Raw genomic sequence first — 45,469 nt, 5'->3', positions numbered from 1 at the left:
TGTCGCGGCCATCACCCCCAGGACGATTAGCGGTGCATTCACCGCCGACAACAAGGTCTACGACGGCACGACTAGCGCCACAGTGCATGGCGGTCTCGACAGCAATACTGTCGTGGCGGGTGATGACTTGAGCGTCACCACCAACGGCCTTTTTGCCGACAAGAACGTCGGTCAAGGCAAAGCGGTCAGCGTCCTCGGCAGTCTGACCGGAGCCGATGCGGGCAACTATCAATTTATCGCTCCGAGTAATGGCAGCCTTGTCGCGGCCATCACCCCCAGGACGATTAGCGGTGCATTCACCGCCGACAACAAGGTCTACGACGGCACGACTAGCGTCACAGTGCATGGCGGCCTCGACAGCAACACTGTGGTGGCGGGTGATGACCTGAGCGTCACCGCCAACGGCCTTTTTGCCGACAAGAACGTCGGTCAAGGCAAAGCGGTCATCCTCCTCAGCAGTCTGACCGGAGCCGATGCGGGAAACTATCAGTTTATCGCTCCGAGTAATGGCAGCGTTGTCGCCGCCATCACCCCAAGGACGATTGGCGGTGCGTTCACGGCCGACAACAAGGTCTACGACGGCACCACCACCGCCACAGTGCAGGGCGGCCTGGACAGTAGCACTGTCGTCAGGGGGGATGACCTGAGCGTGACTGCGAACGGCTTCTTCGCCGACAAGAACGTAGGTCAAGGCAAGACAGTCGCCATCAGTGGCAGCCTTAGCGGCGCTGACGCGGGCAACTACCAATTTACTGCCCCGAGTAATGGCAGCGTCAACGCTTCGATTTCCTTGGCTCCGTTGAGGATCACGGCGAACGATCAAGATCTGTTTTGGAGCGGTCGTCCTTACTCGGGAGGTAATGGCATCCGTTATGACGGATTCGTCGTGGGGGAGAACAAAAGCCAACTAGCCGGCCTGCCACTCAGCTATGGTGGCTCGGCCCAAGGCGCGATTGATCTTGGAAATTACTCTATAGCGCCCCTCGGACCACTCACTTTCGGCAACTATATTATCGGATACGAGGATGGCCGCTTGCGTATCATGTCCCCTCCACTTACCTCCGATCTAGTGCCTCCTCCTGCGGGAGAAATTGAACGTGGCCTGAGAGGCGCCGAGGTGCCTGAATATTTGGAAAGCAAGTCGATACAACAGCTGGAGGGGGGGCAGTTACTAAATGGCCGATACAGGTTGCCCCTTAATTTTGCTGCAGGCGGCTTCATTCATGTAGATGAGCAGCTTGAATAAACCCTTGGGACGTTCTCAAATGCCTCACTGCTTGCAACGAAAACGGGAGGGGGCTTAGGCACAAAAATATCGCCCGCCTTTTGAGTGCTGGCAGAAAAACTAAAATTGTCATCTCTATATCCGCTTTACATCCCTTTAGCTCAAAAGTATTAGTGCCTACAGGCTGATAGTCTCCCAAGCGCCCACGTCCGGATCAAGTTCTCGATCTGGATGTTGGCGATGGGCACAGCACCATCTTCCAGGTAGCGCGTCAGCGCAACCAAGCGTTTAAGGCTGAGCTCTCAGTAACAAGTTCGCGTTGGGCCAGCATCCACTCATGCTGTTTTTCAGAGAGGGTCACCGCCGTTTCCTGGCTTAATCGCCAACGGTCTTCGTCGCTCATTTCTTTGGCGTGTCGCTCGACTTCTTACATCCTGCCAATGGGGTGAAGCGCCCTCTCCGCCAACCGGCTTTTTTCTTCTCCACATGCAGGTCGAAGAACTTGAGGCGCATGGGCCATGCCGCCGATTTCGGGGATGCCCAGCTCGAAGCTGGCCTTCTAGCCGGCAAAGTCATCGCAGACCTTATTGCCATTTGAGAATGGCGTGCTGCTTTAGGCACAGAGTAAGGGGGGGCTCTCCAGAGTCAACATATATACCGGCGTTTTATCGGCGTGGACTACGCGCTGAGCCGGTACTGCTTTACGCAGTGGGGCTGAAGCTGAACAGCGGTTTGACGCAACCGCTACGCCAGGGGTGAGCACGAGATGGCCACGCCCGCACGGCTCAAGATCTTTTCCTATCGATAGAACGCGCGAGGTCGGCAAACTTAGCCACCATCACGTGCGCCAGCAGGCCCGCATTGGGGCTGCCCTTGTCAGCCATCGGGGCCGGGATCAATGTTTCGCACTGCCGGCGTGCCCATTTCCCACGCACATGCTGTTCGATGGTGAACACGCTCGGCGTTTAGTCCAGCCTCTCGCTGACGTCTTCACCTATGCGCTAAAGCAGGCTGCCGCAAGCGCGTTAATGTTGTCCTGCTCGTGATGGCTTACAGTGCGCAGGAGCGACGACTGCGCGCTTGGGCCACTTTCTTGGCTCTGATTGAGCGGATGCTAGTTGAAGTGCTTTTAACTCGTTCTAGATGGCTTCGAGGTCGGTATTGAGCAGGCTGTCTTGCGCCGGGCTGATTGGCTCGCTGCGCCTGGCAAACTTGTGCCGCTTGAGAATGGCAATCTCGATAGTGAGTTGCTCGATGATAATTTTATTACGATGAATTTTTCTGTTCTGGGTAATGATCTTCGACATCAACTAGCCCAGCTAGCGTGCGCAGTTTTTCGTAAGTCATTTGGTCGAGATCCGGTAGGGAGGTCATTCCACGATCTTACCAAAGCACGCAGAGTGCTACAGCTAAAAGGCAGCTTTTTTAAGCAATGCAATTGCGCCACCAACACCGACTCGTTGCCAGGGCAATCCAGGTACTGGCGCTCGGAGTTGTTGGCGGTTGAGTCGGCCACCATCCTACAATGGATGCCCGGCCAATAAAACCTCCCTTATATCAATCGCTCTGCCGCTGCCGCGTCAGTGATGGCACGCATGTCAATGGGCTGGGTAGCATGCCAGATGGAATCGATGCGAATCATTGGGCCAAGCCACGAATAAAAACGTGGAGCCTTCCGGAGCCGAGGTAAGCTATTTTACTGTGAAGGGTTTATCGCCATGATGCAGCGAGATGAAAAACATCTCATCTATTGCTCGCCTTGATACCGTTTTTACGGGAAATAAAGCCCGAAAAGTTGCAGTGGGGGATCCCGGTAAATCGGTAGCCACTTGCGGATAACATTGGCGTTAATGCCGTCATGGATGGCAACACTGGAGATCATCGCTCCGTGCGGCGGACATTCCGGGACGACCTGAGCTTTGAATGGTTCGGGGTAAGACGCTCATTGGCGAATGAAAGTCCTTATTAATGCTGTCTGGTAGTGTTTTGACTGGACCTTACACTTATTCGACCCAGCAAAAATTTGGTTGAAGCCAACTGACATTGGGGGAAAATCCATTGCTGTCTGACCCTCATGGTTTTATTCCATCGTCCAACGCAATGTTTAGTTACGAGTTTTAATTTCCAGCCCAGACTGATTTCTATAGTAAAGAGCGATCGTTGGTTCTAACTTGGATCGAGTAAGTAGAAAGCCCTTGGCCTGCCATGACAGATACGCAAGTTATACGGCAGTGCATCTCAGTGAAAAGCACCCATACGTGTACTTGAAGCCCAAACCCGGAATTTTCCGGGTCTTTTTTTTTTGAGTTCGACATAAGCTTGACGTCAATCAGGTAGTGCAAGACTAAACAGTTACTAGATTTATTATTTATAGGTGTCAATTCAATGAAAGGTTTTACGCAACTTATTGGTTTTTTTGTTTGCTTATTATGCTCGACGTTAGCCAGCGCGAATGTAATGGTTTATCCCATGGTCGTGAAAATAAACCCTGTAAATCCAAATAAAAATCAGTTTAAGATTTTTTCAAAGTCAGACAAAACACAGTATCTAAAAGTATATGTGGCAGAAGTTGTTGATCCAGCAACTCAACAGGAGCATGAGATTCCAGTATCTATCATGAGTGGTACAGGCATCGTCGCTTCGCCGCAAAAAATTATTCTCCCCTCGGGAGGAGAGCACATCGTACGGGTACGTACGCTATCTACTCCGAACAAAGAAGTTCTATACCGCGTTTATGTCGAGCCCGTTACGGCAGAGGATAGTAAGTACGAAAATAACGATGCGGCAAGTGTAGGGGTAAACTTAACATGGGGCGTGCTGGTGTATAGCCCACCTATCAACCCTTTGAGTAGTCTGAATGTAAATATGAAGGATGGTAAGCTTGAAAATACTGGCAATATTCACACTTGGGTAAAGGATATTTTACTATGCTCAGACAGTACCCCTCAAAAATGTGAAAAAGTTAAAATTGAAAAGAGCTTGTATCCTGATCTTTCAATGCTGTTACCAAGTGTGAATTTTACTATAAAGTCTGTCGTCGTTCAGTACAAAACTCAAGAGTCTGACATGAAAACCCAGCGTTGGGATTTCTAGTAAGTCAGGTGTGCGATTGCCTGCTAAAAAGTCGCAACTACTAACCATTATATTGAAGGTGTATTTATGAGAAAGAAAAAGTTAGGTCTTACTTTCGCGTTGGTTGCATCAAGCTTGATTGCGGCGAATTCACAAGCTGCGGAAACCAATATTACTGTGACCGCTAATGTAGACCCGACGCTGTCCTTGACACAGGCAGACGGAACCGCCATTCCGAAAAGTTTGGAGATGACATACATTCCAGGCAAAGGACTTAGCGATTACATTCTGCCCGTAAAGATTTTTACTAACGACACATCAAAAAATATTTTGATGCGCTTGAATACTACGCCACTGTTAGTTAATTCTGTAGATTCTAGTAAGACAGTACCGTTGACTGTCAGCTTTGGAGGGAACGCACTGAGCACCTCCTCCGATGCAACCATCACTGGTTCTAGTATTGTGTGGGATAGCAATGGTGGGTCTCCCTCACAAGAGCTAAAAATCAAACAAACACAACTGGCAGCTTTAACAGGTGCCGGGCAATACTCTGGCACCGTGGGAATTGTAATTACCCAATCAGCTGCAACAACCAAGCCCTAACTAATACGAGAGTTTAAAAAGTGGCCGAGCTGGCTGATTTTTTTCAGGCCTGTGAGGCCACTTTTCCTAAGTATTCGAAAGCAAAATGAAAAATAATTTTTTATTAACTATAAAACACATTGCTTCCGGTGTGTTATTTTTTTTAGTTTTCTCTCAATGCTTAATCGCGGGTGAAAAAATACCTGAGGGTTTTACGTCTTTGGATCAAACTCAACAACTGTTATTGGATGTCTCAATTCCAGGGAAAAAAATTGGCTTGTTTCTTGTCGACGTCGACGCCGAAACGGTTACTTTTGAGAGACCACAGGCTTTGTTAGATCTAATGCCGTTATCTGCCAATCTATCGTTGGCAGAGCGCAAACAAGTACTCGCTGAATTGTCGGCACCTCACAAGCGTAACTCTCAGCTGGCATGCGAGGGTGGTGTTCAGGTCAATGGCTGCGGTTATATTCAAACTGATTCAGTCGCATATATATATGACGAGACCAATCAAGCTGTGTCAATTTTTTTGAATCAAAAATGGTATGATTTAAAAAATTCTCACAAACAACCTATTTATTTTCAACCCTCAGCAGATTTGAAAAACGCGTTTATCCATAGACAAACCGTCAACTATGCCGCAAATAGCGATTACAAAAATCTTTCAATAAGCGGTGTTGGAGCATTGGGAGTAGGTGAGCGCGGATTCCTGGGCATGGCTTGGCGATACTTGGGAGCCGAGTCATCTCGGCAGAACGTTAGTGAAACGTACCTTGATCAGTTTTATTATCGCTATGACATAGGTAATCGATATTACGTTCAGGCCGGCCGTATGGACCAACGTAATCTCTCAAGCAACCTAGGGGGCGCGTTCGGCTTTTCCCTTTTACCCATCGGAACCATGGATGGCTTAAGATTGGGGACCACCGAGGCGTACTTGAATCAGGCTGCAAAAAGCGAGGGAACCCCTGTCAATCTAATTTTAACAGTTCCCTCGCGAGTTGATGTTTACCGTGGCAACCAATTGCTGGGCACCAACTATGTCCAAGGTGGATTTCAAAATATTAGCACAGCCGAGTATCCAGACGGTAGCTACCTGCTTACGTTAAAAATCTTTGAAAATGGTCATCTTGTACGCACTGAAACCCAGCCATTTTCAAAGTCTGTAGCCGGTATGGGTAGCGCGGGCGATTTTCAGTGGTTTTTACAAACAGGAACGGCTGAAGACCAGACACACCAAAATAATGGCTCAGGGCAAACTAAAAAAAGTCCTACTACGCTCGTGGGTGCGCGCCTAAATACAGGTTTCAATACAGCCACAACTCTTGGCGCCGAACAAGTACATAATGTTAGATATGCAGAATCAAAATTTGAGTGGGCCCTGCCTACACGGTTTGGTAACCTGAATACGACAGCCAATTTCTTTTATGGCTCTGATGGCAGTCGTGGTGATACGCAGCAGATCTATTGGAATGATGGGCTTAGTGCAAGCGTTTACCGCTACAACGTGAGCACTCCAAGTTGCGATACTGACAGTTATCTCAGTTGCTACCAATCTGTCAATGCGACGGTTGGCACTAACCTATTAGGGTGGAATACGACGCTGGGTTACACCGTATCAAAGACACAAAATCGACCAAGCCGCGTGATGAGTGGGAGGAACAGTGAAGTTCAAGTCGAACGATACAATGGTACGTACATAAATGAATATGGCTCCCCCCTTAACTCGTTCTCAAATCGCTCCATACAACTGAATTTCAGCAGGTCGTTTGTTAGAAACAACTGGATCTATAATCCTCGCATCTCTCTTTATCAGTCTCAAAACGGGCAGCTTCGGGATAACGGTATGACACTTTCATTGACGCTGTCTCGTCGTACTCCTGCCACCGACACCGGTCGTACCGACTTCCAGTCTGCCCAAGCCTCGTTGACGCAGAGCAAACAGCAGCCGCGGCAGGAGAGTTATCAGTTCAGTCATGTGAGCAGTTGGGAGGATAGCGGCTATCGGGAGGTCGGTGCCAATGTAACTACTGATAATGAGAGCCAGCGCGGTATCACGCTTAATGGCCGAGCTAACACGGGCATGGGCCGTTTCAGCGGCACAATCAGTCAAAATCAAGGTGTCTCCCAAACCCAAACGGATATGAGTGGCCAGTACTCTTCGTCATTTGCAGTCGCACCTCACGTATTCGTATGGGGTTCTGACGATGGCGGGTCTGATCCGCTTGGCGGAGTTGTCTTTGAAGCACAGGTGCAAGGCGGTAGTGATGCCGAGCATCAGGCAGTGGCCGATATTCAAATGCCGGGAAGCTCCAAAACCACAGTGCATACCGGAGAAAAAGCTTTTGTTCCAATTGAGGGGTTTCAGAACATAAAAAGTCATGTTGAAGATTCAAGTACTCGCACAGGGGATGGTATTTCTAGTGTAGAGCAAGGTTCTAGCGAACAAAACTGGTTTATGCAACCTGGTAAATTGGGGGTTAGAAAGCTAACAGTCAATATTCAATACACTTACTTGGGTCAACTATTAGTCAATGGGAAAAATCTATTGTCGGGAGGAATGATTTTGAATGCTACAGTTCCCGATATTAATGAAGATGGTAGTTTTATAGCTGAGTTTAATGGTCAGCCTCAGCATCTCTATGTAGTGAAAGAACGGGTACTTTACCAATGTCCCGTAAAAATCTTTAAAACCGTGAATGGATTACGACAGCTAGGAGCTACTGAATGTAAAATTATTGCTGAAAAAGATTTGCCAATAGATATTAAGTCTTTATCTCGCGTAGCAAAGATATTAAAAAGCACCATGTCCATTACTAAGGCGTAATAGCGCTTATTAAATTATAGCCTAGCATGATCAAGAGACTAAGATCTGCCTTAAATTATGAGTTGCAGCAAGTCAGAATCTTCAATGAGCCTTGACCCCTTGAAAATACCAAGGCAATCACATGTAATCCTGACGCATCGCTCAAAACCTTGCACGGCACTCCAAGTCCCAAGCATGATATTTTTGAGGCTTAAGTTATCTTAGCTCATATGCCATATGTGACGATGCTCAGCTTTAATTAAGTATTATCGCAAAAAAAGCCTTAAATCTCATGAATACCGAGCAAAATCATTATGTTTAACTCAAGAGAAATTCAGCCCCGCTTAAAGAGTCAGGGATTCAGTATTAGCGAAATTGTCAAAGCTTTGAGTTGTTCTGAATTCAAGGCATATTATCAACCTAAAGTCGAACTTTTTGGCCTAGACCTTTCCGGACTTGAAGTACTTGTCCGCTGGAAACATCCTGAGTTAGGAGTTCTCACGCCTGACAAATTTCTTCACACTGTTATCGCCGGTGGCCTATTGAATGAAATGACGCGGTCTTTATTAGATCAGGCGTTAATTTTCCAGAAAAGACTAGCATGTAGATCTATTAGAACGGCAATGGCGATTAATCTTGAGCCTAGCCAGGTAACTGACAGCGGTTTTATTAGAGCCTTTATTGCGCAGGCCAACTCTCACGACATTACAAATAATGCTCTAACAATTGAAATCACTGAGCGTGCAAATGAATCATTGTCTTTCCCAAAATTCGCAAGAAATTCCGCTAAGCTCAAAGCGGCAGGCTTTAGTGTTTCTATCGATGACTTCGGTATCGGCTATTCATCTCTTGAACGTGTTTGTAAAACACCTTGTTCGGAAATAAAAATCGACAGAGTCTTTGTTGAAAATATGTGTTCCGATGTTCAATATCGTAAAATGATTGAACTCATGGTTAATATTGGCAGCACCCTGCAGTTGAATGTGGTCGCGGAAGGGATAGAGACACTTCAGCAGCTTAACCTATTGCAAAGTCTCGGATGCCACCATGGTCAAGGCCACTTGTTTTCAGCGGCGCTTCCATCTGAGCAAATTGAGCAATGGTGTATAAAATGGAGTGGTTGTATTTTTCCTTAATTAAATCCGAATTGGTTACTGTCGGACTTAAGCCAGTCCTCTCATTTTATCAAGCATTATACGTACTTCTTTAATGAATTCTATCAAACTATCAGAAATCAAGACTGTACTGTTTTTTTCGATCTCTCGTTCGATTTCTTCTGAGCGGCGTGAGAGCTCGGTTAAACTAAATATACGTAGAGCACCACGTAAACGGTGCAATTGCTCGTGTAGTTTTTGTTTGTCTTGTTGAATTAATAGCTTTTCAATGTAGTTCAGGTCTGACTCGCTACTTTCAATAAAGCTAGGGATTAGATCGGTAAGCTCTGGACATTCGTCCAGTAATTCGAGCAAGGAAAGCCACTCACTAGGCTCGCCAGTTAAACACTGCGTTGAAACGGAAGTGATTTTCGAGCCGGGTAACCATTTATTCATGGCCTGACGCAATGTCTCTAGCCCAAGTGGTTTCAGCAAACACTCATCGATACCCGCGTCTATACAGCGTTGTTTCTCTTCGATCAAGACACTTGCAGTCATAGCCAATATCGGAAAATGCTGGGAGCCTTTTAGTTTACTCCGCACTTTTTGAGCTAGAGTGTAGCCATCCATGATGGGCATATAGCAATCGGTAATCAACATGCAGTGGGTTGACTCTTTAAACTGATGAAGCGCCTCGCTACCATTCGCAGCAATCTCACAGTCAAAACCCAATCGATCTAGCTGGCTTTTGATTAAGGCCTGATTAGTTGGATGATCCTCTGCAACCAAGATTAGTGGTCTTCCAGCAACCTCCGCAAGTGGACCATTTATCACATTGTTTACGGAACAGCCTAATAACTCGTTGCACACGTATACTACGCTACTCCACATGAACGGGTTGCTGGTCAACGCTGGATATCCGAGTCCCGTATCTTGCCATCCCGAGAGTATAGGAGTGGCGGTCACATTGACGCAGTGATCATGATGCTTCCGTTCAAGTTTTTTAATGTCATCAAAAAAATAAATATCGCAAGAGTCTGCTATTTGTTCTTCCGCCCCGAGGACAGAGGTGGCCCCAAGCGTCGATAGTAGATGAGTGAGTTCTTCTCGATCCTCATCGTCTGACAAGTCGACGCAAACCCGCCGGCCCAGTAATAATTTTTCTCGGCCATCTCTGCTAAAGGTACCTACCGGAAGCATAATTGCCACCCTCGTACCTACACCCACTTCACTGTCCAGCGACAGTTCGCCACCCATTAACTCAACCAGATGCTGACTGATTACAAGGCCTAATCCAGTTCCTCCGTATCGCCGAGTGATGGAAGTGTCTCCTTGAGTAAAAGGCTTAAAAATTCTTTCTTTTTGTGAGTTATCCATGCCCGGACCAGTATCCGAGACCGAGATGATAATCCTCTGGCTATCAGGATTCGAAAGCGTTACTGCGACTTTTAACGTAATTGTCCCAATGGCCGTAAATTTAATCGCATTACTTAAAAGATTCAGCAATACTTGACGCAGACGCATGTCGTCGACATTGATGGTATGAGCCAACATAGGGCTTATGGATACTCGTACTCGAAGGCCTTTTGCGTGTGCTTGGTGCGCCATCACTCCCATAACGCTGCTAAGCAACGTTCGCAGGTCAGTTTTTTGATTGTGCAGTTGAAGTTGATTGAACTCAATTTTAGAAAGATCGAGCACGTCGTTGAGTACAGTCATCAATGACTTCGCTGATTCATCAATCATCTGCATAATTTGCTGTTGATCACGACTCATAGACTTGGAGTGCAGTAACTCTAATAGTCCCAGTATTCCGTTCATGGGCGTGCGTATTTCATGGCTCATTGTCGCTAAAAATTGAGATTTCGCATTCGCAGCTTCTTCAGCAGCCTCCTTGGCTTTCGAGAGCTTGATCGATTTTTGTCTGGACTCTGTAACATCCACCCACACGCCATTCCAAGTTATTGTTCCAGAAGGCGTACTTTCAGGCACTGCATCAACGCGAACATGCATTTCTCGTCCAATTGCGCGGCAACGAAAGAACGCACGTAATGGTTGCAAATTAACGGCTTTGCGCTCCAGCTCAGCTAACAATGAGGTTAGATCCTCGGGATGAATGGCATCAAATAATAATAGAGAGTTATCTAATACGTCAGTGATATCGAGCCCTAGCAGTTCTTTTATAGATCCGGCAAGATAGGTAAATACCGGTAGTTGCCCGCGTTCATGAAGGGCCTCAAATACACCGACGGAAAGGTGGGTGGTGATCCTTTTAAGGCGTGCCTCCAACGATTTGCTTCGCTCATCGACCTGCCGAATATGGGTTATATCAACTAATGAAACCATCACTCCTGCTAATGTTAGATCTGCGCGATAAAAGGGTTTCATCCAGTATAACCAAGTCCGCACTCCCCCTTGTTCATCGCTCATGGTGAATTCCGAATGGAAGCTTTCGCGTTTTCTCATCACTTGTGTTGCTAGCTCATCAATGGTCACTGACCAATCACCAGGATAATGATAGGTTTCCAAAGTCGTTCTGCCGAGTAGTTCAGATTTTTTGATTGAAAATGCATGCTCATAAGCATGATTAATTAATAAATAACGTTTTTCTATATCCTTGACTACTACAGGATAAGGAAATGTTTCTATCAAAGCCTCACGCAATTGAAGTTGGTCAACAATAGTTTGCTCAGCATTACGTCGGTGGTGAATCTCTTTTTGTAAGCGGCGGTAAAATATAAATAACAGTGCCATAATAGTCAAAATCAAGAAAGCGGAAAACCAAAGCAGTTTCGTAAGAGCTATCCATGAGAGGCCCGGTTGCGGCGTAATATGCAACCATTTATTATTGATTTCTTTACGTCTTTCTTCGGGGATTGTACGCAATGCTCGGTTAATCAGCGGGAGCAACTTTTTGTAATTCTCTGTCACGCCGATAGACAAGTCATCAGAGATATCAACAGGTGCAACAATTTGTAGATCTCCTGAAAATTTCTCATTCATCAGTGAATTGATAATTGAAAGATTGCCAATGAAAGCAAACGCTTCTCCGTCTACTACTTTTTTCATACCCAAAAACGTAGAGTCAACAATCTCAACACTACTGTATGGCACAAGTGCTTTTAGTTGATCTCGAAGAAACAAAGGATCGGTGATAGCGACGGACTTACCATTGAGTTCAGATAGACGAGATACCCTCGCTCCAGAGGTGACGATAACATTGCTGAGCTTTATGAATGGCCGCGTGTACAGCACCTTAACCTGATTGCTTTCAGCATGAACCACAGGAAGAATGATATCCACCTGGCCTGATGCCATTTTGAATAACGCATCCTTCCAGCTATGTGTTGGAGCATTTTCAGTTTTCAGACTCAACGCTGACGTCACCTCGCGCCAATAGTCAGCAGATAAACCATCTGCCCCCCCTTGACTATCGGCAAAGGCAATAGGTTTCCAATTTGGGTCATAAGCGACTTTCAATGTCGGCAAATTGCTAAGATAGCGTTTTTCTTCGTCGCTAAGTAACATCGTTGAAGAGGGGTCATCATGCGCCATCCAGTACGACTTAAGTGTATCTATCTCATTTGCAGGTAGGCCTCGCAACGCTTTGTTAAGCACCGACATCAATAGAGAGTCTTCCTTTCGAACGGCGAAGTGTAAATTAGTCTCTACGTTTGGAATGGCGCGAGCCGTGAGGGGAAGTGCCAGTAAGGTAGGCAATATGGGATAACTGCCCATACCATCTTCAACGATAACGCTTGCGGCTTCTGAATTAATCAAGCTTATGGCAGAACTTAGGTCTTTTGTGGTCAAAAAAGAAGTATTGGGATGTAAGATCTTTAACCATTCCTCCGTAGTATCCCCCTCCACTATCGCTACTTTCAGGTCTCGCAATTTGTCAATAGATAGATGTTCGACAATATTTTTTGAACCCAATAAAATCGCAGGGATCTTAAAGTATGAATCTGATAGTGTCATACAGTCTAAATCACTATCGATTTTCGGCGCATCCACCACCACGTCAACACTTTTGTCACACAGAGCAGAATAAAGACTTGATGCCGATGAATACTTTTTGAAATTTAGCGTAACGTTTAAATTGTTTGCGATTTTAGATAGAAGTTCATTTCCATAATTATAGCTATCGGACATTTTATCTTTGTTCAATCCAATATCAACATATCCTACTACCCACGATGGGTTTTGCTTAACGTAGGCTTGCTCCGTCGTGCTAAAATCTGAATATGCCCCATAGCAATCGCCACAAACCGCCAAAGCTGTCAATATTGCGAATATTGCCCTTGACAAAATTGACGTGTATAGGGGCTCTACAGGTATCGGCAGTCGCACAGACGACCGATTAAAAATAGGAGTTGACATGCTGCCTAAAATCGTCATTGCCGATGATCATCCGATTGTATTGCTGGGTGCAAAAATTATAGTTGAAAAGCAAGGTCTTGGAGAGGTAGTTGGTACAGCTACAAGCCCGGAAGAGCTTGAAATCGTATTGAGCAATACGCCTTGTGACTTGCTTATAACTGACTTTTCTATGCCTCACAGTCAGCGCGATGGGCTGACCATGCTAGCTCGCATCCGACGTCTCCATCCTGAGTTAAGAGTGGTCGTACTTACATCTATTCAGAATCCAGGTTTAGTATTAAGTATATTAAAGCTGGGCGTAAGCGGTATTGTTGAAAAAAATGCTAATCAGCGCGAATTATTGGGGGCTATAAAGTGTGCGATGAAAGACAAACGTTATGTCAGTTCGTATTTTCGTTTAACGCTGGCCAATGCGTCAATATTGAATCTAGAAAACATACAAGTAAAACTATCGCCTAAAGAAATTGAGGTAATACGTCTTTTAGCTTCCGGTTCGACACCGACTCAGGTGGCAGAAAAATTATCAAGGAGCATTAAAACAGTTAGCTGGACTAAAATCTCAGCTAAAAAGAAATTGGGTGTTAACACAGATGCGGAGCTTTATCAATATGCCCGAAATACGTTGTTGAGCGACTAAAAATTCGTTCTTTTACTTTGCGAGCTTTGGTTAAATTCGGAAAATATTAACGAGTATAAATTTAATATGAGCCGTATAGGCAGTCGCTAACGATGTCCCTTTCTATTAGTTGCTTTAGCCTACAGCAGCTTAAATGTTATCAGATAAACCGGTGATGAGCGCCTGGCCGGCATTACCTTATGCATCTGGATAACTGGATTCGACTGCTGCAGTTTATCGTTGGCTTGGCCCAGCGGCTGAGAAAAACTTAACGCCGCTTCCTGGGTTAGTTGACCGCTAAAGCCGATTTACAAATGCCTTCACTGTCGTATATCGCCGAAATTGATTCCTGTTAAATGGGTAGTATTAATAGGTGCGGTGATATGTGATTTTCATCGATGTAATTAAGTTTGGTGTCCCCTGGAGTGCAATATGCCTGAACAGTTCTTCGGTGCTAATATATAGACATCCTGATCAGTCGACAACTCCGTAAAATATTTAATTTATATTCGCGTCAATAAGTTTAGGGGGCAAATGCAATTCTCTAGCATTCACCAATTTAAAAATTACTCGTCGATGGTGTAAATTTTATGCGTAATGTCCCGTTGTACTTTCCAATTGCTTGCTCTTTCTGAACTAATCTATTAGCCCTCAAGCTGAATTGCCAAGGAGTACAGTAGACGGGATTAGGTATTTTGGGAAGAGTTGTCAGCCTTGGTGTAAGCTGGCGGATGTTAGAAAAAATATGATCCTTGTTATTTTGCATTTTTATCGATGTATCCGATGATGTCGTAAGATTCGAAATCCATACTTCATAAGGAATTGAGTTTTTGAGGTCGGAGTTTGCACTCCGGCTTAAGTTTTTAATATAAAAATTATTATCTTTAGAGTTGGGGTCTGACATGGTGATCGAATATTTTTCGCTTTGTGCGTTAAAACCATCGTAAAGGCACGCCTGCACGTCGACACGACCATGTAATTCTGTACCGTTAGATTTCAAGCCTAGATCTATCGTAGGGTTGGCGGTGTTGTATTCAGGTAAATAAATCTGGATATTTCCTGAATCCAAGAGGTTTAGTGTTATGTTGGCTGTCCAAGTGGCGACAGGCGCGGTAGGTAGCCATGATGACTGTGTTAGCACTAATTTTGCCGTCCAAACTCCCCCAATCGGTAATCTTTTTATTTCTGAGCTTGGAATCCAGACATTGAGGGTCTTAAATATAAGTTCACTTGAGCCTACTGCGCCCGTCCCCCCCCAAGATGAATTCATCGTTAGAGAACTGTATCTGCCCCGAACTGAAAATACAACACTTTCTCCTGTTAACCGAATATTGCGTTTTATTTGCGTTCTTTGCTCTACGAACTGCAGTGTTATAAAATTGGTAACTTGAGCGCTTGAATATAGAGGAGCGCTTGCGCAAGCTCCTACAGCTTCATTTGACTCGGACTGACACAACCAAGACATACGTGAGTAATAATTTGAATCGTCGCTGGATGGTGGGTTTGAAGAGCCCTGTCCCCCAGACACATCCTTCCATATTGAGAAGTCGCCCGAAACGGCGTTTTTGTCGATATTATAGGTTACTGATTTCGTTCTACTTGCTACAGGTACAATAGGTGACGAAATAGCGGCTTCGCAACTTAAGCCATAAGCAGCTATAATTATCGAAAAAAATAATTTAAAGAATAATCCATGCATTTGCACTGACGCTCCGTCAATGATTCAGATAGACCAATAAGTCATAATCGTTATTGAATGTTAATACATTATAAGTTAGGGGCTTGCGGTAGCAAACCAGAAAAATCCGGATCTTCAGTATTATATCGTCAACCATAGATACTCGGAACAACCTCCAGCTATATGAAAAACTCCTCGCCATCTGACCTGAGACATCCATGAGCAGGATGAGCTAACGGGGTCTAGCCCATTAAACGGGGATGCGGCGGAAATCTTGGACTACCTGGAGGTAGTTCATGTATTCATACGAAGACCGCACCCGAGCGGTCGAGCTCTACCTAAAAGTGGGGAAACGCATTGGGGTAACGATTCGTCAGCAGGGCTACCCGACGAAGAACTCTTTGAAGAGCTGGCATGCAGAGTATGAGCGATGCCTCGACCTGCCGCGTGGCTACGAGACCTCGAAGTCGAAGTACTCACGTACCCAAAGGGAAAGGGCTGTCGAGTACTATCTCGATCACGGTCGCAGCATCGCCGCTACCGTCACGGCGTTGGGCTACCCTGCACGGGATTCGTTGCGTACCTGGATTTACGAATTGCACCCCGAGTTGCATGCGCGTGTCGTTGGCCGATCTGACGGGTTGGCCCGCCCAGCAGCGATGAAGCATGCAGCGATCATCGCGCTGTGCACGCGAAAAGAAAGTGCGAAAGCCCTGGCTGAAAACCTAGGCTTATGTAAGCCGACCTTGTACCACTGGAAAAACCAGCTACTCGGCCCAGAGGTATCTGCATCCATGAAACGCCGACTAGAATCCCCATCGTCATTGGAGCAAGAAGAGTTGGAACGACAACTCGAATCTCTCAGGCTCGCCCTGCGCCGTCTGCAGCTTGAGCACGACCTGTTGATGAAGGCGAATGAACTCATAAAAAAAATACGGGCATCGACCGGCAGATCCTGACCAATCGGGAGAAGACATTGCTGGCTGATGCCCTGAGACAGACGTACTCATTGTCAGAGCTGCTTGAGGCGTTGGACTTGGCCCGAAGTTCCTATTTCTACCAACGAGCCCGAATGCAGGTGGCGGAAAAATACACCGACGTGCGTCGTGCGATGGCAGACATCTTCGAGCGCAATCATCGCTGCTATGGCTACCGACGGATGAAGGCTTCGCTAAGCCGGCAGCGCGTGCATTTGTCAGAGAAGGTGGTGCAGCGCTTGATGAAGCAGGAGTGCCTGGTCGTCGCTAAGCCAAAACGGCGTCGATACGGTTCCTACCTCGGGGAGATCAGTCCCGCGCCGGAAAATCTTGTCAACCGGGACTTCACAGCGGTTGCTCCGAATGAGAAATGGCTGACTTACATCTCGGAGTTCCAGATCCCGGCCGGCAAGGTGTACCTGTCTCCAATCATCGACTGCTTCGATGGAAAGGTTATCAGTTCGTCGATCGGCACGCGTCCCGACGCCGAGCTCGTGAACACGATGCTGGATGCCGCTGTCGAAACGGTGGCCGGCAACGATAAACGGCCTGTGGTTCACTCCGATCGTGGCGCGCACTACCGCTGGCCCGGCTGGCTATCGCGCATCGCTGATGCGAATCTGACTCGTTCGATGTCGAGCAAGGGCTGCTCACCAGATAACGCGGCTTGTGAAGGCTTCTTCGGCCGGCTGAAAGCTGAGCTGTTTTATCCTCGCAACTGGCAGTCAACGAGCATCGAGCAGTTCATTCAGGCCCTAGACTTATACATTCGCTGGTACAACGAGAAAGGCATCAAGATTTCCCTCGACGCTCTCAGTCCCGTTGAGTATCGTGAGAGCCTGGGCTTCGCGGCATAACCAGTCCAAGTTTTTATCCGCATCCCCCGTTTTTCATATGTGGTTCTTTTTAGCCGGATTTTCAAGGCGTCACAGTTGAAAGCTGTTCAGTCCCAACTGCCCCAAAGCGTCTCTCCGATGATCAGCGCGACGAACGAAAGCCCGCATAGTAGGGGCCTCGTCGTTTTTGGAGTATCGAAAAATGGCGGTGGATATTTTGACTGCTGCCATCTAGAAAAAATCTGCCCCTCAGCCACGAATGTCGTATCGCTGTTTCGATTCTTATTTCAGTGCTCCTGAACGTGCTGTAACCTGGCGGAAAACCTTTGATCGATATTCTGCAGGCGCCTCTGAAGCTCCAGGTTCAGAAAACCTAGTAATGCGGGGGTCTAATTATAAATTAGCCTGCACCGCTTCTATCTTCAACAATAAGTCGCACTACTAATCCCGCAATTAGTTAACGGCTCAGCCCAGAATGATGGCAAGCAGAACGGGATTGTATTTCTGATAGGTCAGCCTCTTTGAATCGTTACCCTATGGGCAAATAAAAGTCGACGGCTACGCCCTGCCATCGTCAGGCATTTAGAAAGCCATGTACTGCAAATAGGATTTTTAATCCTAGTCCGATTTTTCGCTTAGTCCTCTGCCTTTATAATCCACCTCAAGAATATTTTTGACGCCCCCCCCCCTAGTGATTATCAACAGGCGGTTTTTCGAAGAGGTGTAGACATGACCATTCAATTCAAAAAAAAACTATATGCCCTAGTGGTAGGTTCGGCTACAGCACTGGTGGTGTCTTTCGCTTCCGCTACCGGTATGCAGCCTGAAACCTCGGTGGTGATATTGTACGAGGCCGAAGGTGAAACCAGCATTAATGTCAGGAACACAGACGGCACTCCGGCGCTGTTATATTCGACCATCGAGAATATTCCCGAAGACTCCGAGTCGCTGGTGTTACTTACGCCTCCCGTCACCCGTGTCGAGCCCGGAGACACCCAACTTGTGCGTTTTCTTCTTAAAGGCGGCGAGCCGTTAAAGACCCAGCGACTCAAACGCGTGATCTTTGAAGGCATCGCGCAAAAGCCTAATACTGAAGGTAGCGCGACAGTGGGTGTGAGCATGCGTCAGAACCTGCCGCTGATCATCCATCCCAAAGGCCTGGAGCGTAAACGCGAGCCATGGAAGCTGCTGAAATGGGACATTCAGGACAGCAAGCTGGTGGTGATCAACGACAGCGCCTACGTAGTGCGATTGTCTCAAGAGCTGGAGCTCAGGCCCTCGGGCAAGATGGTCGTGCTACCGCGCAGCTATGTCTTGCCAGGTGAGACGTTGAAAATGGCGCTGGAACCGCAGGCTACCCATTCAAGCTCCGTGACCATCGGTCCTGGTACTGTCTACGGCTTCTCTGTCGATAAGTACCAAGCACCTATTGGCACCACTGCTACCCGCTGAGCCTGCGTAACGGCCAACGCTTAGTGTTGGCTATGTCGGTCGTCTACTTAGCAGTCCAATGCTATGAAAAAGCCTATTCAGGCAGCCGCCAAGGCTGGCCGGTCCAAACTCGTGCCTGAACAAAGCCATCGCGTCTTCCAGCCAGTATTAGCACCGCTTACGTTTGCGATCTGGAGTGCCTTGATGCTCGCGCCGATTACCGCCATGGCAGATGCACTGGTGGAGTCGAAGCACGCTTCTGACGACTTCTTAGGGTTCGATATGGAAATATTGAAAGGTCGTGGTATTGACCCCAAGCTGGCAAAGTATTTTCGCGAGGCCGTCCGGTTTACCGAAGGGCGTCGCGCCGTATCGCTGGTGGTCAATGGGACCAAGCTAGGTAAGGTCGAAGCCAGCTTCGACAATCAGGGCGAGTTGTGCTTCGACGACGTATTGCTGGCCAAGGCTCGTTTGGTTGCGCCGGGGTCTCAGTATGTGTTGAGCCCGAAGGACGCGGTCGACAAACGCTATGATTTCGTTGCTGCCTACCCGCAAACCGAGGTAAGCCTGCGCCCGAACAAGGATGAAATTTTTTTGGTTGTGCCGCATAGCGCTTTGCTGGGCGGCGGTCCCGAGGCCTTGGATTTCAGCAGTGGCGGCACCGCGGCGCTCTTCAACTATGACGTCATGGCCATGCGTTCGGAGTTTGGTGCGCAGTCTAGTGATTACTTGTCAGCTTCGACCGATCTGGGGTTCAACATGGGTGACTGGATCGTGCGCAGCCGCCAGATACATACCAAGAGCGACGACAAGGCGACATTTGAGCACTTGTACGCGTATGCACAACGTACGTTCACCGAGCAAAAGGCCAAAGTTCAAGCTGGCCAGATCAATATCAACAACCCGCTTTTTTCAGGAGGCGCCATTACCGGCGTGCAAATCCTTCCCGAAACTGCACTGGTGGGGCCCTCAGGTTCTGGCGCACGGATAGAGGGTATTGCTCAGGCACAATCTACGGTAGAAGTGCGTCAGGCCGGTGGGCTGATCTACACCACAATCGTACCGGAGGGTCCATTCAGCCTGAGCGATATCCCATTGCTCAATAGCAACTCTGACCTAGATGTCACGGTGCGGAATATCAACGGCGTAGAACGGCATTTTGTCGTGTCGGCTGCTTCGTTTCGTAATGCCGTCACTGCCCGTCCGGGCTATACATTCTCTGCGGGCAAGATGCGTAACCAAGGCGCTGACGATGAAGATCAGCCCTGGGTCGTTACGGGTACTGGCACTTGGAGGTTGAGCGAAAGCCTGACCGCCATCAGCGGTCTGATAGTTGCCACCGATTATGAATCTATCGGATGGAGAGCGGATACAAGCCTGGCAAAAGACACCAGCCTAAGTGTAAGTAACGTGTATTCGAATGCCGCGAAGGAGGGTGTAAAAGGCACCAAGGCCAGCGTCACCGTGAGCAAGCGTTTAACCGGGAGCATATCGGGCAGTGTATCTGCCACCCAGCAGACCATTGGCTATCGTGATCTTTCCGACACCACCTTGCGCACCAATGGCGATTGGTACAACAGTCGCTACCAGAGCCAATACAGCTCTTCCCTGAGCTGGTCTAACGACACTTTGGGCAGCTTCAACGTAGCCGTTTCGCCAAGCCGCACCTTCAATGGTGATGTGACCAACCGCTTGGTAGGGTCTTGGGGGCAAACGTTCAAACATATCACCGTTTCCGCGGCAGTGGAGACCGCGTTAAGCGGCTCATCCAGTAATAGTGGCAGCAGCGACAACACCGTTTACGTCAGTGTCAGCATTCCCCTGGGCCAATCGCGCAGCGTACGGACCTACGCCAGCCGGCGTGGAGATAACCAACGACTCGGCGCGACGTACTCCGAAAGGGTCAATGACCAGCTCAACTACCGCTTGAGCACCGAGAGCACAGGTAACAGCGGCGACAACTACTCCACCGCTAACATGTCGACATTTTCTCGCTACACCAGCGTTGACCTAGGTTACGCCGAAGGCCCGGACAGCAAGAACTACAGCGGCCGTCTCTCCGGCGGCGCAGTCGCGCACAAAGACGGCCTAACCCTATCGCCATACGCAGTCCAAGACACCTTCGGCATCGTAGATGTGGGCGACCTGTCCGGGGTCAAGGTAACGACGCCGACTGGCCCGGTATGGACCGACAGCAAAGGCCAGGCTGTGGTACCACAACTCAGCGCCTACCGAGAGAGCCGCATCGAGGTGCAGACCAAATCGTTGCCCAAACGAGCCGACTTGCAAAACGGTTTCCAGACCGTCGACGCCGGACGCGGCTCGGTGAGCCGCGTAAACTTCAAGGTCATCAAGGCGCAACGCATCCTGATCAACGCCACTGATGCCGCAGGGCAACCGTTGCCCAAAGGCTCTTCAGTACTCGACGGCAAAAATCATTTCCTTACGACGGTCTTGGACAACGGCACCATTTTTCTTTCCAGCTCGGACCCGGCTCAAGTGCTGAGGGTTGCACTCCCGGATGAAAATTCCTGCGTGTTGACGATCGACTTCCCCAAGGACACTGACTATGAAGCTTTCTACGATGTTGCACCAGCGGTTTGCTATACGCCATAAGGCCCGTACCTATCGCGCGTGGCGGCTAGGTGCTGTACTCGCCTTGATTACCGGCGGTGCCTTTGCAGCCAATTGCGACATGCGACTAAGTAATCCTGAAGTGGATTACGGTGCACTTAACCGAGGTGAAATGGAGCTTCGCGGGAACGCCCCGATTGCACTCGGTACGCGGCAATTGACGCTGACAGCGGTGTGTCGCCAAGAGACTACTTTTGGGCTGCGATTTGAGGGACAAAGGTCGGACTCGACTAGCTACCGCTTTGCCGGTAAAGGGAATTTTACGATCAAGCTGAGTAGCGCAACGCTGGATGGTACTTCCGTGCAACTGGCTCAATTGAGCGGTGACGCAGTTGGTAAAGCGACAGGGGCATCGGCGGCGATCGAACTGCGCCCGAATGAAGCCGTTACGGCTATTGCACAAAATCAGCGAGCGGTCGGTAAAGTGTTTTTGGCGCAAATCGAAATTCGAACGTATATCTCTGAAGCAGAGACACGTGCGCGCGATATCACCACGCTTGAAGGTCGCGGAGCTTTGACGCTAGAGACACAATAAATAATTATCAAACTTTCTTTTGGGCCTATTCCTATAGAAGCTAAAGTATTGCTCATTAGAGAATATGAGTTAGCTGGAACGGAAACAAGCTATTTTGCAATGGGCAGATCTTTAGACATTTACGACACGGAGCGATAAAAATGCGTTTTCATCAAAAAGTGGCCGCCTTGGCCTTGGCAGCTAATGCAGCACTTTCTTCTTTCGGAGCTCAAGCTGCGTCTATCGAGGTTAGAGTCGCCGGCACCATTACACCGGGCTCTTGCACGCCAACAATGGCTGGCGGTGGCACTGTCGACTACGGCACTATTGCTGCTAATCAGTTAAGCCAAACTGGCTATACACTTCTTTCGGAAAAAGAAGTAGGTCTTTCTATTAGCTGCGACGCACCGACTAAGCTGGCAGTGCGCGCAGTAGACAACCGTCACAGTAGTGTAGTTCCAGGAATACTCTCGGGGTTAGGAGTTAGCTTTACCTCCGATTCATTAAACTACGGTCTTGGCACAGCGTCCAATGCTAAGATAGGGGGATTTGCCCTGCTTATGAAGCCGGGTACCTTCACCGCTGATAGTGTGGCAGTTTACACAACATCAAGTATGAATAACGGTACGAGTTGGCTGATGTCACTCACCGGTGGTGTGCTGAATGTAACCAATAGTCTGATGTCATGGTCGACTAAAGCCGGTGGTCCCCCCATTGCAGTTACCAACCTCTCAGGGATTATTTCTGTTCAAGCTGCATTGAACAAAGCTTCTGAGTTGAACCTGACTAGCGACGTTTCTCTGGACGGTTCGGCCACGCTTGAGTTGGTCTACCTGTAGTATCCAAAAGCCTGCGGTGTTCACTTACTGCAGGCTTTTCATCTCTTGTTCCGATTTAGTATGCCCAATTAAAGTGGTTGTGCCCACAAAGCTGAAATCAGCCGTCATTGAAAATTTTTTTCGATTAGATCGAGAGGAAAGTATCAATCCATCAAGTCGAAACTCGCGTCCAATGTCGCCATGTTTAAAATTATTCCGCACTAACTATAAGCGCGCAACAGAAAGTCAAGCTCTCTTTTAGGTCAGGGCTAAAGTTACTGGCGCCATTAACGGCTGACTTTTGCACTCAAGCACTTGCGTAAGGTAACGTTACCGATCAGGGTGTAATGTGTGCTGGCGCAGTTTAACCTCGCTAACTTTCTATAGTTATTACAGCAATGAGCTTCTTTCTCAATTAGTTGAGACGCATAAATAAGCCTTCTATCTGCACAATAGATGATCGAGCGAGTTATTTTTTACTGGCTCCCCTGGTAGCACCATAGCCTCACAATCCTTTGCATTGGGTCGCAGTTTGAAAAGCGTCTAGGCAGCTACTATTATATCTATGAACCCTGCTGTGTTTAAAGCGAATACTGTCGAAGTCACCTCTATCTATTTCTTCGGCGGTAGCAAAACTTGTGCTACATCAAGTGTGCTAATGAGCAACATCAGTGCTACGTTTTTTCTCGGTCACCGGGTAACCGTGGGTCTCCTAATACATTTATCAATCTAGCGGGTACTTATGTTCTCACTGCTGGCCTGAATAAAAGCTCGAAATTGACATTGACCAACGATTTCTCTCTGAATGGTCCGGCCGCGCTTGAGTGATTTACCTGTAATGTCCAAAGAGCCCGTGACGGCTATTCGCTACGCGCTATTTTCTGCATTTCCCGTTGAGAGCTGCTTGTTAGCTGTTTTAGTAAAATGTCCGATCTCGTTTCTGTTTATGGATTGACGGCTTTTTTATAATGCTTAATTCCTCTCACAGTAAGTATACTCATTACTTGTGCTTTGCTTTTCCTGATTCTACGGCTTTTTCCCATGCTCAGAATCCTGCCGTTATGGATGATCTATATAAGGATATCCCCATGTTTGACTTACGTCCGCAGATTCGCATTGCGCATCTCGATGACCACGCGATCATAAGATACGGTATTAGACTCCGGCTATTGAAGGAGCCGGACTTCGTCGTAGTCGGCAGCTTCGAAAACAGCCATACCATGATCACCAGTCTGCACAATACCCCGGCCGACGTCCTGCTCGTCGATTACTCCCTCGGTCCTACCGAAATAGACGGCGTCTCGCTTATTCGTGCGCTGAACGCCAAGTTTTCTGAGAGCAAAATACTCATCCTATCCTCCCACTACGACCCCGCGATTGTCGCTCTAACATTACGTGTCGGTGCCCGTGGCTTCGTCGGTAAAAGTGAGGATGTATCACAGATCGTCAAAGCTATCCGCACCGTTGCAACAGGTTCTGTCTACCTTGACGCTGACATGTCCTTACGATTGGCCGAAATTTCGGTCGCAGCCACGCCGGCGTCTACCGTTGAACACTCCAAAGGCGAGGCCGAGCTTTTAGCGGGCGCCAAGCTGTCGGTCAAGGAACGGGAGGTTATCCGCTGTTTTCTAGATGGGATGACCGTCAGTGACATTGCCGGCAAATTTGACCGCAGCGCCAAGACCATCAGCACGCAAAAGTCCATGGCATTTCGTAAGCTGGGGGTCTCCTCCGACAATGAGCTGTTCAAACTCAAACTTATGCTGGAATACCTATGAGGTAGGTACCGACCACAGGTTACCGAACGGCTCAAGAAGCCCAGCGCGATATCAGCCACTTCTTGATGCATCGGTACAACTGGGTTCGTCCCCATCAATTCAACGGTAGGCTGGCGCCAGCTCGGGCCGAAGAAAAACTTAACGTAGTGTCCAGGATTAGTTGACCACTACAGGACTGAATTTCGCCCTCGCTCTTGACGCGCACAACGCTTTTCCTATTCCGGATTCATCTAACGCTCATTTCGCTTACTCATTACTTCTAGACACGCTTCCGCCATAGCGAATCTGATCGACCGAACGGGAGAGGATTCATCGCGTAAGGAATTATCTAGACATAAGAGGTTTGAGATATGGACACGAATCGCATGGATGTCCACATGAATTGGTTGTCCATATAGATTTCTGTGAAAACCGCTAAAGCCTTACTCGACAAGGCTTCGAGATAATGTCCATCATGCCTGACATGCGACTGCGATGGCCACGACATCACCGACGACTGGAACCTCAGCGCCCAGTGGGAACAAACCGCCTACGGGCATCCCTTCTCCAAACGCATCATCGGCAATGCCCTGCTCGCCTATCTGCTGTGCCAGGGCTGGGGCAACCAGCCGGATGTGTTTGGAGAGCTGATAGGCCAAACCCAGGCGCTGACCTCCCACACGCAAAGCAATCATCTCAACGCCACCGCGCAGGATGAGCTGCTCCAAACACTGCTCAAATTCCAGCATTGGCATTACGTGCTGCCCACCACGCCCGCGCTGGTGGTGCTCGACACCCGCACCCGGCGTTGGCGCAGTGAGTTCACCCTCAAGCAACCGTCCGGCCTGCTGGACTGGGAAGCCTTGAGCGAACTGCAGCAGGAGCTGCTGGACCACCCCTCGGCGATCATCGTGTCACCGGCGCCGATCTTTGGCGTCAAGCTGATCGAAACCGTGCAAAAGGTCTTTAGCTGGTGCGGCTTCCCCCTGCTGGTGGACGCCGAAAACTGGATGGCCCACCGCGGCGCGGCCCAGGTGATCCTCAACATTTTCCGTCACTCGCGCACGCCGGGTAACTACGTCATCCTCTCGGGCGACGTGCATTACTCGTTCGTCTACGAAGTGCTGATCCGCCACCGCAACGCCGGCCCGAGGATCTGGCAGATCACCAGCAGCGGCATCAAGAACGAATTCCCCCCGCGATTGCTGGAGTGGTTCGACCGCCTCAACCGCTGGCTCTACTCACCGCGCTCCCCGCTCAACTGGTTCACCCGGCGCCGCCCCATGCAGGTGGTGCCGCATATTCCCGAGCATGCCGAAGCCGGTGAACGGTTATGGAACTCGGCGGGAATGGGCCAGGTGTTTTTTAATGAACAGGGCCAGCCGGAGAAGATTTACCAGCACAACGCAGATGGGAGGCCGATCACGAGAATGGTCGCGCCCAAGTAATAGCTCATTGCCATCCCACTAAAGCAGCATGAACCTTCTGTTCTTTCCTTACCGCCCCCGCTGTACAGTAGCGCGAGCCACGGAGTATCGGCGTCAACGAAGACTGGTTTAAGAGCCAGCGCACGCAGGGAAGCGAGAAGATGGACGATACATCCGACAATAAGCCGTTGAGGAACGATTTCTCCGACCTCAACGCTGACATGCTGCATGCCGTCATGGAATTGGTCAGCGACGGAATCTGGGACTGGAACGCCAACACCGGTTTTGTGTACCGCAACCCGGGCTGGTACGAAATGCTCGGCTACCCCCGTCATTCCCTGGAGAACAGCGTGTTCACCTGGGAGAGCTTGATTCACCCCGATGACTATCTACGAGTCATGACGGTGTTTGACGACTACATCTGCCAGCGCGCGAGCCATTATCAAGTCGAATACCGTTGCCGCATGGAAGACGGGTCTTACCTGTGGGTAGAAGACCGTGGTTACGTGATTGCGCGTAACCCCGACGGCGCGGTGGCGCGCATGGTCGGTGCCCATCGCGATATTCATCTGCGCAAATCCTCCTTCGAACAGCTTGAGCAGCGCAACCAGTCGCTCGAGGCGCTGGTGGCGGAGCGCACGCGCGAATTGTCGCGGGTCAATCAGCGATTGCAGGCGCAGCTGGATGAAAACCGCTCCTTGGCCGAGCGCGATACGCTGACCCACATTGCCAACCGCTATCGCCTGGACAACGTGCTGCTCGAAGCGTGTGACCGCGCCGAACGCTTCCAGAAAATACTGGCGCTGGTTGCCATGGATATCGATGACTTCAAGCCGATCAATGACCGGTACGGTCATGCGGTCGGTGACCAAACACTGATACGCGTGGTGCGGGCTATTGAGGCGTGTGTGCGCCCGGGCGACCTGCTGGCGCGCTGGGGCGGCGATGAGTTTGTGGTGGTATTGCCCGACAGCAGCCTGGCCGACGCAAGGGCGCTGGCCGAAAGGATTCGTCAACGGGTCACCCAAGTGCCCGCCATAGGCGGCTTCAAAGTCACCCTGAGCCTGGGCGTCGTGCAGCGACGTAGCGGTGAAACCCCTGCTGCCCTAATGGCGCGTGCCGATCAAGCGCTGTATCGGTCCAAGGCAGCGGGGAAGGACGTTGTGTCGGAGTAACTAGCGCACCGGCGGCGCGTACTGGATACCGCCGTTGCTCCACAGTGCATTAAGCCCGCGCTTGATTTTCAGCACACTGCCCTGGCCGATGTTGCGCTCGAACACTTCGTCGTAATTGCCCACTTGCTTGACGATCTGCACCACCCAATCCTTGCGTAGCTTCAGGTCCTTGCCGTATTCGCCATCGGTGCCCAGCAGCCGTGCGATGTCCGGGTTTTTGGTGGTTTTGGCCAGTTCTTCAACATTCTTCGAGGTGATGCCCATTTCTTCGGCATTGAGCATGGCAAACAGCGTCCATTTGACGATGCTGAACCACTCGTCATCGCCCTTGCGCACCAGCGGCCCGAGGGGTTCCTTGGAGATCACTTCCGGCAACACCACAAACTCGTCCGGGTGGGCCATCTTGATGCGTTGCGCGTAGAGCCCCGACTGGTCGGTGGTCAGCACGTCGCAGCGCCCGGACTCCAGGCCTTTGGCGCTTTCGTCAGCGGTGTCAAAGGTTATGGGGGTGTACTTCATGCCGTGGGTGCGAAAATAGTCCGAGACGTTGAGCTCGGTGGTGGTGCCGGCTTGCAGGCACACGGTCGCGCCGTCGAGTTGTTTGGCGGCGGTGACGCCCAGCTTGTTGTTCACCAGAAAACCGATGCCGTCGTAGTAGGTGACGCCGGTGAACACCAGGCCCATGCCCGCGTCGCGAGAACTGGTCCACGTGGTGTTGCGCGAGATCACATCGACTTCACCCGATTGCAGCGCGGTGAAACGCTCCTTGGCGGTCAACTGGCTGAACTTCACTTTTGATGCGTCGCCAAACACGGCCGCCGCAACTGCGTGGCACACGTCCACATCGATGCCGGTCATTTTGCCGGTGCTGTCCGGCACGCCGAAACCCGGCAGGCCGTCGCTGACGCCGCACTGGATAAACCCCTTCTTCTGAATTGCATCCAGAGTCACGCCCGCGTGGGCACTGGCGGCCAGGCCCACGGCCGCAGCGGCAGTGAGGGCGGCCAAGGTGGTCTTGAGTTTTTTCATGCGAGGCACTCCCTGTCATTCCTTATTATTCGGCGCCGCACCGCCCGCGCCGGTTTATAGTGTCGCCGGGCAGTATCGACGGCTTTACACGCCTGCCACAAACGACCTTTAGGCAAAGGCTCCTTCCTGTTTGGAATGAACTGCATGATCTCAAAACGCTTGACCCCTTCGATGACCGCCTTGCAATGCTTCGAAGCCGCCGCCCGCCACCTGAGTTTTACCCGCGCCGCCGAAGAGCTGCACCTGACCCAGAGTGCCGTGAGCAAGCAGGTCGCGCAGCTTGAAGAGATGCTGTGCCATAACTTGTTCGAACGCGTGCGCCAGCGTTTATACCTGTCGCCGGCGGGCTCGCTGTACCTGGCCGAAGTGCGCAAAATTCTGAATCAGGTGGACATCTCCAGCCGCTACATCCTCACCTACGGTGGCGAAACCGAAGTGCTGCGCATCGCCACCCAGCCGACGTTCGGCGACCGTTGGCTGGTGCCCAAGCTCAAGGATTTTGCGGCCAAACACCCGACTGTCCACCTGGATGTGCGCAACGAACTGGAACCGTTCGATGTGCTGCAAGCCAAGGCCGATATCGCGTTCTTCTTCGGCCAGGGCTCGTGGCCGGGGGCGACGTGCATCGAGTTGTTTCGCGAAGCCGTGGTGCCGGTGTGCGCGCCGGGCTTTGTCGCCAAGGGCAGCGATGCTTCCTCGCGTCACACTTTGCTGCAATGCACCTCGCGCCCGGAAGCCTGGCATGAGTGGTTTCTGGAACAGGGCCTGCACTCGCAAAACAGCTACCACGGGCCGCGTTTCGACACGTTTTACATGTGCATTCGCGCCGCGCAATCGGGCTACGGCGTGGCGTTGGTGCCGCAGTACCTGGTGGCCGAGGAATTGGCTAACGGCAGCCTGACCATCCCGTGGAATTACACGATGCCCAGCGCCGGTGCGCATTTTATCGCGCATGCAGAACACGCCGGTCACATTCCCAAAGTGAAAGCCTTCCTGAACTGGATGGTGAGCTATGTAAAGGCACATCCCGACTTTTAATAATGACCCGGCGACTTTATTTCGTTTGCGACAGGGCCCGTGGCGCAGCTTAGATAAAAAGATGCCCGCCATTGCCGAGTCCGAGATTCATGAGCCGCGAAACCATCAGCCAGTCGATTTCCATCGTTCACCCCATCAGCCTCAGCCACGGCAAGAACGCCGAGGTCTGGGACACCGCGAGCAAGCGCTATATCGATTTTGTCGGCAGCATCGGTGTACTCAACCTGGGGCATTGCCACCCCGGTGTGGTGGAAGCGATTCGTGAGCAGGCGACCAAGCTTACGCACTACGCGTTTAATGCCGCGCCGCATGCGCCCTACATTGAACTGATGGATCGCCTGACAGCGTTTATTCCGGTGGACTACGCCGTCAGCGGCATGCTTACCAACAGCGGCGCAGAAGCCGCCGAAAACGCCTTGAAGATCGTGCGCGGCGCCACCGGCCGCACAGCCGTTATTGCGTTTGACGGCGCCTTCCACGGGCGCACGTTGGCCACGCTCAACCTCAACGGCAAGGTCGCGCCCTACAAGCAAAAAGTCGGCGTATTGCCCGGCCCGGTGTACCACCTGCCCTACCCCAGCGCAGACAACGGCGTGACCTGCGCCGAAGCCCTGAAGGCCATGGACCGCCTGTTCAGCGTGGAAATCGACGTTGAAGACGTCGCCTGTTTCATCATCGAACCGGTGCAGGGCGAAGGCGGCTTCCTCGCCCTGGACATAGAATTTGCCCAGGCCCTGCGACGCTTCTGCGATGAAAAAAACATCGTGTTGATTGCCGATGAAATCCAGTCGGGTTTTGGCCGCACCGGCCAGCGCTTTGCCTTCTCGCGTCTGGGGGTTGAGCCAGACCTGATCCTGCTCGGCAAAAGCATCGCCGGCGGCGTGCCGTTGGGCGCAGTGGTCGGGCGCAAAACCTTGCTCGACACCCTGCCCAAAGGCGGCCTGGGCGGCACCTATTCCGGCAATCCAATCGCCTGCGCGGCCGCCCTGGCCACACTGGACGCGATGACCGACGAACACCTGCGCAACTGGGGCGCGCAGCACGAAGAAGCCATCGTCAGCCGCTATGAAGCCTGGCGCGCGCAGGGCCTGTCGCCCTACCTGGGCCGCCTGACCGGCGTCGGTGCCATGCGCGGCATCGAACTGGCAGACGCACACGGCACGCCTGCCCCCAAACAATTGACCCAACTGCTGAGCCTGGCACGCGACGCCGGCCTGCTGCTGATGCCGAGCGGCAAGTCGCGGCACATCATCCGCTTGCTGGCACCGCTGACCATTGAGCCGGCGGTGATGGAAGAAGGCCTAGACATCCTTGAGGCCTGCTTCAAGCAATTGGCTTGATAACGCGCGTCGGTCGCTGTGAGGCGCTGATGTGCGTCGGCGCCAAACCGATGGACAAACCGCTGACGCCTCAACGACTATCAGCGCCCATCCACGACCGCACGGAAGCCTCCCATGCTCGACATCCTCCACGGCACGCCCCTGTGGGTGTACGCCGTTTACCTGCTGATTTGTTTCTACGGCATCAAGGCCTGCCTGGGCGGTCGTGAGAATCGCCGGTCGCTGATGATCCTGCCGGTGGTGCTGGTGGTGTGGTCGCTGATGTCGCTGGCGCCTTCACTGTTATCGAGCAGTGCCTGGGTGGGCGGCGCGGTGGTGGGCAGCGTGCTGGGGATGCTGGTGTTCAACGCCGACGGCGCTCGGCTGGATACCGATGGCGAAACCCTGCTGCTGCCGGGCACGTGGAAAACCCTGCTGATCTCGCAGCTGTTTTTTGCGGTGAAGTACTACTTCGGCTACCAGCAGGCGGTGCCCCCCCTGCTGCTGAGCACACCAGAGATGCTGATGGCCGTGGGCGGTGCGTCGGGGTTTACCGTTGGTCTGTTCTGCGGGCGGGCTGTGCGGCTGCAGCGGGCGCTGAGCGCTCTGCGACGTGATAAGGCGAGTGTGTTGCCTTGACCTGATCCACCTCGCCGCTGAAAATGCGCGACGCTTTTTGTCTCCCGTTTACTGAAGTAGTGAAATTTTAATGTCCGATTCCTACACTGAAAAATCCGCCGAAGAAGCTGTAGTCGCCTCTCACGCCAAAGCCGAATACGAAAACGCCATCAATCTTTCACAGCATGTGCCAGCCGCCAAGATCATCAGCGAGATGGTGCTGGACGCATTTCACACCTCCAAGGAAAGCGACCAGATCCGCGAGTTGCGCGTCGCCATCCGCCAGGCTCACGACGCCTTCGACGACGACAAAGCCTACGACCTGATGGGCGAGCTCAAGCAACTGAAGGACGCCGAAGCCGCCGACAGCGCTGCCCTTGAAGACCTCAGCAGCAAATTCTCGATCAGCCGCATCTTGTCAGCGTTCAAGGACGACCCCGAGTTCCAGGAACTGGTTTATGCCTTGGCCCTCAAGGTGCTGAACCAGAGCCACCAGGCCATCAGCAACCCAAGCGCCGGCAAGGGCAAAGCTGCACGCCCGAAGAAAGAAGCCGAAGTGTTTGTGATCAGCAAGGATGGCATCAGCGTCACCCTGCCGCTGCGCACGCCACGCTCAAAGTTGAACGTTGACCGCGAGGCGTTTGAGTTCCTCGGTTTCAGCTTTGTAGGTGAAGGCGATGAAGCCGAGCTGGAGGTTGAAAGCTTTGTGGACAACGCGGGCACCGAGCAGCCGCTGAACCGCAAGAATGTGATTACTGCGTTGCAACAGCAAACTGCGTTTGAGGGTTACAGCATCGCGCAGCCGTAAGCCACTGCGTGCAATAGCCATAGGTGTCTACACAATCCTAAGAGGCCGTCGAAATTCCCCGTGGCGAGCGGGCTTGTCCCGCGTTGGGCTGCGAAGCAGCCCCAAAACCAGCCTCCACGGTGTGTCCGAGACATTGTGTGCTTCTTCACTGGGGCTGCTTCGCAGCCCAACGCGGGGCAAGCCCGCTCGCCACAACGGCATCCCGGTGTCGCCGGCAAGCCAGCTCCCACATTTTTGGCGTTGTATCAACCAAGGCCTGCCGCAAACGCCTCGCGAAAACGGGCCATCTCCTGCGGGTTTCCCACTGTCACGCGCACCCATTGCGGCCAGCTTTTCCACACCCGCCCAATCATCACGTTCTGCGCCGCCAGCCGCGCCACGACCTGCTCGGCGGGTTGCTTCACGTCGATCATGAAGCAGTTGCTGTGCGACTCCGTGCAGGTAAACCCTCGGGACTTGAGCCACGTCACCGTCTCTTCGCGCAACTGCGTATTGAGCGCCTTGCGCTGGGGCAACAGCTTGACGTCTTCCAGGCTCGCCCGGGCGCCGAGCAACGTGGCGGCGGCCGGTACGTTGTCGCCACCAAACACTGCCAAGCGCTCCAGCAATGCGGGGTGGCCGATCGCCAGGCCCAGCCGCGCGCCGGCCATGCCGTAGATTTTCGAAAAGGTGCGCAGCACCAGCAGGTCGTCGTGGTCCTTGACCCAACTCACACAGCTGGGCGCGTCGGCGAAGTCGATGTAGGCCTCGTCCACCACCAGCACGCTGCCGTGGGGTTTGTTCGCCAACGCGTGGCGGATCGCCTCGGTTGGCGTCAGGGTGCCCGTCGGGTTGTTGGGGTTGCACAGGTACAGCATGCCCGCCTGGGAGTCGGCGGCAAGCATTGCCGGGATGTCGTGAGCGTGCGCAGCATCCAGTCTCACCTCGTGCACCGGCGCCTTTCGCGACTCGGCCGCCTGGCGCGGTACTTCGTAGGACGGTGTGGCCATCACCAGGCCTCGCGTTTCACTGGTGAACGCCAGTACGGCGTAGCGCAGCGCCGCCATGGAGCCGGCAAATACCGCAACCTGTTCCTCTGCGATACCTTGCTGCTCGGCAAACAAGGCGGCCAAAGCGTACATGTCCGGGTAGGGATAGCGCCCGGACGTCGTAATCCCCCGGCTCATTGCCTCACGGGCGGCGCCTGAGGGGCCGTAGGGGCTTTCGTTGTAGTTGAGCAACACCTTGTCAGACTTCGCCGCCGGCTCGCTGGCAGCTGCCCAGTCCAGGCGCCCCAGTACCGGCAGCGCTGCACCAAAGGCAAGAAGAGAACGACGCGTTACGCTGACCATGGTGACAACTCCCTGTTGGCGAGTCGTGAACTCGCATGGCTCTTACAGGGGAGTATGACGAAGAAAATCTCGGCTAATTTAGCCAAGCGCTGGAGAACAACGCCTAGCTCAACTGCAACTTGCCCTTCAGGCTCTGCATGACAGCTGTCTTGTTCTGCAGGTAATCATTCAAACCGCGTGCACGCAGGTTGCATGCGTCACAGTTGCCGCAGCCCGTGCCAATGAGGCCGTTGTAGCACGTCAGGGTTTGCTGGCGTACCAGGTCCAGGCTGTTGTGGTAGTCGGCCAGTGCCCAGGTCTCGGCCTTATTCAGCCACATCAACGGGGTGTCCAGACGCACGGGGTATTCCATGCCCAGTTGCAGCGCCTTGTTCAGGGCTTTGACGAATTCGTCGCGGCAATCGGGGTAGCCCGAGAAGTCGGTTTCGCACACGCCGGTGATGACGGTTTCAGCCTTTACCTGGTAGGCGTAGATCGACGCCAGGGTCAGGAAAAGGATGTTGCGCCCCGGCACGAAGGTGCTTGGCAGGCTGTCGCCCGAGCTGTCCACGGTCGGGACCGGGATGTTGTCGCGGGTCAAACTGCTGATGGCCAGCTCGTTGAGCAAGGACACATCCATCACTTTGTGCACGGTGGCGCCCAGCTGTTTGGCAAGCGTCTGGGCCACTTCTACTTCGGCCACGTGGCGCTGGCCATAGTCGAAGGTGATGCAGTGCACTTCGTCATACTGCGCCAGTGCCTGGATCAGACAGGTCGTCGAGTCCTGCCCGCCACTGAACACCATCACGGCTTTCTTGGTCATTACGTTGCTTCCTGCAGTTGCAAAATATGCGAACAGTTTAAAGGCCCGGCCATAAAAAACCCCGCGCTTCTTTCGAAGGCGGGGTTTTTCAGTCGGTACTGTTTCAGTGTGCGTAGGTCAGCAACAGCTCTTTCGGTGCCTGGAAATCCAGAGACATCATCACGCTGAGCGCGGTGATGGTGAAGATCGAGAACACGAACAGCTTGCGCGCCCAAACGGTGTCATCCACCGCCTTGTAGCCGGTCCAGGCCATGTACAACCAGTACATGCCCATGGCCGCCGCGACGGCGAGGTAGCTCATGCCGGCGTAGCCACTGAAGGTCAACATCAAGGTCGCCACGAGGAAGGCCAGGATGTAGAGCAGGATGTGTTTCTTGGCAACCTGGATACCGCGTTTAACCGGCAATACCGGAATCGACGCAGCCAGGTAGTCATTGAAGCGGAAAATCGCGATGGCATACGAATGCGGCATCTGCCACAGGCTGAACATCACCAGCAGCACCAGCGCGGCCATGTCGAAGCTATTGGTCACAGCCACATAACCAATCACCGGCGGCATCGCCCCCGACAGACTGCCCACCAGCGTGCCGTGAACCGACTTGCGCTTGAGGTACATGCTGTAGAGGCCCACGTAGATGACAAAACCGATCACGGCAAACAGCGCCGCCAGCGGATTAGCCACCTTGTACAACAGCACCACACCGGCAATACCCAGGACGGTCGCGAACAGCAGTGCCAGCTTCAGGGAGATAAGGCCCTGCACCAGCACGCGGTTCTTGGTGCGCTCCATCTTGATGTCGATGTCACGGTCGATGCAGTTGTTGAAGACACAACCGGAAGCTACCACCAGGGACGTACCGATCATTGCAGCCAGGAAAATGGCCAGATCGACATGTCCCTTGGAGGCCAGGAAGAAACCGCCTGCCACAGAAAGCACGTTACCGAAAATGATCCCCGGTTTGGTGATTTGGATAAAGTGCTTAAGCGACATCGGGTCTTACCTCACTTCGCCATCATGAACGTATGGATGCTGAACATGATCCATACCGACAGGCCAACCAGCAGCAGGATTACGAGGCCTGCGAACACGAACGCAATCACGTTATCGCGTTGAGCCTTCGAACGGTCCAGGTGCAGGAAGTACACCAGGTGGACCAGCACCTGAATCACCGCGAATGCCAGAACGATCATCATGGTGATCGACTTCGGCAGGGTTGGGTACATCACCAGACCGAACGGGATCAGCGTCAGGATTACCGACAGGATGAAGCCGATGGCGTACGACTTAACGCTGCCGTGGCTCGCATCATGGCTGTCATGGTCATGGGAGTGTGCATTAGCCATTACAGAGTCCCCATCAGGTAAACAACGGTGAAGACGCAGATCCAGACCACGTCCAGGAAGTGCCAGAACAGGCTCAGGCAGCTCAGGCGAGTCTTGTTGGTGTTGGTCAGGCCGTGTTTATTGACCTGATACATCATCACCGCCATCCACAGCAGGCCGGCAGATACGTGCAGACCGTGGGTGCCTACCAGCGTGAAGAACGCAGACAGGAAGCCGGAACGGTGCGGGCCGTAGCCTTCGGAGATCAGCAGGTGGAACTCGTTGATCTCCATGCCGATGAAGCCCAGGCCGAACAGGAAGGTCAGTGCCAACCAGCTCAGCACGCCCTTCTTGTTGCCCTTGTAGAAGGCCAACATGGCGAAGCCGTAGGTGATCGAACTGAACAACAGCAAGGCGGTTTCGCCGAGCACGTAAGGCAGTTCGAAGATGTCGTGGCCCGACGGGCCACCCGCTACGTTGTTTACCAGTACCGCGTACACCGCGAAGATCGACGCAAACAAAATGCAGTCGGTCATCAGGTAGAGCCAGAAACCGAAAACGGTCATCGGCCCCGAGTCGTGGTGATGGTCATCGTGCCCATGATCATCGACATGGGCGTGTCCAGCATTGGTCACTAAGTTCGACATGGTTTAAGCCTGTTCCAACGAGGTTTCTACACGGTTGGCCGGGATCTTCTTCTCGGCTACCAGGCGAGCGTGTTGCTCGGCTTCGATGCGTTCGATCGTCTCGACCGGCACCATGTAGCCTTGATCATCACGCGCAGCGTGGATGATGAAGTAACCGATGGTGCCAACCAGGCCCACGATTGCCAGCCACCAGATGTGCCAGATCATCGCGAAACCGAACACGGTCAACAGCGCGCCCATCACCACGCCAGTGGCGGTGTTGTTCGGCATGTGGATCGGCTCGTAGTGCGTAGGTTTCTGGTACGCAGTACCGTCTTCCTTGGCTTCGGTGAAGGCATCGATCGTGTTCGCGGTAGGAATAACAGCGAAGTTGTAGAACGGCGGAGGCGACGAAGTCGACCATTCCAGGGTGTGGCCATTCCATGGGTCGCCGGAGTCGCAAGCGTTCTGCTTACGGTCACGGATACTCACGTACAGCTGGATCAACTGGCAGGCGATACCGGCCGCGATCATCAACGCACCGAACATGGCGACGTACAGGTACGGCACCCACTCAGGGTTGGTGGTGGCGTTCAGACGACGAGTCATACCCATGAAGCCCAGTGCATAGAGCGGCATGAATGCGACGAAGAAGCCCGAGATCCAGAACCAGAATGCAGCCTTGCCCCAGCCTTCGTGCAGCTTGAAGCCGAACGCTTTCGGGAAGTAGAAGCTGAAACCAGCGATGTAACCGAATACCGCGCCGCCGATGATCACGTTGTGGAAGTGAGCGATCACGAACAGGCTGTTGTGCAGCACAAAGTCAGCACCCGGGATGGCCAGCAGTACGCCGGTCATGCCGCCGATGGCGAAGGTCACCATGAAGCCCAAGGTCCAGAGAACCTGGCTGGTGATGCGCAAACGGCCGTGGTAGATGGTGAATAGCCAGTTGAATAGCTTCACCCCCGTCGGGATGGAAATCAGCATCGTCGCCAGCCCGAAGAAGGCGTTGACGCTGGCCCCCGAGCCCATGGTGAAGAAGTGGTGCAGCCAAACCATGAAGCCCAGTACGGAGATCGCGCCGGAGGCGTAGACCATCGAGTGGTGACCGAACAGGCGCTTGCCGGTAAAGGTCGAGATCACTTCAGAGAAGATACCGAACGCTGGCAGGATCAGGATGTACACCTCAGGGTGACCCCATGCCCAGAACAGGTTCACGTACATCATTGGATTGCCACCAAGTTCATTGGTGAAAATGTGGAAATCCAGGTAACGGTCAAGCGACAGCAGCGCCATGGTAGCGGCCAGGATCGGGAACGAAGCCACGATCAGGACGTTGGCCCAGGTGCAGGTCCAGGTGAAGATCGGCATGTCCATCAGTTTCATGCCAGGGGCGCGCATTTTCAGGACGGTGGCCAGGAAGTTGACCCCCGTCAGTGTCGTCCCGAGCCCTGATAACTGTAGCGCCCAGATGTAGTAGTCCACACCTACGCCAGGGCTGTACTGGATACCCGACAACGGCGGATACGCAACCCAACCGGTCTTGGCGAATTCACCGACGCCCAGGGACAGGTTGATCAGTACAACGCCGGACACCAGCAGCCAGAAGCTCAGGGAGTTCAGGAACGGGTAGGCAACGTCACGCGCACCGATCTGCAGCGGCAAGGCAAGGTTCATCAGGCCGGTGAAGAATGGCATCGCCATGAAGATGATCATGATCACACCGTGAGCGGTGAAGATCTGGTCATAGTGTTCAGGCGGCAGGTAGCCAGGCGAACCCTCGGTGGCCATGGCCAACTGGGTACGCATCATGATGGCGTCGGCAAAACCACGCAGCAGCATGACCATGGCAACGATGACGTACATGACACCGATTTTCTTGTGGTCGACAGAGGTCAACCACTCGGTCCACAAGTAGGTCCATTTCTTGAAATACGTAATTGCAGCAAACAGTGCCAGACCACCCAGCGCGATCATGGCGATGGTCACCATTACGATCGGCTCGTGGAACGGGACCGCATCCCAACTTAATTTACCAAACATCGTTTACTCCTCTGCCCCAGCAGTTGAATGCGAGCCCGTGTCAGAACCTTCAACCGCGGCCACTTCTTTCTTCTCGTGCTTGACCGGCTTGCCTGGTTTCATACCTTCGTACTTGTCGACGATTTTCTGAAACAGGTCCGGCTCATACGCGGAGTACAGAGCGACTGGGTTGTTCTGGCTTGGTTTGGTCAGGGCATCGTATTCAGCTTGATCAAGCTGTTTAGGTGCGGCCTTGACTCCGGCGACCCAGGCGTTGAAGTCTTCCTGGCTCGTCGAGATCGCTTTGAATTTCATGCCGGTGAAGCCAGCGCCGCTGTAGTTAGCGGAGATGCCTTCCATTTCAGCTTTTTCGTTGGCGATCAGGTGCAGGCGAGTTTGCATGCCTGCCATCGCGTAGATCTGACCGCCCAGAGCTGGGATGAAGAACGAGTTCATCACGGCGTCGGAGGTGATCCGGAAGTTAAGCGGAGTGTTTTCCGGGAAACGGATTTCGTTGACCGTGGCAATACCCAGGTCCGGGTAGATGAACAGCCACTTCCAGTCCAGCGCGACCACTTCGATGTTGATCGGCTTGACGTTGGACTCAAGCGGACGATACGGGTCCAGCTCGTGGGTCGACTTATAGGTGATGTAACCCAGGGCGATGATGATGAGGATCGGAACCAGCCACACCGCGATTTCGATCTTGGTGGAGTGCGACCACTTCGGCGCGTACGTAGCGCTGGTGTTCGACGCGCGGTATTTCCAGGCGAAGGCGAAGGTCATGATGATCACAGGCACCACGACCAACAACATCAGCAGGGTAGCGGTGATGATCAGGTTTCGTTGATCCAGACCGACCTGACCTTTAGGGTCGAGCAAGGTCCACTTGCAGCCTCCCAGCATTAACATCATGCCGAGCAGCGGCAAAAAGCCTAGTAATCGGGGGTACCTGTTTTTACTCATCTCACGACCTCTAAAGCAGCTTGCGCAATGCAGTTGGGTTTTGATCGCCAACACTTCACCCTGCCAAGGGTTGGCATTTCTCTTCGATTGAATAAGAGCCTGCCCGTCACGCCATATCTGTACGTTTCACGGACCTGCGGTGAGTTCTTATTCGATTTCGTGGCTAAAGGCCCTGTTACAGACCAATTCCATTTGGTGCGGAAAGTTGAAAGGCTACCGGAACCTGGGGTCGCACAGAGCCATCCATCTGCCCCTCGACCGCGCCAATGCTCAAAGATTGAACAGCATTGGTCATTCAGTGCGGGCGATTGTAGTTAGCTGGCGATCTATAAACCATGTCTTATAAAGAAATAATTTTTATCGATTCCAGCAACAATCCTTCACCAATGTTGTAAAGATTAGGGATCTTATCGTGTTCGATTCGATACAAAAACCACAAAAAATGCCGTGCTATTGGGCAAAGCGCCACTTCCCTTACACCTTGTAAGGGTATGAAAAACTGATCCAACCCCCCAGAAAACAAGGCATTTGGACAGCAGTCCATGGCTAAGAAGGCGGGATGCTCGCGGCAGCGCTGAAAGCTCAAATTGACAGCACAACTTGGCTGCACGGCGCAACTTTATGGGATCGTCGGGCGTGTCAGAAACCTCATGTGACAGCTTCCGTGTGACAACATGTCGCACACTGCGCGCACCTTAAGTTGCCGCTCGTCACAGCCCTTTCACAAAACCCTACAACCAAAAACGCCCCGGCCTGCCTTAAAGGTGGACGGGGCGTTTCGGTGAAAAGGCTCAGGCGTTGCGTTGGCGATTGCGGTAAATGCCCAGTGGCACGAGGATCACTGTCAGCACAAACGCCACCAGCGCCCATTGCGCCAGAGACAGGCCGAGGACTGGCGGGTATGGCGTGCTGCAGAAGCCATCGACCTGGAAGCCCAGCGGGAAGACCTTGGCCAGTGGCAAGTCGTCGACGATTGGCTGCAACACGTCGATGCCGCAGCTGACCTCGGGGAAGAACTGGGTATACACGTGATGGCCCGCCGCAGCCACGCCACCCAGGGCGCTGAGCACTACCAGCCCCTCGAACAGGGTGACCGCGCCTTTTTTGCGCATGGCGGCGCCGATGAAGGCGAAGATCGCGATCAGCAGCAGGGCGTAGCGTTGCAGGATGCACAGCGGGCAAGGCGCCTCGCCCAACACCACTTGCATGTACAGCGCGCCGCCGATCAGCGCCAGGCAGATAATGCCCAGTAACACCAGAAAACGCCGTTCCCTGCCCAACCGCAATTCGTCACTCATCCCCGTTTCCCTTTGTCGTTGTGCCTGATGGCCGCAAGTTTACACACAGAGTGTGGTTAAAACAGAGAGGGGTTAACGGGGGATTAATCTGGAGGAATAGAGAAACAAATGTGGGAGGGGGCTTGCTCCCGATGCCAGTGGGTCAGCTTCAGATAAGCTGACTGACCCACCGCTATCGGGAGCAAGCCCCCTCCCACATTTTGACCGCGTTACTCCAAAGCGGCCGCCGGGCCGAAGAATTCATAGCGTGCCTGTTTGTCCGGCACGCCCAGGGCTTTGAGGTGGCGCTTGATCGCAGCCATGAAGCCTTTAGGGCCAAGGAAGTAGGCGTCGAGGTCACGTTGCTCGGGCAGCCACTCGGCCAGTTGCGCCTGGCTGAGCAGGCCGACCTTGTCTGCCGCAGGGCTCACGCCGTCATCTTCGGCGTAGCAGTAAAAGCGTTTGAGCTGCGGGTGCCTGGCCGCCAACGCATCCACCCAATCCCGGAACGCATGCACTCCGCCATTACGCGCGCAGTGGATAAAGTGCACCGGGCGCTGTGTCGCCAGCGCGGCTTCGAGCATCGGCAGGGTTGGCGTAATACCCACGCCGCCGCTGATCAGCACCAGCGGTTTATCGCTGGCGGCCAACGTGAACTCACCCGATGGCGGGAACAGGTCGAGGGTCGCGCCGACGTGCATCTGGTCATGCAGGTAGTTGGACACCCGCCCACCGGCTTCGCGCTTGACGCTGATGCGGTACAGGCCCGCATCGCTCAGGGCCGACAGCGAATAGTTGCGGCGCACTTCTTCGCCCTCCAGCAGCAGTTTCATGCCGATGTACTGGCCCGGCGCGGCGGCCAGGATCGGGCCCTTGTCCACCGGGGCAAAATAGAAGGAGATGATCTCGTCGCTCTCTTGCACCCGCTTGACCAGCACAAACGACCGCGCACCGCGCCAGCCACCCGGGGCCTGGGCTTTTTCGTCGTAGATGGCGGTTTCGGCGCCGATCAGGATGTCGGCCAATTGGCCATACGCAGCGCCCCAGGCGCTCATCACCTCGGGCGTAGCGATCTCGTCGCCCAGCACTTCAGAGATGGCGCGCAGCAGGCAAGCGCCGACAATCGGGTAGTGCTCCGGCAGGATCTGCAAGGCCACGTGCTTGTTGATGATCTTCGCCACCAGGTCGCCCAGTTGGTCCAACTGATCGATGTGCCGCGCATACATCAGCACGCCGTTGGCCAACGCGCGGGGCTGGTCGCCGCTGGCCTGGTGCGCCTGATTGAACAGCGGACGCACCTGCGGGTACTCGGAGAGCATCATCTGGTAGAAATGGGTGATCAGTGCTTCACCGCCGCTTTCCAGCAGCGGCACAGTGGATTTGACGATGGCACGGTCTTGGGCACTAAGCATGGCGGACTCCTGAGTCTATTTAACTGATTACCTTGTGTTACTCAGTATTCGTGCCAACTTATAAATCGTTATTTTTCAATGGATTAAATATTATATAGTCAATATGACGCCCTGCACTTTATAGTCATAAGGACTACAAGGAGTCATTATGACTGCGCAATCGCTGCTCACCACCCTGCTGCCTCTGGTCGCCGACCTGTCCCGCGAGCTGCCTGAAGGCGAGCGTTACCGCCGCTTGTTGCACGCCATGCGCGCCCTGCTGCCGTGCGATGCCGCCGCATTGTTGCGCCTGGAGGGGGAATGGCTGGTGCCGCTGGCCGTCGACGGATTGAGCGCCGACACCCTTGGGCGGCGCTTCAAGGTCAGCGAACACCCACGCTTTGAGGTGCTGCTGCAAGGCTGCGGCCCTACCCGCTTCGACAGCGACAGCGAATTGCCCGACCCTTACGATGGCTTGGTCGATGGCCTGCATGGCCACCTGGAAGTGCACGACTGCATGGGCTGCCCGCTGTTTATCGACGACAAACCCTGGGGCCTGCTGACCCTTGACGCGCTCGACACCGAACGCTTCGAGCGCGTCGAACTGGCCGTCCTGCAAGCCTTCGCCAGCCTTGCGGCGGCCACGGTCAACGTTGCTGAACGCATCGAACGCCTGGCGTTGCGCGCAGAAGACGAACATCAGCGCGCCGAGATTTACCGCCAGGCCAGCGGCCAGCAGCACAAGGAAATGATCGGCCAGAGCAAGGCGCACAAACGCCTGGTGGAGGAAATCAATCTAGTGGGCGGCAGTGACCTGACCGTGCTGATTACCGGGGAAACCGGGGTGGGCAAGGAGCTGGTCGCCCAAGCCATTCACGCGGCGTCATCGCGCGCGGATAAACCGCTGATCAGCCTCAACTGCGCCGCCCTCCCGGAAACCCTGGTGGAAAGCGAGCTGTTCGGCCATGTGCGCGGCGCCTTTACCGGCGCGGTGAATGAGCGCCGGGGCAAGTTCGAGCTGGCCAATGGCGGCACCTTGTTTCTGGATGAGGTCGGCGAGTTGTCGTTGACCGTGCAAGCCAAGCTGCTGCGCGTGCTGCAAAGCGGCCAATTGCAACGCCTGGGCTCGGACAAGGAACATCAGGTGGACGTGCGCCTGATCGCCGCCACTAACCGCGACCTCGCCGAAGAGGTGCGCAGCGGTCGCTACCGCGCCGACTTTTATCACCGCCTGAGCGTGTACCCGCTGCAAGTGCCGGCGCTGCGCGAGCGCGGTCGCGATGTGTTGCTGCTGTCGGGGTTTTTCCTAGAACAGAACCGCTCGCGCATGGGCCTGGGCAGCTTGCGCCTGACAAGCGACGCGCAAGCGGCGCTGCTGGCCTACAACTGGCCCGGCAACGTGCGAGAGCTGGAACATTTGATCGGACGCAGCGCGCTGAAAGCCTTGGGTAACTGTCGCGAACGTCCGAAGATTTTGAGCCTGAGTGCCAGGGACCTGGACCTGCCCGATGTGAGTGCGCCGCCGGTGCTTGAGGCACCGGCCGAGCCGGTCCCGGCCATCACGGGCGACCTGCGCCAGGCCACCGAACACTATCAACGCCAGATCATCAGCGCCTGCCTTGAACGCCACCAGCACAACTGGGCCAGCGCCGCCCGCGAACTCGGCCTGGACCGCGCCAATCTCGGCCGCATGGCCAAACGCCTTGGAATGAAATAGCAAGGTCATCACAAGGCAAATGTGGGAGCGGGCTTGCTCGCGAATGCGGTGTGTCAGACACCAAAGATATCGACTGATCCACCGCTTTCGCGAGCAAGCCCGCTCCCACATTTAGATTTGTTGTGCCTTAAAGATAGGGTTCACACGCTTAGGCTTACGAAACACCAACACATTCCCCAGCATCACCAGCACCAACCCCATCAACGCCGGTGCCGTCCACTGATACCCCTCGGCATAAGCCGACACATTCAGTGCCACCACCGGAAACAACACCGTGCAATACGCCGCCCGCTCCGGCCCCATACGCCCTACCAGCGTGAGATACGCCGTAAAGCCGATCACCGACCCCGGAATCACTAGGTACCACAGCGCCCCGACATACCGTGCGCTCCAGTCCATCTCAAACGGAATCCCGCGCACTATGCAGTAGGTAGCCAGCATCGCCGCCCCATAGGCCATGCCCCACGCATTGGTGGTCAATGGCCGCAGACCGGCCTTCTGCTGCAGGCTCGAGAGCAAATTGCCCGCCGAAAAACACATCGTCCCGAGCAACGCCAACCCCAACCCCAACAAGGTCTGCGGGCTGGCCGTATGCCCCGCCACCTCCGGCCAGAACAAAAAGCCCAACCCCAGCAACCCCAGCGCGCCGCCCATCAACACGTTACGCGCCACGCGCTGGCCGAAGAACACCCGCGCATTCAACGCGTTCCACAGCGTGGCCGTGGAAAACACCACCGCCACCAAACCGCTGGGAATCCATTGGCTGGCCGTGAGGAAACACATGAAGTTCACGCAAAACAGGCACAACCCCTGCGCCAGGCAGATCAAGTGCCCGCGCCGGTTCATCACCTGCAACTTGCGGCTGAGCAACAACAGCGCAAACAGCACCAGCGCCGCCAGGCCGAAGCGATAGACGATCGACACGGGAATCGCCACCACGCCCAACTGCCATTTCAGCGCGATCCAGGTGGTGCCCCAGATCAGCACGGTGAGTAAATACAGGAAAAGGTTCATAGCGGGCTCCGTCGGTTGAGCCACAGTCTCCCCCGCCGCCCCGTCGGCGTTCTTGCACATTCTTGCGCTTTTGTCGCGCGGCGGGATCACAGCGCACACGGCGCGGAGTAGGATGCAAGGCGTCGGAGAGTACACGCCATGCCAGCTATGGAATCACTGCAAGTCTTTCAAGCCCTTAACCGCTCGCCCAATGCACGCCTCGAAGCCTGCGCCGAGCTCGGTGACGGCATGTCTGCGGCCTTGTGGAGCAACCACCACGATGCCCAGGAGTATCAGGCGCCCAGCCATCACACGTTGTCGTGCTACATCGGCGGCGGCACTGGCACCTTTCGGCGCGACAGGCCTGGCACCAAAGGTGGCCCCGACAAGCTGTGCATCTTGCCCGCCGAGCACCAGTCAGCCTGGGTGATCAACGGCGAAATTCGTTTGGCCCACGTGTATTTCAGCCCGGAGCAATTTGCGCTTGGCTGCGTCACCCTGCTCGACCGCGAACCGCGTGAATTGCAACTGCGCGAAAGCACCTTCCTTGAAGACGCGAGCCAGGCGCGGCGTTTTCACCAGTTGATCGCCCTCAACTGGCACGAGCCCGCCGAGCGCATGCTGACCAGCAGCCTGGCCCATGAAATGCTCAGCCACACCCTGCTCAGCCAAGTCGGCGCACGCGAAGGCCTGCGCTTGAAAGGCGGGCTGGCGGCACACCAGCGACGGCTGTTGGTGGACTACATCGATCACCACCTGGAAGACCCGATCAGCCTCGGCCAATTGGCTGGCCTGTGTGCACTGTCGGAATACCATTTCGCGCGGATGTTCCGCCAAAGCTTCGGCTTGCCGCCTCACCAATACCTGTTGGCACGGCGCCTGGCCCGCGCGCAAACCCTGCTGCGCAGCGGCGCCCTGCCCCTCGGTGAAATCGCCTGGAAGTGCGGTTTCTCCAGCGCCAGCCACTTCACCCACCGCTTCCGCCAAGCCATGGGCGCCACACCCGGTGAATACCGCCAGGCGTTCTCCACCCTCTGATGTGGCGAGCGAGCTTGCTCGCGCTGGGGTGCGAAGCAGCCCTAAAACCAGGCGCTGCGGAGTATCTGATACACGGCATTCATCCTCATTGGGGCCGCTTCGCAGCCCAACGCGGGGCAAGCCCGCTCGCCACAGGGGTGCGAAGCAGC

The 45,469-nt window shown here is 53.3% G+C and carries 32 protein-coding genes and 3 pseudogenes; 21 read left to right on the top strand and 14 right to left on the bottom strand.

The genetic code is table 11. The features are described from left to right. Positions 1 to 1,246 (top strand): YDG domain-containing protein (locus tag Q7C20_RS22560; RefSeq protein WP_375070350.1); only part of this gene is annotated, 1,246 nt, incomplete at its 5' end. 170 nt (positions 1,247 to 1,416) lie between these two features. On the opposite strand, the pseudogene Q7C20_RS22555 reads toward Q7C20_RS22560, so the two are convergent. Further along, positions 1,417 to 2,599 (bottom strand): annotated as a pseudogene (locus tag Q7C20_RS22555) (transposase); the annotation flags it as partial. Between the two features lie 1,011 nt (positions 2,600 to 3,610). On the opposite strand from Q7C20_RS22555, the gene Q7C20_RS22550 reads away from it, so the two are divergent. The 4 genes from Q7C20_RS22550 to Q7C20_RS22535 all read left to right on the top strand — a co-directional run bounded on the left by Q7C20_RS22550 (position 3,611) and on the right by Q7C20_RS22535 (position 8,821). Then, complete coding sequence (locus tag Q7C20_RS22550) at positions 3,611 to 4,318, top strand: hypothetical protein (RefSeq protein WP_375070348.1); 708 nt, start codon at positions 3,611 to 3,613, stop codon at positions 4,316 to 4,318. Positions 4,319 to 4,384: 66 nt separating this feature from the next. Then, positions 4,385 to 4,900, top strand: a complete 516-nt coding sequence (locus Q7C20_RS22545) for a CS1 type fimbrial major subunit (protein WP_375070346.1) — start codon at positions 4,385 to 4,387, stop codon at positions 4,898 to 4,900. Positions 4,901 to 4,985: 85 nt separating this feature from the next. Further along, a complete protein-coding gene (locus Q7C20_RS22540; protein WP_375070344.1) occupies positions 4,986 to 7,706 on the top strand; it encodes a TcfC E-set like domain-containing protein in 2,721 nt (906 codons plus the stop codon). A 293-nt stretch (positions 7,707 to 7,999) separates the two neighbouring features. Beyond that, the gene (locus tag Q7C20_RS22535; protein WP_375070342.1) at positions 8,000 to 8,821 is read left to right on the top strand and encodes an EAL domain-containing protein; all 822 of its coding nucleotides are present in this window, start codon (positions 8,000 to 8,002) and stop codon (positions 8,819 to 8,821) included. A 27-nt stretch (positions 8,822 to 8,848) separates the two neighbouring features. Here Q7C20_RS22535 and Q7C20_RS22530 read toward each other — a convergent pair whose 3' ends face one another. Further along, entirely contained in the window at positions 8,849 to 13,177 is a 4,329-nt protein-coding gene (locus Q7C20_RS22530) for an ATP-binding protein (protein WP_375070341.1), read from the bottom strand. Between Q7C20_RS22530 and Q7C20_RS22525 the strand changes: the two genes are divergently transcribed. Then, positions 13,158 to 13,796 carry a response regulator gene (locus tag Q7C20_RS22525; protein ID WP_375070339.1) on the top strand — a complete coding sequence of 213 codons (639 nt, stop codon included), beginning with the start codon at positions 13,158 to 13,160 and terminating at the stop codon, positions 13,794 to 13,796. The genes Q7C20_RS22530 and Q7C20_RS22525 overlap by 20 nt on opposite strands. Positions 13,797 to 14,334: 538 nt before the next feature. Here the strand turns inward: Q7C20_RS22525 and Q7C20_RS22520 are convergent. Continuing rightward, positions 14,335 to 15,474 carry a CfaE/CblD family pilus tip adhesin gene (locus Q7C20_RS22520; protein ID WP_375070337.1) on the bottom strand — a complete coding sequence of 380 codons (1,140 nt, stop codon included), beginning with the start codon at positions 15,472 to 15,474 and terminating at the stop codon, positions 14,335 to 14,337. 275 nt (positions 15,475 to 15,749) lie between these two features. On the opposite strand from Q7C20_RS22520, the gene Q7C20_RS22515 reads away from it, so the two are divergent. The 9 genes and pseudogenes from Q7C20_RS22515 (at position 15,750) to Q7C20_RS22475 (ending at position 27,022) form a co-directional block, all read left to right on the top strand. Then, positions 15,750 to 17,287, top strand: a protein-coding gene (locus Q7C20_RS22515; protein WP_375070335.1) for an IS3 family transposase whose coding sequence is annotated in 2 segments (ribosomal slippage) — positions 15,750 to 16,386 and positions 16,386 to 17,287 — 1,539 coding nt in all. Because the reading frame shifts where the segments join, the coding sequence is not laid out codon by codon here. A 708-nt stretch (positions 17,288 to 17,995) separates the two neighbouring features. After that, a complete protein-coding gene (locus tag Q7C20_RS22510; RefSeq protein WP_375070333.1) occupies positions 17,996 to 18,718 on the top strand; it encodes a fimbria/pilus chaperone family protein in 723 nt (240 codons plus the stop codon). Positions 18,719 to 18,781: 63 nt separating this feature from the next. Then, on the top strand, positions 18,782 to 21,313 hold the full coding sequence (locus Q7C20_RS22505; RefSeq protein WP_375070331.1) for a fimbria/pilus outer membrane usher protein: 2,532 nt from the start codon (positions 18,782 to 18,784) through the stop codon (positions 21,311 to 21,313). After that, complete coding sequence (locus Q7C20_RS22500) at positions 21,267 to 21,866, top strand: hypothetical protein (RefSeq protein ID WP_375070329.1); 600 nt, start codon at positions 21,267 to 21,269, stop codon at positions 21,864 to 21,866. Before Q7C20_RS22505 ends, Q7C20_RS22500 begins: the two co-directional genes overlap by 47 nt. A gap of 140 nt (positions 21,867 to 22,006) precedes the next feature. After that, on the top strand, positions 22,007 to 22,684 hold the full coding sequence (locus tag Q7C20_RS22495) for a DUF1120 domain-containing protein (RefSeq protein ID WP_375070327.1): 678 nt from the start codon (positions 22,007 to 22,009) through the stop codon (positions 22,682 to 22,684). A 1,067-nt stretch (positions 22,685 to 23,751) separates the two neighbouring features. Beyond that, positions 23,752 to 24,441 (top strand): response regulator, encoded by a 690-nt coding sequence (locus Q7C20_RS22490; RefSeq protein ID WP_375070325.1) that lies wholly within the window; start codon positions 23,752 to 23,754, stop codon positions 24,439 to 24,441. Between the two features lie 5 nt (positions 24,442 to 24,446). Beyond that, positions 24,447 to 24,605, top strand: a pseudogene (locus tag Q7C20_RS22485) (IS3 family transposase); the annotation flags it as partial. Positions 24,606 to 24,914: 309 nt separating this feature from the next. After that, positions 24,915 to 25,868: pseudogene (locus tag Q7C20_RS22480) on the top strand (alkaline phosphatase family protein); the annotation flags it as partial. Positions 25,869 to 26,008: 140 nt separating this feature from the next. Continuing rightward, positions 26,009 to 27,022, top strand: coding sequence for a diguanylate cyclase domain-containing protein (locus tag Q7C20_RS22475; protein ID WP_375070323.1), 1,014 nt, complete (start codon positions 26,009 to 26,011; stop codon positions 27,020 to 27,022). On the opposite strand, the gene Q7C20_RS22470 is transcribed toward Q7C20_RS22475, so the two are convergent. Further along, positions 27,023 to 28,051, bottom strand: a complete 1,029-nt coding sequence (locus Q7C20_RS22470) for an amino acid ABC transporter substrate-binding protein (RefSeq protein ID WP_375070321.1) — start codon at positions 28,049 to 28,051, stop codon at positions 27,023 to 27,025. Between the two features lie 144 nt (positions 28,052 to 28,195). Between Q7C20_RS22470 and Q7C20_RS22465 the strand changes: the two genes are divergently transcribed. The 4 genes from Q7C20_RS22465 to Q7C20_RS22450 all read left to right on the top strand — a co-directional run bounded on the left by Q7C20_RS22465 (position 28,196) and on the right by Q7C20_RS22450 (position 31,834). Beyond that, the gene (locus Q7C20_RS22465; RefSeq protein WP_348056614.1) at positions 28,196 to 29,089 is read left to right on the top strand and encodes a LysR substrate-binding domain-containing protein; all 894 of its coding nucleotides are present in this window, start codon (positions 28,196 to 28,198) and stop codon (positions 29,087 to 29,089) included. A gap of 89 nt (positions 29,090 to 29,178) precedes the next feature. Beyond that, on the top strand, positions 29,179 to 30,429 hold the full coding sequence (locus Q7C20_RS22460) for an aspartate aminotransferase family protein (RefSeq protein WP_375070319.1): 1,251 nt from the start codon (positions 29,179 to 29,181) through the stop codon (positions 30,427 to 30,429). Positions 30,430 to 30,543: 114 nt separating this feature from the next. After that, the gene (locus Q7C20_RS22455) at positions 30,544 to 31,047 is read left to right on the top strand and encodes a hypothetical protein (RefSeq protein ID WP_375070317.1); all 504 of its coding nucleotides are present in this window, start codon (positions 30,544 to 30,546) and stop codon (positions 31,045 to 31,047) included. Positions 31,048 to 31,117: 70 nt separating this feature from the next. Then, positions 31,118 to 31,834: a hypothetical protein gene (locus Q7C20_RS22450; RefSeq protein ID WP_375070316.1), complete on the top strand. Its 717-nt coding sequence runs from the start codon at positions 31,118 to 31,120 to the stop codon at positions 31,832 to 31,834. 245 nt (positions 31,835 to 32,079) lie between these two features. Here Q7C20_RS22450 and Q7C20_RS22445 read toward each other — a convergent pair whose 3' ends face one another. From Q7C20_RS22445 to hmpA, 9 genes are all read right to left on the bottom strand, one after another. Beyond that, complete coding sequence (locus tag Q7C20_RS22445; protein ID WP_375070314.1) at positions 32,080 to 33,165, bottom strand: pyridoxal phosphate-dependent aminotransferase; 1,086 nt, start codon at positions 33,163 to 33,165, stop codon at positions 32,080 to 32,082. 103 nt (positions 33,166 to 33,268) lie between these two features. Continuing rightward, positions 33,269 to 33,967 (bottom strand): 7-cyano-7-deazaguanine synthase QueC, encoded by a 699-nt coding sequence (queC, locus tag Q7C20_RS22440; protein ID WP_375070312.1) that lies wholly within the window; start codon positions 33,965 to 33,967, stop codon positions 33,269 to 33,271. 103 nt (positions 33,968 to 34,070) lie between these two features. Continuing rightward, complete coding sequence (cyoE, locus tag Q7C20_RS22435) at positions 34,071 to 34,958, bottom strand: heme o synthase (RefSeq protein WP_375070310.1); 888 nt, start codon at positions 34,956 to 34,958, stop codon at positions 34,071 to 34,073. A gap of 11 nt (positions 34,959 to 34,969) precedes the next feature. Continuing rightward, positions 34,970 to 35,311: a cytochrome o ubiquinol oxidase subunit IV gene (gene cyoD, locus Q7C20_RS22430; protein WP_078739038.1), complete on the bottom strand. Its 342-nt coding sequence runs from the start codon at positions 35,309 to 35,311 to the stop codon at positions 34,970 to 34,972. Next, positions 35,311 to 35,937 carry a cytochrome o ubiquinol oxidase subunit III gene (locus tag Q7C20_RS22425; protein ID WP_024077337.1) on the bottom strand — a complete coding sequence of 209 codons (627 nt, stop codon included), beginning with the start codon at positions 35,935 to 35,937 and terminating at the stop codon, positions 35,311 to 35,313. The genes cyoD and Q7C20_RS22425 overlap by 1 nt, the downstream gene beginning before the upstream one ends. Positions 35,938 to 35,940: 3 nt before the next feature. Next, positions 35,941 to 37,959 (bottom strand): cytochrome o ubiquinol oxidase subunit I, encoded by a 2,019-nt coding sequence (gene cyoB, locus Q7C20_RS22420; RefSeq protein ID WP_375070308.1) that lies wholly within the window; start codon positions 37,957 to 37,959, stop codon positions 35,941 to 35,943. 3 nt (positions 37,960 to 37,962) lie between these two features. Further along, the gene (gene cyoA, locus Q7C20_RS22415) at positions 37,963 to 38,904 is read right to left on the bottom strand and encodes a ubiquinol oxidase subunit II (RefSeq protein ID WP_375070306.1); all 942 of its coding nucleotides are present in this window, start codon (positions 38,902 to 38,904) and stop codon (positions 37,963 to 37,965) included. A 791-nt stretch (positions 38,905 to 39,695) separates the two neighbouring features. After that, positions 39,696 to 40,202: a disulfide bond formation protein B gene (locus Q7C20_RS22410; protein ID WP_348056629.1), complete on the bottom strand. Its 507-nt coding sequence runs from the start codon at positions 40,200 to 40,202 to the stop codon at positions 39,696 to 39,698. A 209-nt stretch (positions 40,203 to 40,411) separates the two neighbouring features. Further along, positions 40,412 to 41,593: an NO-inducible flavohemoprotein gene (gene hmpA, locus Q7C20_RS22405; protein ID WP_375070304.1), complete on the bottom strand. Its 1,182-nt coding sequence runs from the start codon at positions 41,591 to 41,593 to the stop codon at positions 40,412 to 40,414. A gap of 148 nt (positions 41,594 to 41,741) precedes the next feature. Here hmpA and norR point away from each other — a divergent pair, with 148 nt between their 5' ends. After that, on the top strand, positions 41,742 to 43,289 hold the full coding sequence (norR, locus tag Q7C20_RS22400) for a nitric oxide reductase transcriptional regulator NorR (RefSeq protein ID WP_375070302.1): 1,548 nt from the start codon (positions 41,742 to 41,744) through the stop codon (positions 43,287 to 43,289). Positions 43,290 to 43,400: 111 nt separating this feature from the next. On the opposite strand, the gene Q7C20_RS22395 is transcribed toward norR, so the two are convergent. Continuing rightward, positions 43,401 to 44,303 carry a DMT family transporter gene (locus Q7C20_RS22395; RefSeq protein WP_375070300.1) on the bottom strand — a complete coding sequence of 301 codons (903 nt, stop codon included), beginning with the start codon at positions 44,301 to 44,303 and terminating at the stop codon, positions 43,401 to 43,403. Positions 44,304 to 44,441: 138 nt separating this feature from the next. On the opposite strand from Q7C20_RS22395, the gene Q7C20_RS22390 reads away from it, so the two are divergent. Next, positions 44,442 to 45,320: a helix-turn-helix domain-containing protein gene (locus Q7C20_RS22390; protein ID WP_375070298.1), complete on the top strand. Its 879-nt coding sequence runs from the start codon at positions 44,442 to 44,444 to the stop codon at positions 45,318 to 45,320. Positions 45,321 to 45,469 lie beyond the last annotated feature (149 nt).

It is taken from the genome of Pseudomonas sp. AMR01, assembly GCF_041946035.1.
In the GTDB taxonomy this organism is placed as follows: domain Bacteria; phylum Pseudomonadota; class Gammaproteobacteria; order Pseudomonadales; family Pseudomonadaceae; genus Aquipseudomonas; species Aquipseudomonas antarctica_B.
The sequence above is the reverse complement of the archived record's forward strand: the minus strand, read 5'-3'. Positions and strand labels throughout refer to the sequence as shown.

Coding starts and splice junctions, on each gene's coding strand:
- Q7C20_RS22550 (WP_375070348.1), top strand. CDS start 3,611: ATGAAAGGTTTTACGCAACTTATTGGTTTTTTTGTTTGCTTATTATGC.
- Q7C20_RS22545 (WP_375070346.1), top strand. CDS start 4,385: ATGAGAAAGAAAAAGTTAGGTCTTACTTTCGCGTTGGTTGCATCAAGC.
- Q7C20_RS22540 (WP_375070344.1), top strand. CDS start 4,986: ATGAAAAATAATTTTTTATTAACTATAAAACACATTGCTTCCGGTGTG.
- Q7C20_RS22535 (WP_375070342.1), top strand. CDS start 8,000: ATGTTTAACTCAAGAGAAATTCAGCCCCGCTTAAAGAGTCAGGGATTC.
- Q7C20_RS22525 (WP_375070339.1), top strand. CDS start 13,158: ATGCTGCCTAAAATCGTCATTGCCGATGATCATCCGATTGTATTGCTG.
- Q7C20_RS22530 (WP_375070341.1), bottom strand. CDS start 13,177: ATGACGATTTTAGGCAGCATGTCAACTCCTATTTTTAATCGGTCGTCT.
- Q7C20_RS22520 (WP_375070337.1), bottom strand. CDS start 15,474: ATGCATGGATTATTCTTTAAATTATTTTTTTCGATAATTATAGCTGCT.
- Q7C20_RS22510 (WP_375070333.1), top strand. CDS start 17,996: ATGACCATTCAATTCAAAAAAAAACTATATGCCCTAGTGGTAGGTTCG.
- Q7C20_RS22505 (WP_375070331.1), top strand. CDS start 18,782: ATGAAAAAGCCTATTCAGGCAGCCGCCAAGGCTGGCCGGTCCAAACTC.
- Q7C20_RS22500 (WP_375070329.1), top strand. CDS start 21,267: ATGAAGCTTTCTACGATGTTGCACCAGCGGTTTGCTATACGCCATAAG.
- Q7C20_RS22495 (WP_375070327.1), top strand. CDS start 22,007: ATGCGTTTTCATCAAAAAGTGGCCGCCTTGGCCTTGGCAGCTAATGCA.
- Q7C20_RS22490 (WP_375070325.1), top strand. CDS start 23,752: ATGTTTGACTTACGTCCGCAGATTCGCATTGCGCATCTCGATGACCAC.
- Q7C20_RS22475 (WP_375070323.1), top strand. CDS start 26,009: ATGGACGATACATCCGACAATAAGCCGTTGAGGAACGATTTCTCCGAC.
- Q7C20_RS22470 (WP_375070321.1), bottom strand. CDS start 28,051: ATGAAAAAACTCAAGACCACCTTGGCCGCCCTCACTGCCGCTGCGGCC.
- Q7C20_RS22465 (WP_348056614.1), top strand. CDS start 28,196: ATGATCTCAAAACGCTTGACCCCTTCGATGACCGCCTTGCAATGCTTC.
- Q7C20_RS22460 (WP_375070319.1), top strand. CDS start 29,179: ATGAGCCGCGAAACCATCAGCCAGTCGATTTCCATCGTTCACCCCATC.
- Q7C20_RS22455 (WP_375070317.1), top strand. CDS start 30,544: ATGCTCGACATCCTCCACGGCACGCCCCTGTGGGTGTACGCCGTTTAC.
- Q7C20_RS22450 (WP_375070316.1), top strand. CDS start 31,118: ATGTCCGATTCCTACACTGAAAAATCCGCCGAAGAAGCTGTAGTCGCC.
- Q7C20_RS22445 (WP_375070314.1), bottom strand. CDS start 33,165: ATGGTCAGCGTAACGCGTCGTTCTCTTCTTGCCTTTGGTGCAGCGCTG.
- queC (WP_375070312.1), bottom strand. CDS start 33,967: ATGACCAAGAAAGCCGTGATGGTGTTCAGTGGCGGGCAGGACTCGACG.
- cyoE (WP_375070310.1), bottom strand. CDS start 34,958: ATGTCGCTTAAGCACTTTATCCAAATCACCAAACCGGGGATCATTTTC.
- cyoD (WP_078739038.1), bottom strand. CDS start 35,311: ATGGCTAATGCACACTCCCATGACCATGACAGCCATGATGCGAGCCAC.
- Q7C20_RS22425 (WP_024077337.1), bottom strand. CDS start 35,937: ATGTCGAACTTAGTGACCAATGCTGGACACGCCCATGTCGATGATCAT.
- cyoB (WP_375070308.1), bottom strand. CDS start 37,959: ATGTTTGGTAAATTAAGTTGGGATGCGGTCCCGTTCCACGAGCCGATC.
- cyoA (WP_375070306.1), bottom strand. CDS start 38,904: ATGAGTAAAAACAGGTACCCCCGATTACTAGGCTTTTTGCCGCTGCTC.
- Q7C20_RS22410 (WP_348056629.1), bottom strand. CDS start 40,202: ATGAGTGACGAATTGCGGTTGGGCAGGGAACGGCGTTTTCTGGTGTTA.
- hmpA (WP_375070304.1), bottom strand. CDS start 41,593: ATGCTTAGTGCCCAAGACCGTGCCATCGTCAAATCCACTGTGCCGCTG.
- norR (WP_375070302.1), top strand. CDS start 41,742: ATGACTGCGCAATCGCTGCTCACCACCCTGCTGCCTCTGGTCGCCGAC.
- Q7C20_RS22395 (WP_375070300.1), bottom strand. CDS start 44,303: ATGAACCTTTTCCTGTATTTACTCACCGTGCTGATCTGGGGCACCACC.
- Q7C20_RS22390 (WP_375070298.1), top strand. CDS start 44,442: ATGCCAGCTATGGAATCACTGCAAGTCTTTCAAGCCCTTAACCGCTCG.